The following is a 55,568-nucleotide window of genomic DNA, read 5'->3' on the forward strand; positions in this document are numbered from 1 at the left end:
GCGCTCGACTGCCGCCTCGCGCAGGCGGTAGTCGCTGGAAACCATGAAGACGACGACCAGGATCACGGGCAACAGCAACGCGGCCCCGGCGAACAGCGTCAGACGCTGCCGCGTACTGAGCACGTCGATGCGCATCGGTTTCCAGCCTCCCCACGAACCGGCAATGCGATTGTGCACTCAGATACATAAGCGCGAATCTTCCATCATCCGATAAACGCTATAGTCTTCATCGCGGATCGGCAACGGCACAGCAGCCCTTCCCAGTACTGCCAGCCCACGCGCTTGCCAGCGCCGCCGCCGCGCGTGACAATGTCCAGGCATGACTTCCCCCAGGGGGATGGGCCGTGGTCCTAACGTTGTTTCCGCCGCCGCGCTCCGATCCGCGTATCGTGCTGCCTCGCATCTACCTGCGGCCGCCGCATCGTGGCGACTGGCAGGAGTGGGCCGAGCTGCGCGCCCTGTCGCGCGACTTCCTGGTGCCGTGGGAGCCGTCCTGGCCGGACGACGCGCTGACCCGCTCCGCCTTCCGCCGGCGGCTGGCGCGCTACACCGAGGACTGGAGCCGCGACCAGGGCTACTCGTTCTTCCTGGTGCGGCGCGACGACGAGGCCCTGCTGGGCGGCATCACGCTGGCCAACGTGCGGCGCGGGGTCGCGCAGTCCTGCACCTTCGGCTACTGGGTCGGCAAGCCCTACGCCCGCTACGGCTACATGACCGAGGCGGTGCACGGCGCCTGCGCCTTCGCCTTCGAGCACCTGCGGCTGCACCGGGTCGAGGCCGCCACCCTGCCGCACAACGAGGCCAGCCAGGGCGTGCTGCGCAAGGCCGGGTTCCGCGAGGAGGGGCTGGCCCGGCGCTACCTGAAGATCAACGGCCGCTGGCAGGACCACCGGCTGTTCGCGCTGCTGCGCGAGGAGTACGACCCGGACATGCGGCCGGTCTGACCCTTCGAGGCCCCGCGTCGCGGGGGCGCCTCAGGATGTGGAGCGAAGCATCTGAGGTCAAAGATCTTTCGCCATCATCCTGAGGTGCCCGTCGCGGAGCGACGGGCCACGAAGGGCCAACGCGTTGCCTCGGTTCCGGGGGGCGTCTAGCCTTGCCGGCAAAACCGCCGGGAGGAGCACGACCATGGCCGAGCGCGAGGAATACGAGGTCTTCGCCGTCAAATACGCCCACAACGCCACCCGCATGGCGTCGCAGAACCTGATCTTCAACGACCTGCACGATGGGCCGATGCCGCTCGACTACTTCGTCTGGGTGGTGCGCAACGCCAGCCGGACCTTCGTGGTCGACACCGGCTTCGGGCCGCGCGAGTCGGCCGAGCGCGGCACCCCGCTGATCCGCAGCCCGGCCGAGGGCCTGGCGCTGATGGGCATCGACGCGGCCGAGGTCGAGGACGTCATCATCACCCACCTGCACTACGACCATGCCGGCGGCCAGGAGCATTTCCCGAAGGCGACCTTCCACCTGCAGGACGGCGAGATGAGCTATGCCACCGGCCGCTGCATGTGCTTCGAGGCGATCCGCCGGCCGTTCGACGTCGAGCACGTCACCGACATGGTGCGCAACGTCTACGGCGGCCGGGTGGCGTTCCACGACGGCGACGCCGAGCTGGCGCCGGGCCTCAGCATCCACAAGGTCGGCGGGCATTCCGCCGGGCTGATGTGCGTGCGGGTCTGGACCAGGCGCGGCTGGGTGGTGCTGGCCTCGGACTGCGCGCATTTCTACCGCAACCTCAGCGAGCGCAACCCGTTCATCATCTGCTTCAACCTTGGCGAGATGATGAACGGCTTCAACACGCTTGAGATGCTGGCGGACAGCAACGACCACGTGATCCCCGGCCACGACCCGCTGGTGATGAAATACTACCCGGCGCCGTCGCCCGAGCTGGAGGGCGCGGTGGTGCGGCTCGACGTGGCCCCGAACAAGGGGTAGCGCGGTCGCCGTCGCATCGTGGGTCCCGGAGCCGAGCGCTGCCGCGCTCCCTCCGGGATGACGAGGGTGGGTGTCTTTCGTTCGTCATCCCGGAGGGGCTGCGCGAGCAGCCGGCTCCGGGACCCACGGAGCGACGGGCGCCCCGGCCTATTCCACGAAGCGCAGCCACGGCCACCTTGCCCGGTAGCTCTCGGCCTTGGCGCGGACACGCTCGGGCGGGCTCGGGCACAGCGGGTTCGGGCGCAGGACGCCGGCATACAGCTCGTCCAGGCCGTACGGGGCGCAGACCTCGACGCCGCCGCCCGGTCGCGGCCCCAGGCCGACGCAGGTGCAGGCGATCTGGAACAGGCCGATGGTCCCGGCGGCGCTCGCCACCGGCGGATAGGCGACGCCGTACTTCTCGGGATACCAGATCGGCACCCGCTTCTGGTTCTTCAGCTCGACCTCGACGCCGAGATCTTCGAACAGCGCCGCCGCCCGGCGGATCACCGCGTCCTCGGCCTCCCAGCTGGTGTCCTCGTCCCAGTAGAAGACGTCGTAGTCCTTGATGTTCTCGGCCGGCGGTCGGCCGGCCAGCCGGTTCCAGGCCGGGCCGTAGACGCAGCCGGCCACCAGCCAGGGCTGCTCGACCCCGAGCCCCGGCAGCCGCGCCAGGATGGCGCCGTTCACCGGGTTGGCGAGCGCGTCGGCGATCAGGACATCGGCGGCCGCGGCCTCCCGCGCCCTCACGCGGCCCCCCGCACGAACACGCCGCCGCGCGGGCCGGTGTTCAGCCGGTCGGCGAAGGCCGGGGCCAGGGGGCGGCCGTCGCGCAGGTTGAGCCACAGCCGCCACAGGGTTCGCCGGCGCTCCGGCTCCGGCCAGTCCTCGAAGGCGGCGCGGGCGTGCAGGATCGAATGGTTGGACAGCAGCTGGATGTCGCCCTTCTCGAAGGTCATGTCGAAGCGGAACGGCGGCGCGATGGCCAGCCGGCCGACCTCGCGCACCGCCTCCAGCGCCAGCCCGTCGAGCGGCAGGCCGCGCTTGCGCATGCCGTCCTCGATGGTCTTGCCGTTGTAGCGGCAGGACAGCCGGCCGCCGAACCACGAGAACACCGGCACCCGGTGGAAGGTGGTCTCGTCCGGGTCGTCGGTCACGCCCTCGCCGCGCAGGTCGAAATGGAAGCCCTCGAGCAGCGGCGGGATCAGCTCCGGCCGCTCGGCCGCCAGGTGGTTGTAGATCGCGATGCCGCTGGCGATGTGGCTCTCGCCGCCCTGCCTGGCCGGGTGCCGGCACAGCAGGCCGACCACGTCGGCGGCGTCGCAATGCGCCCGCATCTCGGCCCGGGTGGTGTAGCCGCGCACGTTCTTGGCGTGGTAGTCGCGCCCGGTGTCGCGGACATGACCGATCAGGTCGCCGGCGGCGTTCTGCGGGACCGGCTCGCCGAGATGGCAGGCGATGCCCCAGTACAGCGCCGCCAGCGCGTCGTCGTCGTAGCGCGCCGGGTCGAGGCCCTTGACCAGCACGCAGCCGCGGCCGTGATCGATGTCGCGCGCCCAGCCGGCGATGCGGTCGGCGAGATGGGTGAGCGGGAAGTCGTCGCGGCCGAACCGGCCGGGACCGAGGCCGCGTTCGAGCACCGCCTCGACGGCGCGGTCGAGTTCCTGGATCTCGTCGCCGTCGAGCCGGTGGATCCAGTCCGGGTCGGCGGCCAGGTCGGCGGCCAGCCAGGCCGACCGGTCGGTCACCGGGACCGGAGGCTGCGCGGGCGTTTCGGCCGGGTTCGGGGCGGGCATGGGTGCGGTTCCTCCGGAGGTCTCGTTCCCGTCGTGCGGCCCGCCTATTATGGCCGCAACGAACCGACGGGGGAGACCATCATGCGGCAGGCAGCGATACCGGGCGAGGCGTCGGGCGCCGGTTCGACGGCCGGCGCGGCGACTCGGGCCGCCTGATGCCGAGCCGCATCCGCCTGCCGGAGGTCGTGCTCTGGGGAACCACGCTGGCGATCGGCGCCGCCGGCGGGCTGGTGCTCGACCTGCTGCACGTGCCGCTGGCCTGGCTGCTCGGCTCGCTGGGGGCGGTCGCCGCCGCCGGGCTGCTCGGCGGCTACCAGCTGGCGGTGCCGCCCGGCGGGCGTCAGCTCGGCCAGCTGCTGCTCGGCACCGCGATCGGGCTGACCTTCACGCCGGTGGTCGCGGAGATCGTCGCCGGCTATGCCCCGGTCATGGTGGTCGCCGCCCTGCTGTCCATCCTGTACGGGGTGGTCGCAGCCTATTCGCTGCGCCGCACCGCCCGTGTCGACGACGCCACCGCGTTCTTCTCCAGCGTGCCCGGGGGCGTCGCCGAGATGTCGATCCTGGCCGAGCGCCACGGCGGCCACACCGCCCCGGTGTCGCTGGCCCAGTCGCTGCGCATCCTGTGCGTGGTCACCACCATCCCGCCGGTCATCACGGTGCTGGGGATGACCGGGATCGACCCGTTCCAGCCGAGCACGCTGGGCTTCGACCCGATGGGATTCGCCGCGCTGGTGACCTTGGCGCTGGCCGCCGCCGGGCTGCTGGCCTGGCGGAGGATCCCGAACGCCTGGCTGCTCGGCCCGATGGCGGTCGCCGTGCTGGTGACGGCCAGCCAGAGCGACCTGTCGTCGATGCCGGGCGGCCTGCTCAACCTGTCGCAGGTCCTTATCGGGTCCACCCTCGGCCTGCGCTACCGGCGCGATCGGCTGCTGGCGCTGCGCAAGTTCCTGGCGCCGGCGGTGCTGTCGACGGTCGTGCTGGTCGGGCTGAACGTGGCGACCGGGGCGGTCATCGGCCTCGCGGTCGGCCTGCCTGTGCCGACCATGGCGCTGGCGGTCTCGCCCGGCGGCATGGCCGAGATGAGCATCACCGCCAAGGTCCTGCATCTCGGGGTGCCGGTGGTTTCGGCCTTCCACGTGGTTCGCATCTTCCTGGTGATCGGGTTCTCGGAGATGGTGTTCCGCAAGATCTTCCGCCGACAGGAGCAGCCCAGTTGAACCCGCCGACCGACGCCGTGCAGAGACCCACCCGTGCGGAGCTCGCCGGGCTCGGGCGGACGCTGTTCCCGCAGGCCATCGCGCGGGTCCGCGATCCGGGATTCCGCGCCTATCTCGAATCGGTGGTGACGAACCGCGCCGCCCTCGACCGGGTGATCCGGGCCTTCGAGCTGTTCGCGCCCTACCTGCCGGACCGCGCGGTGACCCTCGACTGGGGCTGCCGGCACGGCTTCGATTCCTGCCTGATCCGGCGCTGGCTCGGTGCCGGGGCCACCGTGCATGGCTGCGACCTGGACGACGACGACTTCTCGACCTTCTTCGACTACGCCGGGCTGCAGTACACCCGGCTCGACCATGTCTGGGAGCTGCCCTATCCCGACGCAACCTTCGACTTCGTGCTGTCCAGCGGCGTGATGGAGCACGTCGCCAACGAGTACGAGAGCGTCAAGGAGGTCTGGCGCATCCTTAAGCCGGGCGGGATCCTCGCGGTCACCTTCCTGCCGAACGCCTGGTCGCTGAGCGAGAACCTGGCCGCGCTGCTCAAGCCCGGTGCCCAGCACAACCGCCTGTACCGGCGCCGCGCCACCCGCGAGGACTTCCTCAAGCGCGGCTTCCTGGTCGAGGCGAGCGGCTACCACCAGGTGTTCCCGACCCTGGCCAAGACCGTGAAGATCGGCGGGGCGCTCGGCGCGCTGCCCGGCGTGCTGGCGCGGCTGAACCGGCCGCTCGAGCGGGTCTGGCCGGTCAGGCTGCTGGCCTCCAACCTGTACTTCATCCTGCGCAAGGTCGAGCGGATCTGACCCTTCGTGGCCGCGCTCCGCGCAGCGCCTCAGGATGATGGCGCGAGCCGTTCGACGCTGAATGCTCCACATCCTGAGGTGCCGGCCGCAGGCCGGCCACGAAGGGCTACACCGCGGTCCGGCAGCGCTCGCGCACGATCCGCACCACCTCGTCGGGGTCGCGCCGCCACCAGTCGCGGGCCGAGAAGATCTCGACCTCGGGCATGCCGTCGAAGCCGGCCGCCTCGACCATGACCCGGATGCCCGGGATGTCGATCACGCCGTCGCCCATCATGCCGCGGTCGAGCCGGAGGTCGACGGTCTCGGCCAGCCAGTCTGAGACGTGGAAGGCGCAGATCCGGCCGCGCGCCCGGTCGATCTCGCGCGCCAGGGCGGGGTCCCACCACACTGCGTAGACGTCGACCACGATACCGAGCCCGCGGCCGTCGCCACCGGCCGCCAGCGCCTCGTACCAGTCGTTGGCCATCTCCAGGGTCGGCAGCACCGAGCGGGCGGCGCAGATCATCGGGTGCAGCGGCTCCAGCCCCAGCGTCACCCCGGCGGCGCGCGCCGCCGGCAGGATCTCGGCCAGGCCGTCGAGCGCCCGCGCCCGGGCCCCTTCCAGGTCGCGTTCGCCGGCCGGCAGCCCGCCGGCGATGGTGACGATGCAGCGCGCGCCGATCTCTGCCGCTTCCTCGATGACCCGGAGGTTGTCGTCGATTCTGGCCCGGCGGGCGGCCGGCTCGGACTCGGTCAGCAGCCCGCCCACAAGATGCCCGGTGACCGCCAGCCCGGCGTCGCGGATCCGCCGCGCGGCCCGGGCGACGCCCATCTCGCGCACCCCCTCGCTCCAAGTGCCGATGCCGGCGACGCCGTGGCGGGCATAGCCGTCGACCGCCTGCTCCAGGGTCCAGCGCTCGCGGGTGGTGACCTGGTTGATCGAGATCGGGCGGTCTGCGGGCACGGCGGGTCTCCTGGTCCTGTCGCTCCCCCCGATGGCCGTCGCTTCGTGGGTTCCGGCTCCGCCGCGCCGAGGTGGCGCGTCGGTCCGGAATGACGACGAACGGAGGAACGGCCTTAGCTCTCCTCTCGTCGTCATTCCGGACCGGGCCGCCGGAGGCGGGACGGATCCGGAACCCACGGATCGACAGGCGACCGGCAGGCTTCCCGCCGATCATTGAACGGCACTCGCGCGCGTGCAAACAATTGCCATGCCAACCACCGGGACTTCATCGCCATGCCCAAGCCCCGCCTCGCCGTCGTCGGCGTCGGCCTGATCGGCATCCGGCATGCCGAGCTGATCGCCGCCTCGCCGGACGCCGAGCTCGCCGCCGTCGCCGACCCTTCGCCGATCGGCCCGCGCGAGGCCGGACGCCTCGGCACCCGGCACTATGCCGACTACAACGACATGCTCGACCGCGAGCGGCCGGACGGGGTGTATGTCGCCGCCCCGAACCAGCTGCACCTGGCGGCCGGGCTGGCCTGCATCGCGCGCGGCATCCCGGCGGTGATCGAAAAGCCGCTGTGCGACACCCTGGAGGCCGGGGCCGAACTGGTGCGGGCGTCGGAGGCGGCGGGCGTGCCGCTGCTGGTCGGCCACCACCGGCGCTACAACCCGCGGGTCGAGGCCACGCGCGAGATCCTGGCGGGCGGCGAACTCGGCCGCATCGTCGCGGTCAACGCGCTGTGGGCGGTGCGCAAGCCGGACGAGTACTTCGACGCGACCTGGCGGCGCACGGCCGGCGGCGGGCCGATCCTGATCAACATGATCCACGACGTCGACTGCCTGCGGCACTTCTGCGGCGAGATCGCCGAGGTCCAGGCCTACGGCTCGTCGGCGGCGCGCGGTTTCGAGGTCGAGGACACCGCCGTGGTGGCCGTCCGGTTCGTCAGCGGCGCGCTCGCCAGCATCGCGTTGACCGATGCCGCACCCTCGCCCTGGGGCTGGGAGGCCGGGTCCGGCGACAACCCGAACATCGCCGCCTCGTTCGAGAACTGCTACCGCTTCCTCGGCACCGCGGCGGCCCTGGACTTCCCGAACCTGACGGTCTGGAAGGGCGCCACGGCCGAGCCGGCCTCCTGGGCCGACCCGATCCACCCGGAGACGCGCGCCTGGGCCGGCCATGAGGCGCTGCCGCGCCAGCTCGAGCACTTCCTCGATGTGATCGCCGGCACCGCGACGCCGCGCATCGACGGCCGCGACGGCCTCGCCACCCTGGCCGCCACCCTGGCGATCACGGACGCGATCGCCACCGGGCGGGCCGCGGCACCGGCCCCACCGCCGGCATGACCGCACCGGACCGCGAAGTCGACCTGGTCGTGCTCGGCGCCGGGGCCGCCGGCATGACCGCCGCCCTGACCGCCGCGGCCCTCGGGCTGGAGGTCGTGCTGCTGGAGAAGGCCGCCGTGGTCGGCGGTACCACCGCGATCTCGGCCGGATCGGTCTGGGTCCCGAACAGCCGCCACGGCGCCCCCGACGACAATGTCGAGCGGGCCCGGACATACCTGCAGGCGACCGTCGGCGACCGTCTCAGGCCGGAGATGGCCGAGGCCTTCCTGGCGCGCGGCCCGGAGATGCTGGCGTTCCTGGAGGACCAGGCAGGGCTGCGGTTCCGGGCCTATCCGTACCATCCCGACTACCTGGCGACCGCCGACGGCGCCACGCTGCGCGGCCGGGTGCTGGAGGCGCTGCCGTTCGACGGCCGGCTGCTGGGCCGGGACTTCGCCCTGCTGCGCCGGCCGCTGCCGGAGTTCACGCTGTTCGGCGGCATGATGGTCGACCGCACCGACATCGGGCATCTGCTGAACGCGACCCGGTCGCTCGGATCGCTGCGCCACGCGCTGTGGCTGGTCGCCCGCCACGCGACGGACCGCCTGCGCTTCCCGCGCGGCACCCGGCTGGTGATGGGCAACGCGCTGGCCGGCCGGCTGCTGCACGCCCTGCTGGGGCGGGCGGTCGAGATCCGCACCGGCGCCGCCGTCGCCGGGCTGTGCGAGCGCGACGGCCGGATCGACGGCGTGGCCCTGGGCGACGGCAGCCGGCTGCTGGCCCGGCGCGGCGTGGTGCTGGCGACCGGCGGGTTCTCGCGGCATCCCGAGCTGCGCCGCCGGCTGCTGCCGGAACCGGTCGCCGAGCACTCGCCGCTGGTCGAGAGCGTGACCGGCGACGGGGTGACCCTGGGCATGGCCGCCGGCGGCCGGCTCGGCGAGGGCCATGCCGCCACCAGCTTCTGGGCGCCGATGTCGATCCGGCCGCGCCCCGACGGCAGCACCGCGGTGTTCCCGCATTTCGTGCTCGACCGCGGCAAGCCGGGGCTGATCGCGATCGACCGGAACGGCCGGCGGTTCCTGAACGAGGCCACCACCTACCACCTGTTCGGCCAGGCCATGCACGCCGCCGACCGCGAGCGGCCCTGCATCCCGTGCTTCTTCCTGTGCGACCACCCGTTCGTGCTGAAATACGGCCTCGGCATGGTGCGGCCGCGCGGCCTGAACCTGGCCGGCGCGGTGCGCGACGGCTACGTGACCCGGGCCGACAGCATCGCCGGGCTGGCCGCGGCCCTCGGCATCGACCCGGCGGTCCTGGCCGACAGCGTGGCGCGCAACAACCGCCATGCCGCCGACGGGGTCGACCCGGCGTTCGGCAAGGGCGGCGACGCCTACCAGCGCAACCTCGGCGACCCGGCGCACGGGCCGAACCCTTGCCTGGGGCCGATCGCGACGCCGCCGTTCTACGCGATCCGGGTCTGGCCCGGCGACATCGGCGCCAGTGTCGGGCTTGTGACCGACGCCGACGCCCGGGTGCTGGACGGGACGGGCAACCCGGTGCCGGGGCTGTATGCCTGCGGAAACGACATGGATTCCATGATGGCCGGGATCTATCCGGGCCCCGGCATCACCATCGGCCCGGCCATGACCTTCGGCTGGATCGCGGCCCGGCACGCGGCGCGCAGCAACGTCGGATGACGCCGGTCGGTCGGTGGGTTCCGGATGCGTTCCGCCTGCGGCGGCCCGCTCCGGAATGACGACCATGTTTCCACCGACATTCCCGACGGACGCGCCGCCCGGCGCGGCCGAGCGGGAATCCAGGAAGCGACGGGCGCCGCCTCAGCGCCCCGGCTCGCCGTCCTGGAGCATCCCGGCGATGCACTCCAGCGCCACCGGGTAGCCGCGCGCGCCCAGCCCGGCGATCACCGCGGTCGCGGCGTAGGAGATGTAGGAGCGGTGGTAGATCGCCTCGCGCTTGTGGATGTTCGAGATGTGCAGCTCGACGATCGGCCAGCGGAACACCTTCAGCGCGTCCAGGATCGGCACCGAGTGGAAGCTGTAGCCGGCCGGGTTGATGACGACGCCGGCACCGCCCTTGATGGCCTCGTGGATCCAGTCGACCAGGGTGCCCTCGCTGTTCGACTGCCGGAACTCGATCGGCATGCCGATCTCGTCGGCCTTCCGGCGGGTCATCGCCTCGATGTCGGCCAGCGTGGTGCTGCCGTAGATGTGCGGCTCGCGGATGCCGAGCAGGTTCAGGTTCGGGCCGTTCAGGACGTAGACGGGCTTGGTCATGGGGTTTCCACCTGGGATACGGGTCGATTGAGGACGGTGGATTGTGGACGGAAAGCCAGCGTCAGCCCAGCCGCGCCTTGACCTTGTCGTAGCTCTCGAGCGCGCCGGTCGGGCCGATGGCGGCCAGGGTCGGCGGGGCCGCCAGCAGGCGCTTCACGACCCGGCGGATCGCGGCCTCGTCGACCGCCTCGACCTTGGCGACGATGTCCGGCACCGACGGCGGCTTGCCGTAGACCAGCATGTGGTTGGCCAGCTGCTCGCAACGCGTCCCGGTGCTCTCGCGGCTCATCAGCAGCGAGGCCTTGAGCTGGGTGCGGGCGCGCGCGAGCTCCCCCGCCTCCAGCCTGTCGGCCACGGCATGCAGCTGCTCGACCACCACCGGCATGACCTCGTCGATCTCGTCCGGCCCGGTGCCGGCGTAGACCCCGACCATGCCGTCGTCCAGGTAGGACGAGGTGAAGGAGTAGACCGAATAGGCCAGGCCGCGCTTCTCGCGGACCTCCTGGAACAGCCGCGAGGACATGCCGCCGCCGTACAGGGTCGAGAACACCTGCATGGCGTGGAAGTCGGGATCGTCGAACGACACGCCCTTGAAGCCGAGGATCACGTGCAGCTGCTCGAGGTCGCGGTCGACCCGGACCTCGCCGCCGACATAGTTCGCCCTGTCGGTGGTCGCGACCGCCCGGCCCGGCAGGTGGTCGAAGCGCTCGGCGGCGAGCGCCACGATCGCTTCGTGGTCGACCTTGCCGGCGGCCGACAGGATCGACACGCCGGGGCCGTAGTTGGTGTCGAGATAGCCGACCAGGGCGTCGCGCTGCATCGACTGCACGATCTCGCTGCGCCCCAGCACCGGCCGGCCGAGCCCCTGGTTGGGGTAGGCCGCCTCCTGGAAGTGGTCGAAGATGATGTCGTCGGGGGTGTCGGCGACCTGGCCGATCTCCTGGACGATCACCGAGCGCTCGCGGTCCAGCTCGGCGGGATCGAACACCGAGTCCTGCAGGATGTCGGCGATCAGGTCGACCGCGACCGGCAGGTCGTCGGCCAGCACCTTGGCGTAGTAGGCGGTCTGCTCGCGCGAGGTGTAGGCGTTCATGTGGCCGCCGACGTCCTCGATCTCGCGGGCGATCGCCGCCGCGTCGCGCCGCCGGGTGCCCTTGAACACCATGTGCTCGATCAGGTGCGCCAGGCCGTTCTCGGCGGCGTTCTCGTGGCGGGTGCCGACCCCGACCCACAGGCCGACCGAGGCCGACTCGACCGTCGGCATGGCGTCGGTGACGACGGTCAGGCCGCTGTCCAGGCGGGTGACGCGGATGCCCATCTCGGGGATCTTCTTGCTCAAGCGGCAGCTCCACGCGCGACGACGCGCTCCTGGACATAGGCCTTCAGGGCGACCAGGTCGTTCGGGATCACCGGGGTGCGCTCCGGCCGCTCCATCAGGTCGGCCATGCGCTCGGGCAGCGCCGCCGGCGTGCCGACCGCGCGCTCGATGGCCGCGGCGAACTTGGCCGGATGGGCGGTGGCGAGCGCCACCACCGGCACCGCCGGATCGCGCGACGCCGCGGTCTGCTCGACCGCCCGGATCCCGACCGCGGTGTGCGGGTCCAGCAGCTCGCCGGTCCGCGCGCGCACCGTCCGGATGGTCTCGACCGCCTGGTCGTCGTCGCTGCGCCCGGCCAGGAACAGGGCGCCGGCCCGGCCCAGCTGGTTGTCGCCGACCGCGAACCGGCCGTCCCGGCGGAACGCCGTCAGGGTCGCCTCGACCTCGGCGCCGTTGCGGTCGAACAGGTCGAACAGCAGGCGCTCGAAGTTGCTCGATACCTGGATGTCCATCGACGGGCTGAGCGTCGGCACCACGCCGCGCATCTCCATGGTCCCGCTGTCGAAGAACCGGGTGAGGATGTCGTTGGCGTTGCTGCCGACCACCAGCCGCTCGATCGGCAGGCCCATCTGCAGCGCGGCGTAGCCGGCGTAGACGTTGCCGAAGTTGCCGGTCGGCACCGAGAACGACACCGGCCGCTCCGGCGCGCCCAGGTTCACCGCCGCCCAGAAATAGTAGGCGATCTGGGGCATGATCCGCGCCCAGTTGATCGAGTTGACCGCCGACAGGCCGTAGGCGTCGCGGAACGCGGTGTCGTTGAACGCCGCCTTCACCAGGTCCTGGCAGTCGTCGAAGGTGCCCTCGACCGCGATCGCATGCACGTTCGGGGCGTCGACCGTGGTCATCTGGCGCTGCTGCATCGGCGACACCCGGCCGCGCGGGTACAGGATGAAGCAGTCGACGTTGCCGCGGTCGCGGCAGGCCTCGATGGCGGCCGCCCCGGTGTCGCCGGAGGTGGCGCCGACGATCGTCACCCGCTCGCCGCGGGCCGCCAGCACATGGTCGAACAGCCGCCCGAGCACCTGCATGGCGTAGTCCTTGAACGCCAGGGTCGGCCCGTGGAACAGCTCCATCAGCCAGAGATTCGGCGCCAGCTGCTTCAGCGGCGCGACGCAGCTGTGATCGAAGCCGGCGTAGCTGTCCTCGACGATGCGGCGCAGCGCGTCGGCCGGCACGGTCTCGCCGACGAAGGGCTGCATGACCCGCAGCGCCACCTCGGCGTAGGGCAGCCCCTTCATCGCCCGGATGTCGTCGCGCGAGAACATCGGCCAGACCGCCGGAACGTACAGGCCGCCGTCGCGCGCGAGGCCCGACAGCAGGACCTCGTCGAAGGGCAGCGCCGGGGCGCGGCCGCGTGTGCTGATGTACTGCACGGAACTGTGTATCCCTGCGTGATGACGCGGTAACCTATCGATGGCGCCATCCGGGTGCAACCGTAGTGCAATCCGCGGCGCCGCGCCGGATCGGCGCAGCCCAGCAACCGGGAATCAGGGTCGACTTCATGGCAATGCGGACCGTGGCGATCTTCGCGCCGGGCGACATGGGGCACGCGATCGGCCGGGTGCTGGTCGACAGCGGCCTGCGCGTGACCACCAACCTGGCGGACCGCTCGCCGCGCACCCAGCGGCTGGCGCAGTCGGCCGGCATCGTCGACACCGGCGGCGACGTCGAGGCGATCGAGAGCGCCGACATCATCCTCTCGGTGCTGCCGCCCGACCAGGCGGTCGACATGGCGACGCGCCTCGCCTCGGCGCTCGCCGCGATCGACGAGAAGCCGCTCTACATCGACCTGAACGCGGTGGCGCCGGCGACCGCGGTCGAGGCGGCCGAGATCGTCGACTCGGTCGGCGGTCCGTTCCTCGACGGCGGCATCGTCGGGCCGCCGCCGCGGCCCGGCCACAGCCTGGGCCCGCGGATCTACGTCTCGGGCGCCGCCGACGCGGTGCAGTTCGCGCTCGGCCTGCGCCGGCACGGCCTCGACGTGCGCGCGGTGCCCGGCGGGGTCGGCGCCGCCTCGGCGCTGAAGATGTGCTACGCGGCGGTCACCAAGGGGCTGACGGCGCTGGCCACGGTGTCGCTGTCGGCCGCCAAGGCCTACGGCATCGACCGCGAGCTGGCGGCCGAGATGGCGGCCAGCCAGCGGATGCTGAGCGACCGCTTCGAGCGGGCGTTGCCGGACATGGCACCGAAGGCCTATCGCTGGGTCGGCGAGATGGAGGAGATCGCCCGCACCGTCGCCGACGTCGGGCTCGACCCCAAGCTGTTCCTGGGCGCCGCCGACATCTACCGGCTGGTGACCGCGACCGCGCTCGGCCAGGAGCTGCCGGAGGACCGCAGCGTCGGCCTGACAGCCGACGAGGTGGCGGAGATCGTCGCCGGGGCACTGGAATCCGGGCTGCCGGCGGAAGGCGCGGAGGAATAGGCGGGGGAACGGAACGGAGATCCCTGGGATGCGTCGAGAAGTCCGTCTGGCCGCCGCCTGTCTCGCCGCCGGAATCGGCCTCGCCGCCGCGCCGGCCGCCGCCGAGGCGCCCGCGGCCGAGGCGCCGCCGCTGTCGACCTGGGAGCGGGCAGCCTACAAGACCCTGACCTTCCAGACTGCCGCCAACCTGGCCGATGCCGCGCTGTTCGCCGTGATCTCCGGCACCGGCCCCGGCACCGGCGCGATCTTCCTGGCCGCCAACACGGCCAGCGCCGCGGTGCTTTACTACCCCTACGAGCTGGCCTGGGACGTCCTCGGCCCGCCGCCGTCGGCCACGACGCCGCAAACCCTGGCCCTCAAGACGGTCGGCTACCAGATCGTGACATCGGCCCGCAATGTCGCGCTGTCCTATGCCTTCACCGGCGCGCTGCTGCCGTCGGCCGGCTTCGCCGCCGCCGCCTTCGCCATCGACTCGGCGATCTACGCCGGCAACGAGCTCGCCTGGGACGCCTTCCGGCCGCGAGCCGAACCGTGAGCGGCGAGCCCGGCCGCGCGGCTCGAGGCGCGTCACTGTGCGGCGCTGCGCTCGCCGCAGCGATCATGCTGAGCGCGACCGATGCGACCGCTGTCCAGGACGCCGCCGCCGGGACCAGCGGAATCTTCCTGGTGGCCAATGCGGCGACGACGCCCCTGCTGTATCACCCGTAAGAGATGGCCTGGACCACGCCGGCTCCCGGCTCGTCGGCGACCTCCCCCGACACCCTCGCCGTCGAGACGGTCGGCTACCAGCCGCTGACCGGCGCGCGGAAGATCGCCCTGTCGTACGCCCCGACCGGTGCGCTGCTGCCGTCGCTCGGATTCGCGGCGACGGCCTTCGCCTGGGACGCGCCGATATACGCCGCGAGCGAGGTCGCCTGGGACCTGTACCAGCCGCCCCCGGCGGCGTCCGCGGTCCTGGTGCATCCGGATACAATGTGATTCAATTCGTCCGAATGCGGCGGGGCAGGTTCATGAAGACCGAGTGGGACTATTCAGACCTTGCCGAGGCTTACCTGAAGCGCCCCGGATATGCGCCCGACGGCATCGCCTGGACCGTCGCGGCGACCGGCGCCCGGCCGGGCGAGGAGGTCGCGGACGTCGGTGCGGGGGTCGGCCATCTCGGGATCGACCTGGCGGGAGCCGGGCTGAACGTGACGGCGGTCGAGCCGAACGACCGGATGCGGGCGCTCGGGATCGAACGCACCCGGACCCTCGGCAACATGCGCTGGATCGAGGGCACGGCGGAAGCCACGGGACTGGACGATGCCCGCTACCGGGTCGTCAGCTTCGGCTCGTCCTTCAACGTCGTCGATCGCCCCAGGGCGCTGCAGGAAGCCCGGCGCATCTCCCTGCCAGACGGCTGGTTCTGCTGCATGTGGAACCATCGGGTCCTCGACGACCCGATCCAGGAACGGATCGAATCGATCATCAAGCGGTTCGTGCCCGGCTACAGCTACGGGCTGCGGCGCGAGGATCACGGCCCGTTCCTGCGCGAGTCCGGCATGTTCCGCGACGTCGACTTCAAGGAATTCGAGGTCGTCCACCAGCAGGCGATCGAGGACACGATCGAGGCCTGGCAGTCCCACGCCACCCTGGCTCGCCAGTCGGGTCGGCATTTCCCGGACATCGTCGGGGAAATCTCGCGCTATCTCCGCGGTATCGGCAGCCCCCGGATCGCAATCCCATACGTGACCCGGATCTGGTTGGGCCAGTTCGCCTAGCTGTGGCCCCGCCCGCCGTGCCGGGGTCGGGCAGACTGCGTCGACGGCACCTGGCCGAAGGAGACAGCTGATGCCGGATGGTCGTGGAATCGCGGTGGTTCTGTGCACCGTCCCCTGCACCGGGACCAGCTATGTCCAGCATGCCCTTCAGGTCGCGGGCATTCCCACGACCAGCATGCATTCGTATCGGGAGGCGATCCGGAAGCCCACCCGCCTCGACACACTGCGCCGGTTCGTCGACGACGGCAGGCTGATCGTCTGCGTCACCCTGGTGCGCGAGCCGCTGGCCATGCTGGTGTCGCAGTCGCTGTGGTCGTTCTTCAGCATTCGCCTGTCGCAGGGAGTTCCCTGGTTCGACGAGGTGGACCCGGCCGAACCGGATTTCGAATGGTTCCGCCGGTCGTTCCACGACGTGAACTACACGAACTACCGGAACGGCCGGCTGGAGAGCTATTTCGCCACCGAGTTCCACGAGGGCATGGGGATCGACGTCCTCGCCACGCCGTTCCCGCAGTCCGAAGGCTATGCGGTGTTCGCCCGCGACAGGGCGACGCCGGGCAACGTGGTCGGCACCCATTGCGACCGCCTGGTGGTGCTGCGCACCGACCGGATCGACGAGAAGCTCCGCACGGCCCTCTGCGACGCCGCGGACGGGGCGGCGGTCCCGCAGGAGATCCATTTCTCGGCCGCGGCCGTCGAGGAGCGCAACAAGGGGGCGTCGAACAAGGACAAGCCCTACTACGAGTCCTTCGTGCGGAATCTGCGCCTGTCGGATGCCGATATCCGCGCGATCTACGACCGCCCCTACGCCCGGCACATCCTGAGCGATGCCGAGCGGGAGCACTGGATCGGCAACTGGACCGCGCGGATCCGATCCTAGCCGTTCGCCGCCGCCCGGTAGTCGTCGCCTTCCGGCAGCGGGCCGACATAGTGGGACTTCGGGCGGATCAGCCGGCCGGTGGCGCGCTGCTCCAGCACATGGGCGGTCCAGCCGAGCACGCGGCCGACTGCGAAGGCCGGGGTGAACAGCGTCCGGTCGATGCCGACCGCCTCCAGCAGCAGGGCGGTGTAGAACTCGACGTTGGTATCCAGCCGGCGACCGGGATACCGCGCCGCCAGGGCCGTGCGGGCGGCCCGCTCGACCGCCTCGGCCAGCGCCGCGCGAGCCGGGTCGCGGGGGCCCAGGTCGGCCAGCGCCGCCTTCAGCACGTCGGCGCGCGGGTCGCGAGCCCGGTAGATCCGGTGGCCGAAGCCCATCAGCCGCTCGCCGCGCGCCAGAGCGGCCGCGATCCAGGCGTCGGCGTCGGCCGGGTCGCCGACCGCGTCGAGCATGTCCAGCACCGGCCCCGGGGCGCCGCCGTGCAGCGGGCCCTTCAAGGCGCCGATCGCGCCGGCGACCGCCGACAGCGGATCCGACGCGGTCGCGGCGATCACCCGGGCGGCGAAGGTTGAGGCGTTCATGCCGTGGTCGGCGACCGTCACCAGATAGACCTCGAGCGCCCGCACCCGCGCCGGATCGGCCGGCGCGCCGTCGAGCATCCGCAGCAGGTCGGCCACCTGGCCGAGCGCCGGGTCCGGGGCGACCGGCGCCAGGCCGCGGCCGCGACGGGCGGTCGCCGCCAGCAGCACAGGCATCGCCGCGGTCGCCAGCAGCACCGCCGCGCGGTCGCCGTCCGCGGACAGCGCCGCCACCCCGGCCCGCAGCACGTCGATCGGCGCCAGCCCGTCGGTCGCCGCCAGGATCGCCGGCACCCGCCCGAACGCCCGAGCCCGGGCCGCACCGAGCCGCGTCGCCACCGCAGCGGGATCGCCGAGGCCGGGATCGACGGCCCCCCACAGCAGCGCCGCGGTCGCCTCGAAGCCGTGCCCGGCGACCAGGTCCTCCAGGTCGAGGCCGCGCACCACCAGCCGCCCGCCCTCGCCGTCGACCCGGCTCAGCACCGTCTCGGCCGCCACGGCATCGTCCATCGTCACGCTCATCGGGGTCTCTCCTCGCTTGTGGCATGGTCCTGGACATGCGAGGCTGATCAACCTTAATCAATGTTGATTACGACAATCCATGCCGACACTTGCCCCGTCACCGGCCAGGGCCTGGATCACCGCCGCCGAGGCCGCCGCCGAGCTGAACGTCAGCCGGGCCACCCTGTACGCCTATGTCAGCCGCGGGCTGGTCGAGTCGCGCGGCCAGCCGGGATCGCGCAAGCGGCTGTACGCGGCCGCCGACATCCGGCGGCTGCGCAGCGCCGGCGACGGCAGCGCCGGATCGCCGGACCGGGCCCTCGACTTCGGAACGCCGCTGCTCGACAGCGCGATCACCCTGATCGACGGCGGCCGGCTGTACTACCGAGGCCGGGACGCACTCGCGCTCGCCGAGAGCGCGTCGCTGGAGACCGTGGCCGGGCTGCTGTGGCAGGTCGACGACGCCGACCCGTTCGCCGAGGACGACACCGCGGCCGACGTCGGGGGCGACATCGGGGCCGGTCCCGGCATCGCCGGGGCGATCGCCCGGCTGGCGCTCGCCGGCCGCGCCGACGTCGCCGCCTACGCCCGGACCGCGCCGGCACTGGCCCGCACCGGCGCCCGCATCGTCCGCCACCTGGTGGCGGTCTGGGCCGGCGAAACGAGCCCGGACGGACCGGCGCCCGACGGACCGGCGCCCGCGGGACCGGCGCACCGGGTGCTCGCCCATGCCTGGGGCGTGCCGGCAGCGGCCGAGGCGATCCGCACCGCGCTGGTGCTGTGCGCCGACCACGAGCTGAACGCCTCGGCCTTCGCGGTGCGGGTCGCGGCCTCGACCCGCACCACCCCCTATGCCGCGGTGATCGCCGGCCTGGCCACCCTGGAGGGGCCGCGGCACGGCGGCATGACCCCGCAGACCCTGGCGATGCTGGCCGAGGCGATCCGGACCGGCGACGGCCGGGCGACGGTGACCGACCGGCTGCGCCGCGGCGAGAGCCTGCCCGGCTTCGGCCACCCGCTGTACCCGGACGGCGACCCGCGGGCGCGGGCGGTGCTGGCGGCGGTCCGCGCCGCCACCGGGCCGCAGCCGCTGCTGGAGGTGGTTGCCGCGGTAGCCGAGGCCGGCCGCGAGGCGACCGGCCTGGCGCCCAACGTTGATTTCGGGCTGGCCACCCTGGCCGCCACCTGGGGCCTCGACGCCGACCGCGCGATCGGCGTGTTCGCGATCGGCCGCAGCGTCGGCTGGCTGGCGCATGCCGCCGAGCAGGCCGCCTCCGGCCAGCTGATCCGGCCGCGCGCCCGCTATGTCGGCCCGGACCCGCGGCCGGCCCACGCCAACCGGGCCCGGGCATGACCCGCCGAGCGCATTGCCGGCGGCCGGCCCGGGCGCTATAGCCGCCGGATGAGCGACTGTCTCACCCGCATGGAGAAGGAGTGCCTGGCCCGCCAGGCCGCCATGACCGCGCGTGCGGTCGCCCGGGTCTACGGCGCCACGATGCGCACGCTTGGCGTGCCGACCACCCAGTTCCACCTGCTCGGCGCGCTGGCGCTGCACCCCGACATCGGCATGGCCGAACTGGCCCGCGACCTGGTGCTCGACCGCTCCACGCTGGTGCGCAATCTCAAGCTGCTGGAACGCGACGGCCTGATCCTGTCGACCCGGCCGGCCGGCAGCCGGGCCAAACGGTTCGCGCTGACCGACGCCGGCCGGGCGCTGGTGTCGGCCGCCGGGCCGCTGTGGGAGGAAGCCCATGGCCGTCTGCTCGCGGCCCTCGGCCCGGGCGGCCTGGACCGGGTCCGCGACGCCATGGAGGCGCTGCGCGCGGCGGCCCGCGAGGCCGGTCCGGCCGACGACTGACGCCACCGCGGGACACGCCGCTTGCAATCAACTGTGCATATACATATTTAAATCCGGATCCATGGATGCAGGAGGAGCCGGGCATGACGCGACGCGTGGTGGTGACGGGACTGGGCGCGGTGGCACCGCTCGGCACCGGGGTCGACGCGGTGTGGAACCGCCTGGTCCTCGGGCATTCGGGACTGGTGCGGCTGCCCGACGCGGTCGCGGCCGACCTGCCGGCGCGGGTCGCCGGCATGGTCCCGGACCGGGCCGACGACCCGGCCGGCTTCGATCCGACGGTGGCGGTGGCGCCGAAGGACCTGAAGAAGATGGACCGGTTCATCCAGTTCGCCATGGTCGCCGCGCAGGAAGCGGTCGAACAGGCCGGCTGGCACCCGGCGGACGAGCGGGCACGGACCCGCACCGCCACCGTGATCGCCTCCGGCGTCGGTGGTTTTCCGGCCATGATGGACGCCGCCCGCACGGTCGCCGAACGCGGCACCCGGCGGCTGTCGCCGTTCGTCGTGCCGTCCTTCCTGGCGAACCTGGCGGCCGGCCAGGTATCGATCGCCCACGGATTCAAGGGCCCGCTGGGCGCGCCGGTGACGGCCTGCGCCGCCGGCGCCCAGGCGATCGGCGACGGCGCCCGGATGATCCGCGCCGGCGAGGTCGACGTGGCGGTGTGCGGCGGCGCCGAGGCCTGCATCGACACGGTCAGCCTCGGCGGCTTCGCCGCCGCCCGGGCGCTGTCCACCGGGTTCAACGACCGGCCGTCCGCCGCCTCCCGCCCGTTCGACCGGCGGCGCGACGGCTTCGTCATGGGCGAAGGCGCCGGGGTGGTGGTGATCGAGGCGCTGGAGCACGCGCTGCTGCGCGGCGCCACCCCGCTGGCCGAACTGTCCGGCTACGGCACCACGGCGGACGCCCATCACGTGACCTCCGGCCCGGAGGACGGCGACGGCGCCGCCCGGGCCATGCGCCAGGCGCTCGACCAGGCCGGGCTGCAGCCCGCGGCGATCGGCTACCTGAACGCCCATGCCACCTCGACCCCGGTCGGCGACGCCGGCGAGCTGGCGGCGATCCGCACGGTGTTCGGCGCCGGCGCCGGGGTGGCGATCTCGTCGACCAAGTCGGCGACCGGCCACCTGCTGGGTGCCGCCGGCGGCCTGGAGGCGGTGTTCTCGATCCAGGCGCTGCGGACCGGCGTGCTGCCTCCGACGCTGAACCTGGACGAACCGGACGAGGCGGCCGCCGGGCTCGACCTGATCGGCCCGCCGGGCCGGTGCGCGCGGGTCGACTACGCCATGTCCAATGGCTTCGGATTCGGCGGTGTGAACGCGACGCTCGTGTTCCGGCGCTGGGCGGCGTGACGGCAGCCGGGCATGCCCGCGAGACAGTCCGGCGCTTTTGACGTAGTTTTGACCCAACATCCATGTGCTGGTCGCGACGGGATTCCGAGCGCATGCCCAACTTCGCAACCTCCGGCTGGCCTTTCCGGCTCTATCTGCAGGAGGCGCCCGGCGGCTTCCCGGAAGTGCCGAGCCTCACGGGGCTGCATGACTTCTGGCTGGAAAAGCGGGGCGACAGGCGGCTGCCGGCGCGCGCGGACTTCCCGGTCGAGGAACTGCGGCCCTGGCTCGGCCATGTCAGCCTCGTGGACGTCACGCCGGCGCCGCGCCGGTTCCGCTGGCGGCTGGTCGGGACCGGGATCGCCGAGCAGCTCGGCCGCGACGCCACCGGCCGATGGTTCGACGACCTTTACGAGGGCGAGATCCTCGACGGCTACGTCCGCGCCTACACGAAGGCGGTCGAGCGGCGGCAACCGGTGTTCCACGACGGCGACCTGGAGTTCGTCGGCAAGGATTTCCAGCACTTCAAGTCGGTCCACCTGCCGCTTTCGGACGACGGCACCGACGTCAACATGCTGATGCTCGGCCTTTCCTTCGACGGCAGCTGAGAGCTTGAGAATGTATTCCGGCACGGCCTGCGCCGGCTTTCCGCGTCCGTCCGCCAGGAGGCCGGACTTCCTGACGCGACGCAGGCCATGCCGGAATACATTCTCAAGCTCTGAGCAACCGCCGGCGCCTCAGCCGTCCAGGTACCGCCGCCTCAGGTGAGCCAGGAACGGCCCGGCCCCCAGCGGCGCGCCGGTCGCCGCCTGCAGGATCCCGTCGGTGGTGGCCGAGCTGGCGCGCTCGTGGACGTTCGGTCGCAGCCAGGCGAGCAACCGGGTGAAGTCGCCCCGCCCGATCGCCGCCGGAATGCCCGGGTCGGCCGCCACCGCGGCGGCGAACAGCTGCGCCGCGGCCAGCGCGCCCAGGGTGTAGGTGGGGAAATAGCCGACCGCGCCGTCGTACCAGTGGATGTCCTGCAGGCAGCCGCGGGCGTCGTCGGGCGGGGTCACGCCCAGCAGCGCCCGCATGCCCTCGCCCCAGGCCCCGGGCAGGTCGCCGACCGGCAGGTCGCCGGCCAGCAGCGCCCGCTCCAGGCGGGTCCGCAGGATCACGTGCAGCGGATAGGTCACCTCGTCGGCCTCGACCCGGATCAGCCCGCGCTCGACCCGGGTGTAGATGCGCCGGAGGTTGTCCGGCTCCCAGGCCGCACCGTCGCCGCCGAACGCCGTCCGGGCCATCGCCGACAGATGCCCGAGGAACGCCGGCAACCGGCAGGCCTGCATCTCCATCAGCAGCGACTGGCTCTCGTGCAGCACCATGCCGCGCGCCTCGCCGACCGGCAGGCCGCGCCACGCCGACGGCAGGCCGCGCTCGTACAACGCGTGGCCGGTCTCGTGGATCACCCCCATGACCCCGGACACGAAGCCGGACTCGGCGAACCGGGTGGTGACGCGGACGTCGTCGGGGACGCCGCCGCAGAACGGGTGCAGGGTCTCGTCGAGCCGGCCATGGGCGAAGTCGAAGCCGAGGGTCGTCATGATGTCGCGGGCCAGGGAGCGCTGGGCGGCGACCGGGAACGGGCCGGCCGGCAGGACCGGGTCGCCGTCGCGGGCCTGGCGCTCCAGCACCGCCTCCAGGACCGGCGGCAGGGCGGCCTCGAGCTCGGCGAACAGCGCCTCGATGCGGGGCACCGACCCGCCAGGCTCGTACTGGTCCAGCAGCGCCGCGTAAGGCTCCATGCCGAGGGCCGACGCCTTCGCGGCCGCCGCCTCGCGGGTCAGCCGCAGAACCTCGCCGAGCGGTCCGCGCACCCCGGCGAAGTTCGACTCGGCGCGGGCCGCCCGCCAGGCCGCCTCGGATTTGGCGCTGGCCCGCGACATCGCCTCGACCAGCGACGACGGCAGGGCCGTGGCATGGGCATGGCGCCGGCGCATCTCGGCGAGGTTCGCGGCCCGCCAGCCCGACAGCGGCTCTTCGGCCGCCGCCGCCAGCCGGTCGGCGACTTCCGGCGCGGTCAGCAGTTCGTGGGCGAGCACGCCGAGCGTCGCCGACTGCTCGGCCCGGGCGTCGCCGCCGCCCGCCGGCATCATCACCAGCCGGTCCCAGGACAGCACGCCCAAGGCGCCCTCGATGGCGGACACCCGGCGGAACCGGGCCTCCAGGGCATCGGCGGCCGGGGTCGACGGCGACGCTGCGTCGGTCATGCCCGGTCCTCCGGCTCCTTGCGGTCGGCCTGCCGGTGCCAGACCACGTAGACCGCGATCAGGGTGGCGGCCAGCAGGAACCAGGTGATCGCGTACTGCAGGTGCTCGTTACGCACATGGATCGTCGGCACGGCGCCGATCGGCAGCTCGGTCGGACGCTCGGTCGGGCGCAGCGCGTCGATGTAGTAGCCGGCGACCGGGCCGATGCCGAGATGGGCGGCCATCTGCGCCGGCTCCACCGTGAACCAGACGTCGTTCCGCGGCTCGTTGTCGGGCACGAAGTAGCCCTTCTGCCCGGCGATCCGGACGATGCCGTCGATCCTGACGGGCCCGGCCGGCAGCGTCTCGGGCCGGGCCTCCGGGCGGCGACGGTCCATCGGCACCCAGCCCCGGTTGACCAGCACGGTAGGGCCGTCGGCGACCACGAACGGGGTCAGCACATGGAACCCGGCATTGCCCTCGAACGGCCGGCCGGTCATCTGGAGTTCCTTGTCGTTCAGGAACCGCCCGGTCGCCTGCACACGGCGGAACTGCCAGGACTGGGGATCGTCGAGCGCGGCCGGCGGCGGGACCGCCGGGGCGGAGACGCGGCTCTCGAAGCTGTCGACCAGGGCGCTCTTCCAGGCCAGCCGGTCGAGTTGCCAGCTCCCCAGCCCGAGCATCGCGAGCACGGCGGGGACGGTGAACAGGGTCGGCCAAAGGCGGGGGCGGAACGGCATCGGCTTCTCGGCTCGGTGAGCGGCGGCGGGTCGCCGGGGTGCGCCGCATAGATCGGGCGGCGGGTGGCGCGGTGCAAGCGGCGCGGGGTCGCGGCGCGGGTTCGGCGCCGGGCGGCCGGGTCAGTCCCCCGGGCTGCGATGCCGGTAGTGCAGGGCGACCATCACCCCCTTGAGCGGGCGCAGCAACGCCAGCGTCCCGCCCATGACGGCAAAACCCCAGAGCACCGCGTGAACCCACAGCGGCGGCTCGAAGGCCGCCTCGACCCAGAGCGCCAGCGGGACCACCACCGCGCCGAGGATGAAGATCACGAACACCGCCGGTCCGTCGCCGCTGTCGTGTTCGGTGAGGTTCTGCCCGCAGACCGCGCAGGATCCGCGGACCGTGAGGTATCCGTCGAACAACCGGCCGCGCCCGCAACGGGGACATCTGCAGGCGAGGCCGGCGGCAATCGGCGACGGGGGCGGGCCGTAGGCGTCGCTCATCGGCCCGCCCCGTCGATCACGGTCGAGGTCAGGCGCCCCACCAGTAGACACAGACGAACAGGAACAGCCAGACCACGTCGACGAAGTGCCAGTACCAGGCGGCCGCCTCGAAGCCGAAATGCTGCTCCGGCGTGAAGTGCCCGAGATAGGCCCGGATCCAGCAGACGATCAGGAACAGGGTGCCGACCAGCACGTGGAAGCCGTGGAAGCCGGTCGCCATGTAGAAGGTCGACGAGTAGATGCCGTCGGTGAAGCCGAACGCGGCATGGCTGTACTCGATCGCCTGCAGGGTGGTGAAGCTGATGCCGAGCACGATGGTGATGCCGAGGCCGAGCAGCAGGTTCTTGCGGTCGTTCTCGAGCAGCGCCGCATGCGCCCAGGTCACCGTGGTGCCGGACAGCAGCAGGATCAGCGTGTTCAACAGCGGCAGGTCGAAGGCGTCGAACGGTACGACGCCCTCGGGCGGCCAGACGCCGGTCCGCGGATACAGGGCGAAGTCGAAGAACGCCCAGAAGAACGCCAGGAAGAACATCACCTCGGAGGCGATGAACAGCATCATGCCGTAGCGCACGCCGATCTGGACGACCGGGGTGTGGTGGCCCTGGTAGTGCGCCTCGCGCACCACGTCCCGCCACCAGAAGAACATGGTCATCAGCACGAGCAGCAGCCCGACGATCATCATCGGGGCGCCGAACGGCTTGCCGTGCATGAAGAGCGCGGCACCCGCCGCCAACAGGAAGCCGGAGCCGGCGCCGACGAACGGCCAAGGGCTCGGCTCGACCAGGTGGTAGGGATGCTTCTGTTCGTGTGCCATCAGTCCCCTCGTCTCACGTGCGGCCCGGGTCGATCGTCGACCGGGGCACCCCCGCGTGGTGCTTCGTCATCGTTTCGCGCCGCCGGCCGCCTTCTCGTCGACCGGCGCCTCGGCGAGTTGCCGCGCCTTGCTCTGATCCTGGGCGCGGAAGAAAGTGTAGGACAGCGTTATCGTGGTCACGCCGTCCATCTTGCGATCGTCGGCCAGCGCCGGATCCAGGTAGAACGAGACCGGCATGTCGACGGTCTCGCCCGGGCGCAGCACCTGCTCGGTGAAGCAGAAGCAGTCGATCTTGTCGAAGTACAGCCCGGACTTGTCCGGCGTCACGTTGAACGTCGCGGTCCCGACCAGGGTCTCCGACCCGGTGTTGGTGGCCTCGTAGAACGCCAGCCTGGTCTCGCCGACCTTCAGGGTCATCGAGCGCTGGACCGGCTTGAAGGTCCAGGGCAGTTCCGGGTTCACGTTGCTGTCGAACCGCACGGTCATGCTGCGGTCGAGCACCCGGTCGGCGCCCGCCGTCGCCACCTGGGTCGTGCCGCCGTAGCCGGTGACCCGGCAGAAGATCTCGTAGAGCGGGACCGACGCGTAGGCCATGCCGACCATGCCGAGCACCACGCCGGCCAGGATCCCCCCGGTCCGCAGGTTCCGGGCGCGCTGCACCCGGGTCTCGAGGTCGATGTCGTTCCCGCCGGCCATCGCCTCAGCCCATCCGCAGGATGGTGATGACGAAGAACAGGACGGCCAGCCCCAGGATCACCGCCAGGGTCGCCACGTTCTTGCGGCGCCGCGAGGCCCAGGGATCGTCACCTTCCGGGGTTGGCTTGCGTTGCTCAGCCACCGCGCTCACCCCGCCACCCGGATGTCGATCAACAGCGCGCCGTACAGCGCGAACAGATAGAGAATGGAATACCCGAACAGCTGCTTGGCCGGCCGATGGTCGGCGTCGCTGCCGCGCCACACCCGGCCAGCGGCCAGCACGAACAGGCCGCCCAGCACCGCCGCGGCGACGCCGTAGCCGATGCCCGCGAAGCCGAGCAGCGCCGGCGCCACGCCAAGCGGGGCGAGCAGCACGGCGTAGATCATGATCTGCCGGCGGGTCTCGCGGTCGCCGGCGACCACCGGCAGCATCGGCACCCCGGCCCGCGCATAGTCGCCGCAGCGCCACAGCGCCAGCGCCCAGAAATGCGGCGGGGTCCACATGAAGATGATCGCGAACAGCACGATCGAGACGACCGAGACGTCGCCGGTCACCGCCGCCCAGCCGATCATCGGCGGGAACGCGCCGGCGGCGCCGCCGATCACGATGTTCTGCGGGGTGCGGCGCTTCAGCCACATGGTGTAGACGAAGACGTAGAAGCCGATGGTGCCGGCCAGCAGCGCGGCGGCCGCCCAGTTGATCGCCAGCCCCATCACCAGGACCGAGAAACCTGACAGCACGACGCCGAAGGCCAGCGCCTCGTCCGGGTTCATGCGCCCGGCCGGGATCGGCCGGCCCTGGGTCCGCTCCATGACCGCGTCGATGTCGCGGTCGTACCACATGTTGATGGCTCCCGACGCGCCGGCGCCGATGGCGATGCACAGCACCGCGATCACCGCCAGCACCGGGTGCAGGTGCCCCGGGGCGACCGCCAGGCCGACGGCGCCGGTGAACACCACCAGCGACATGACCCGCGGCTTCAGCAGGGCGACGTAGTCGGCGACCGAGGCCGTCCCGCCGGGGACGGCCTCGGAGCCTTCGTCGATCCGCACGATGTCGGCGGAGGTGTCGGTCACGTCAGCAGCCTCTCGACCCCTGGACCCGGGTTGCCCCGGATCACTTCACGCGGGGCAGCTCTTCGAAGGTGTGGAACGGCGGCGGAGACGACAGGGTCCACTCGATGGTGGTGGCGCCCTCGCCCCACGGGTTCATCGCGGCCTTCCGCTTCTTCATGAACGCCTCGATCACCACCCAGAAGAAGATCAGGGTGCCGATACCGCCGATGTAGGCGCCGATCGAGGACACGTAGTTCCAGCCGGCGAGCGCATCCGGATAGTCGATGTAGCGCCGCGGCATGCCGGCCAGACCGAGGAAGTGCATCGGGAAGAACGTCAGGTTCACGCCGACGAACGTCACCCAGAAGTGCAGGCGGGCGAGGAAGCCGTTGTACTCGTACCCGGTCATCTTCGAGAACCAGTAGTAGAACCCGCAGAAGATGCCGAACACCGCGCCCAGCGACAGCACGTAGTGGAAGTGCGCGATCACGTAGTAGGTGTTGTGCAGGGCAAGGTCGACGCCGGCATTGGCCAGCACCACGCCGGTCACGCCGCCGACCGTGAACAGGAAGATCAGGCCGATCGCCCAGATCATCGGGACCCGGAACTCGATCGAGCCGCCCCACATGGTGGCGATCCACGAGAAGATCTTGATGCCGGTCGGCACCGCGATGACCATGGTCGCCGCCGTGAAGTAGGCGCGGGTGTCGACGTCCAGGCCGACCGTGTACATGTGGTGCGCCCACACCACGAACCCGACCACGCCGATCGCCACCATCGCGTAGGCCATCCCGAGGTAGCCGAACACCGGCTTCTTCGAGAACGTGCTGACCACCTGGCTGATGATGCCGAACGCCGGGAGGATCATGATGTAGACCTCCGGGTGGCCGAAGAACCAGAACAGGTGCAGGAACAGCACCGGGTCACCGCCGCCGGCCGGCTCGAAGAAGGCCGTGCCGAAGTTGCGGTCGGTCAGCAGCATGGTGATCGCGCCCGCCAGCACCGGCAGCGCCAGCAGCAGCAGGAACGCGGTGATCAGCATCGACCACACGAACAGCGGCATCTTGTGCAGGGTCATGCCCGGCGCGCGCATGTTGAAGATGGTCGTGATGAAGTTGGCGGCGCCCAGGATCGAGCCGGCACCGGCGAGGTGCAGCGAGAAGATCGCCAGGTCCATGGCCATGCCCGGGGTGCCGAGCTTGCCCGACAATGGCGGGTAGATCGTCCAGCCGACGCCGGCGCCGTTGGCGCCACCGGTGCCCTCGACGAACATCGACAGGACCAGCAGCAGCAGGGCCGGAACCAGCAGCCAGAACGAGATGTTGTTCATCCGCGGGAACGCCATGTCCGGCGCGCCGATCATGATCGGCACGAACCAGTTGCCGAAGCCGCCGATCAGCGCCGGCATGACCACGAAGAACACCATGATCAGGCCGTGGGCGGTGACGTAGACGTTCCAGACGTCGCCGTTCTCCATGAACTGCAGGCCGGGGCTCTGCAGTTCCATGCGCATGAAGATCGAGATGCCGCCGCCCACGATGGCCGCGCACGCCGCGAACACCAGGTACAGCGTCCCGATGTCCTTGTGGTTGGTGGAGTACAGCCAGCGGCGTACGAAGCTCGTCGGCGCGCCGTGGTCGTCGTGCCCGTGCGCGTCGTGGCCGTGGGCGTGATCAGCGCTGCTCATCGTTCGGTCTCCGTTCGATTACTTGGACGCGACCGCGGCCAGCCGGGGGCCGGCGCCGTCGACGTCCATCGCGAACTTGGTCTTGGCCTCGGCCAGCCAGGCGTCATAGGCCGGCTGCTCCATCGCCTCGACCACGATCGGCATGTAGGAGTGGTTGGTGCCGCAGATCTGGTTGCACTGCCCGTAGTACACGCCGGCCTTCTCGACCTGGAACCAGGTCTCGTTGATCCGACCCGGGGTGCCGTAGAGCTGGACGCCGAAGGATGGGATGAAGAACGAGTGCATCACGTCCGACGTGGTGATCAGCACCTGAACCTTCTTGCCGACCGGGACCACCATGCGGTTGTCCACGTCGAGCAGCCGGATCTGGCCCTCCTTGAGGTCGGCCTCGGCGATCATGTTGCTGTCGAAGCTGATCGCCTGGTCCGGATACTCGTAGCTCCAGTACCACTGATGCGCCTGGACCTTGACGGTCATGTCCGGATCGACCGCCCGGTCGGCGAAATACAGCAGCTTGAACGACGGGATCGCGATCACCACCAGGATCAGCACCGGCAGGCCGGTCCACGCGATCTCCAGCAGCGTGTTGTGCGACGTCTTCGACGGCACCGGGTTCTTGCTGGCCCGGAACCGGAGGCACACATACACCAGCAGCGCCAACACGAAGACCGAGATCAACGTGATGATCACCAGCAGGAGGTTGTGCAGGTCATCGAGCCGGTCGTGAGTCGGCGTGACGCTGGCCTGCATGCCGAGCTGCCATTCATACGGCCTGTCCGCCAGTGCCGTGGTCGCGGTGACGGCGAGCGAAGCCGCCGCCCAACCGATACGCCGCGCCCAAAACACGGCCAATCCGAGGATCCGATCCATCAGTCGGTCGTTCCCGTTGTCGTTGCTCTCGCCGCGCCCCCGCGGCGGGCTTGGTTATGACACCAACGCACGCCCTGTGCAACGCGGGGGAGGCAGCGTCGAGGCAAGCTAGAACGCTGGGAAAGCCTGGGCAAGCGGCCCTCACGCGGCATTCGGTCGCGCCGCCGACCGCCGCGCGGCCCGGCGTCGCGCGCGGCCGGACGGCCGCACGGCCGATCCGCCGTCGACTTCCGTGCCGACCGTCCCTATGTCAGGCTGACACAGCATCGCCCCGCCGGGCGCCCATGCCAGGAGCCGCTTCGTGACCGACCGTGCCACCACCGACGACCTGTTCTTCGCCCGCGCCGGCCTCGACGCCGCGCGAACCCAGGCGATCGTCGACGAAGCGCTGAACGGCGCCGACGACGGCGAGCTGTATCTCGAGTACCGGCAGAGCGAGAGCCTGGCGTTCGACGACGGGCGGCTGAAGACCGCGTCCTACAACACCTCCCAGGGCTTCGGCCTGCGCGCCATCGCCGGCGAGGCACGCGGTTTCGCGCACGCCTCCGAGCTGTCGGAAGATGCGATCCGCCGGGCCGCCGGCACCGTCCGCGCCGTCCATGCCGGGCATTCCGGGACGATGGCCGAGGGGCCGGTCGGCACCAACCGCCACCTCTACACCGACGCCAACCCGCTGCAGGGCGTGACCACCGAGGCCAAGATCAAGGTGCTGACCGAGATCGACGCCTACGCCCGGGCCAAGGACCCGCGGGTCCGCCAGGTCTCGGCCTCGCTGACCGGCTCGTGGCAGGCGGTGCAGATTCTGCGGGCCGGCGGCCAGCGGGTCGGCGACGTGCGGCCGCTGGTCCGGCTCAACGTGTCGGTGGTGGTCGGCGACGGCGACCGCATGGAGTCCGGTTCCTACGGTTGCGGCGGCCGGCTGATGTTCGACCGCTTCGTCGATCCCGACCAGTGGCACCATGCCGTCGACGAGGCGATCCGGGTGGCGCTGGTCAACCTCGACGCGGTGCCGGCGCCGGCCGGCGAGATGGAGGTCGTGCTCGGCCCGGGCTGGCCCGGCGTGATGCTGCACGAGGCGGTCGGCCACGGCCTCGAGGGCGACTTCAACCGCAAGAAGACCTCGACCTTCAGCGGCATGATCGGGCAGCGGGTCGCCTCGCCCGGGGTCACCGTGATCGACGACGGCACCCTGCCGGACCGGCGCGGCTCGCTGACCGTCGACGACGAGGGCACGCCGACCTCGCGCACCGTGCTGATCGAGGACGGCATCCTGGTCGGCTACATGCAGGACCGCCAGAACGCCCGGCTGATGGGCATGGCCCCGACCGGCAACGGCCGCCGCGAGAGCTATGCGCACCACGTCATGCCGCGCATGACCAACACCTTCATGGCCGACGGCACCGCCGACCCGCAGGAGATTCTGCGCTCGGTCAAGAAGGGCCTGTTCGCGGTGAACTTCGCCGGCGGCTCGGTCGACATCACCTCCGGCAAGTTCGTGTTCTCGATGAACGAGGCCTACCTGATCGAGGACGGCAGGATCGGCCCGGCGGTGAAGGGTGCCACCCTGATCGGCAACGGCCCGGACGCCATGAACAAGATCACCATGGTCGGCAACGACTCGGCACTCGACGACGGCATCGGCACCTGCGGCAAGGACGGCCAGGGTGTGCCGGTCGGTGTCGGCCAGCCGACCCTGAAGATGCGCGGCATCACGGTGGGCGGCACCGCGGTGTAGCGTCACGGCTGCCGCCCCGGCAACCTTGCCGCGCACAAAATAACGAGCTGAATAACCGCTGATTACATTCGCTACTCCATTCACTTTTACTTAAATCCTCCTGCGGCTTTCTCGCGTATCGGCTTAATCGACCGGCCGATCAGCGAGGGAGTGCCGTCGTGCAGTACATCGTCCCGATCCTGGTCGCGATCATGACCCTTGCGGTCGCCGCGGCATCGGCGACTGCCGTGCCGGCCGACCCCGAGGCCGGCGTCGCCGCGGTGTTCCCGCCGTGGTGGCAGCGCGAGCACGCGGCGGCCGCGGTCGCCGAGGCCGACGGCCTGATCGTCCGCGAGGGCGCGCTCCCGACCATCCTCGTCGTCCGACCCGGCCGTCCCGGCCTGGCCGAGCGCCTGCGCGCGCAGGGCGCGTTGCTGATCGTCGACCCGCTGGCCGCCCGCGGCTGTTTCGTTCCCGCCTGATCCGCGGCAACGCAGGAGAATCCCGATGTCCGAAATCGTCACCCTTCGCCGGCGGGCGACCGTCGCCCTCGCCATCTTCCTGGCCCTGCAGGTGCCGTTCTCGGCCGCCGTCGCGCTCAGCCTCGGCCGTGACCTGCTGCTGCCGGTCGGCGCGGTCGCGGTGGTGGCCGCGCTCGGCGGCGCGATGGCGCGCTGGCGGCTCGACGATCCGGCGACCCGGATGACCCTGGCCGCCGGGCTGATGGGCGTGGTGTCGATCCTGGTGTTCCAGTTCGCCGGCCACCCCTGGCAGATCGACATGCACATGTACTACTTCGCCTGCCTCGCGATCCTGGCCGGCCTGACCGACTGGCGGGCGATCGTGGTCGCCACCGGCGTCGTCGCGGTCCATCACCTGTCGCTGAACTTCCTGCTGCCGGCCGCGGTGTTTCCGGACGGGTCCGACTTCGGGCGGGTTGTGCTGCACGCCGTGATCGTCGTCGTCGAGGCGGCGGTGCTGGTCTGGCTGACCTATCAGGTCGCCGCTGCCTTCGAGCAGTCGGCGGCAGCCCGGGCGCAGGCCGAGGCGGCCGAGGCCGAGCGCGCCGCGATCGTCGGACGCCAGCAGGAGCAGGAGCGGCACAGCGCCGAGCAGCGGCAGGCCGCCCTGCGCGAGACCGCGACGCAGCTGGAGGCCTCCATCGGGGCGATCTCCGAAACCGTCGCGGCCGCCGCCGAGGAACTGAACCGGACCTCGACCGCCCTGACCGACACCACCGGACGGGCCGGCGCGCGCTCCGAGGAAGTCGCGGCCACCACCCGCGGGGCCAGCGAACGGGCACGCGGCACCGAGGCCGAGGTCGACCGGCTGCGCGGCGCCATCGAGCAGATCAACCGGCAGGTCAACGCTTCCGGCGAGATCACCCGCGATGCCGTCGAGCGGGCCCGCCAGACCGACGTGACCGTCGCCGGGCTGGCCGAGGCGGTGCACCGGATCGGCGACGTCCTCAACCTGATCAACGACATCGCCGAGCGCACCAACCTGCTGGCGCTGAACGCCACCATCGAGGCCGCACGGGCCGGCGACGCCGGGAAGGGCTTCGCGGTCGTGGCGTCGGAGGTCAAGGCGCTGTCCACCCAGACCGCCGAGGCGACCGACCGGATCGCCGGCGAGATCGCATCGATCCGCGACGAGTCGCAGGGGGCGGTCGAAGCGATCCGCGGCATCGCCGAGGCGGTCGGCCGGATCGACGAGGTGGCGCGCGAGACCGCCCGGTCGATCGACGAGCAGGCGGCGGCGACACGCCACATCGCCGGCGAGGTCCGCATGCTGGCCGAAAGCAGCAACAGCGCCGCCGAGGCCATCACCGAGGTCGCCCGCGAGACCCGCGAGAGCGGCTCCGCCGCGGAAGACGTGCGGCGCGCCAGCGAGGACCTGGCCCGCCACGCCGAGCAGCTGCACATGGAGACCACCAGCTTCGTCGCGCAGGTGCGGTCGGCCTGACCGCCCTCAGACCGCCGGCCGCCGCTCCTGCGGCGGAACTGCCAGCAGGCGGTCGACCTCGGCCCGGGTCCTGGCGACCGCCGCCTGCTTGACCGGCCCGTAGCCACGGATCTCCAGCGGCGCCCGGGCCAGCGCCAGCAGGGTCGCCCGGTCGCCGGTCGGCAGCCGCGCCAGCACGGTCTCGACCAGGTCCTCGTACCAGCCGATCAGGTCGCGCTCCATGCGCCGCTCGGCGGTATGGCCGAACGGGTCGAACGGCGTGCCGCGCAGCCGCCGGAGCTTCGCCAGCAGCCGCATCGGCCACTGGATCCAAGGCCCGAACGCCCGCTTGCGCGGCCGGCCGCGGGCGTCCTTCGGCCCCGGCAGCAGCGGCGGCGCCAGGTGGTAGCGGACCGTGAAGTCGCCTTCGAACTGCCGGTCGAGCTCGGCGCGGAACCCGGTCTCCATATGCAGCCGGGCGACCTCGTACTCGTCCTTGTAGGCCATCAGCCTGAACAGCGACCGGGCGACCGCGTCGGCCAGCGCGCCGCCATATGCCGCCGGCTCGGCCGCCCGCACCCGGTCGACCAGGGCGCGGTAGCGGGCGGCCCAGGCGGCGTCCTGGTAGTCGCGCAGGAAGGTCTCGCGCCGGACGACGACCCGGTCGATGTCCTCGGGCCCTGACGGACGGTCGCCGGCGTCGGCGAACCCCGGCTCGACGCAGGCCAGCCGGCCGGCCGCGAAGGCGTTGCGGTTGGCTTCGACGGCGACGCCGTTCAGCTCGATCGCCCGGTCCAGCGCCGCCCGCGAGACCGGCACCAGCCCGCGCTGCCAGGCGAAGCCCAGCATCATGACGTTGGCATAGACCGCGTCGCCGAACAGCGCCTCGGCCAGCCGGTTGGCGTCGAGCGACGCGAGATTGTCGCGCCCGACCACGCCGGCGATGGCGTCCAGCCGGCCGCCGACCTGCAGGTCGGCGTCGCGCAGCCGCACCACGTCGCCGGTCGGCATCTCCGCGGTGTTGACCACGGCGCGGGTGCCCGGCCGGTAGGTTCCGGACGCCTTCGGCGACGAGGACACCACCGCGTCGCAGCCGATCAGCGCGTCGGCCCCGCCCTGGTCGATCCGCACCTGGTTGATGCGCCCGGGGGTGTCGGCCAGCCGGATGTAGCTCAGCACCGGCCCGAACTTCTGGGCGAAGCCGGTGAAGTCGAGCACCGACGAGCCCTTGCCTTCGAGATGCGCCGCCATCGTGATCAGCGCCCCGACGGTGATCACGCCGGTGCCCCCGACGCCGGTGACCAGAAGGTCGTAGGGCTCGGCCAGACCCGGCAGCACCGGCTCCGGCAGCCCGGCCGCCCGGGCGACGTAGTCCTCCGCACCGACGACCCGCCTGCGCCGCGTGGCGCCCTCGACGGTCACGAAGCTCGGGCAGAAGCCGTTCAGGCAGGAGAAGTCCTTGTTGCAGCTCGACAGGTTGATCTGCCGCTTGCGCCCCAGCGGGGTCTCCTTCGGCTCGACGCTCAGGCAGTTGGATTCCACCGAGCAGTCGCCGCATCCTTCGCACACCAGGTCGTTGATGACGGCGAATCGCTTCGGGTCATCCAGGGTGCCGCGCTTGCGCCGGCGGCGCTTCTCGGTGGCGCAGGTCTGCTCATAGATCAACACCGTGACGCCCTTCACTTCTCGCAGCTCGCGCTGCACGGCGTCGAGGTCCCCGCGACCGTGGATCGTCAGCCCGGCCGGGAAATCGGCCTCGGCGAACTTCTCCGGAACGTCGGAGACCAGGGCGATGCGCCGCACCCCCTCGGCCCGCACGGTGTGGGCGACGGCATGGACGCTGAGCGGCCCGTCGACCGGCTGGCCGCCGGTCATGGCGACCGCGTCGTTGTACAGGATCTTGTAGGTGATGTTGGCGCCGGCCGCGATCGCCTGGCGGATCGCCATCGAGCCCGAGTGGTAGTAGGTGCCCTCCCCGAGGTTCTGGAAGACGTGACCGTTGCCGGTGAACCGGGACGAGGCCGCCCAGTTCACGCCCTCGCCGCCCATCTGGATCAGCGAGCTGGTGTCGCGGTCCATCCAGCTGGCCATGAAGTGGCAGCCGATGCCGGCCAGCGCCTTCGAGCCCTCGGGCACCCGGGTCGAGGTGTTGTGCGGACAGCCGGAGCAGAAATACGGGGTCCGGGTGGCCCCCGGAACCTGGATGACCCGGCCGCCGTCCGGCGCCAGCCGGGCCGCCCGCTCCGCCAGGTTCAGGCCCGGGAAAACCCGGTCCAGCCGCCCGGCCACGATCGGCGCCAGCAGCAGCGGCGACAGCTCGCCGGTCCACGGCACCAGCCGGGCGCCGTCCTCGTCGCGCTTGCCGACCATGCGCTCGGGCTTCGAACCCGGCCAGTCGTAGAAATACTCCTTGAACTGGCTCTCGATGATGCCGCGCTTCTCCTCGACCACCAGCACCTCGCGCTTGCCGCGCACGAAGTCGAGGGCGTCGCGGTGGTCGAGCGGCCACACCATGCCGATCTTGTAGACGTCGATTCCGATCCGCCGGCACTCGGCCTCGCCCAGGCCGAGCAGGCGCAGCGCCTCCATCAGGTCGAGATGGCCCTTGCCGGTGGTCACGATGCCGAAGCGCGCGTCCGGCACCCGGTAGATGTGGCGGTCGATCGGGTTGGCGGCGGCGAACGCGAACACCGCGTTCTTCTTCGCCTCCATGCGCTCCTCGATCTGCGGCCCCGGCAGGTCCGGCCAGCGGTAGTGCAGGCCGCCCGGCGGCGGCGCGAAGTCCGGCAGCGCGAACCGCCGCGGTGCCGGGATCTCGACCGAGGCCGCCGCCTCGACGGTCTCGGAGATCGCCTTGAAGCCGACCCACATGCCGGAGAACCGCGACAGCGCGTAGCCGTACTCGCCGAACGCCAGGTATTCCTCGACCGAGGCCGGGTTCAGGGTCGGCATGAACCACGCCATGAAGGCGACGTCCGACTGGTGCGGCATCGACGACGACACGCAGCCATGGTCGTCGCCGGCCACCACCAGCACCCCGCCACGCGGCGACGAGCCGTAGGCGTTGCCGTGCTTGAGGGCGTCGCCGGCGCGGTCGACCCCCGGCCCCTTGCCGTACCAGAGGCCGAACACCCCGTCGACGGTGCGGTTCGGGTCGCTCTCGACCTGCTGGGTGCCGAGGATGGCGGTGGCGGCCAGGTCCTCGTTGACCGCCGGCACGAAGGTGATGCCGTGCTCCTCGACCAGCCGCTTCGCCCGCCACAGCTCCAGGTCGACGCCGCCGAGCGGCGAGCCGCGGTAGCCGGAGACGTAGCCGGCGGTGTTCAGCCCGGCGGCGCGGTCGCGGCGCGCCTGGTCGAGGGCGATGCGCACCAGCGCCTGGGTGCCGGTCAGGAAAACCCGGCCGCCGCCGCGCGTGTAGCGGTCCTCGAGGCGGTACGTCGTGTCGACCGGTGCCCCTGCGAGATCGTCCATGGCCCGGCTCCCTGTCGGTTCGGCTTTCCAGTATAGCGCCGAGGCCTGGAGAAAGTTGCCGATCAGGCCGGCTGACAGGGATTATTTGGGTATTCCATCCGGTCGGGTAATAGTTTCCGGACAAATTATCCACCACAGGCCCTCCGATGACCCTGACCGACGCCGACCGCCGCATCCTGCGGGCCCTGCAGGCGGACTCCCGGATCTCCAACCAGGAGCTCGCCGAGCGCGCCGGCATGTCGGCCTCGGCGTGCTGGCGGCGGGTCCGGGCGCTCGAGGAGGCCGGCGTGATCGCCGGCTACCCGGCGGTGCTCGACGCCGGGCGCTGCGGCCTCGGCTTCAGCGCCGTCGTCCACGTCACCATGACCCGGCACGACGCCTCGCAGCTCGACGTGTTCATCGACCGGATCGCCGAGCGTCCCGAAGTGCTGGAGTGCTACTCGACCACTGGCGAGGCCGACTACCACCTGCGGGTCGTGTGCCGCGACAAGGAGGCCTACAACGACTTCCTGGAAGGCTTCATGTTCCGCCTTCCCGGCATCGCCCATGTCCGCACCAACCTGATCCTGAAGGACATCAAGCAGCACGGCCGGCTGCCGGTGTGACCGGAGCTGTCGTCATCCCCGGCGATTGCCCGTGCGCCTCGCCGGTGTACACTCGCGCCGTCATGCCCGCCGACCCCCGCAGAAACCAGCCAGAGCCGCCCGTGACCGACCTGATCGACAAGCGCCCGAACTTCTACGGGTTCGGCGGCCTCGACCGCTCCGCCCATGTCCGCGAGCGCGAGGGCTGGCTCGACGAGCTGCTGGAAAGGGCCGACACCCGGCTGGTGCTGGTGTGGCGGACCCGCTCCTTCGTGCTGGAGGTCGAGGACGCGGCCCCGCGCGCCGCCATGCTGCCGGCCGGCGAGCACCGGCACCTGGTGGCGCACGCCGAGTCGGTCGCCTTCCTGGGCGAGCTGGACGGCATCGCCCATGTCGCCCTCGACCTGTCGCCGGTGGAGGAACCCGACCTGCAGCTCCTGACAGCGACCCATGGCGGGTTCACCGACCTGCGCCGGATCGGCCCGCTGCTGGAGCGCTTCGAAGGCTCGCTGCTGGCCTACGCCCGCGGCCTGCTGTGGTGGCACCAGCGCCACCGGTTCTGCGGCGTGTGCGGCCACCCGACCCGCAGCGTCAAGGGCGGCCACCAGCGCAGTTGCACCAACGAGGGCTGCCGGGCGCCGCATTTCCCGCGCACCGACCCGGCGGTGATCATGCTGGTGCACGACGGCGAGCGCTGCCTGCTCGGCCGCCAGAAGATCTGGCCGGACGGCATGTACTCGACGCTCGCCGGCTTCGTGGAGCCGGGCGAGACCCTGGAGGAGGCGGTCGCCCGCGAGGTCTGGGAGGAGAGCGGCATCCACGTGCGGATGGTGCGCTACCACTCCTCGCAGCCCTGGCCGTTCCCGTCCTCGCTGATGCTCGGCTTCCATGCCGAGGCCAAGTCCTTCGACATCGTCCGCAACGACGACGAGCTCGGCGACGCCCAATGGTACACCGCCGAGGACCTGGCGAACTTCGCGGCCATGGGCAAGTTCCTGCCGCGCCGCGACTCGATCGCCCGCCGGCTGGTCCAGGACTGGGTGGAGAGCGTGCGCCCGGACCTGTATGACGCCGTCGATGCGGTCCCGAGCGCCTATCCGGTGCGCACGACCTGAGGCGACCGGACGCTAGGCCGGCCGGCGCGACCTGAGGGTCCCGTTGCGGCAGTAATCCGCCAGCCGCCGGGTGTCGTCGATGGTCACGACACTGTGCGCGACCCGCACGCCCGACGGCCGCAGGCCGGCGAAGCTCCGCGACAGGCTCTCCGGCTTCATGCCGAGCCGGGCCGCGATCAATGCCTTGTCGAACGGCAGCGTCACCTCGACCCGGCCCGTCCGGCCTTCGCACAGCCGCAGCAGGAACCCGGCCAGGCGCTGGCGGCCGTTGCGCGTCTGAAGCTGCTCGACGTCATGGGTGACGCGGTGCAGGTGGATGGCCAGCGACCCCAGCATCCCCCGGCACAACTGCGGGTCCGCGGCCAGCAACCGCTCGAACGCCGGCCGGTCGAACATGCAGATCCGGCACGCCACGACGGTTCCGGCGCTCGCCGGGAAGCCGCCGCCGAGGAACATCGCCGCCTCGGCGAAGGTCTCGCCGCGCCCGAACAGCCCGAGCACCGCCCGGTCGCCGCTTTCGACATCCCGGTACACCTCGACCCATCCGGAGATCACGCCGTACAACCGGTCGGCGCCGTCGCCCTGATGGAACAGCACGTGCCCCTTGGGCAGGTCGGCAACGCTGACGATCTCCGCGATCCGCCGGAACGCCGGGTCCGGCAGCGCCCGGAACAGCGCCATGGCGCGCAGGACGGCAAGATCGCTCGACGTCGGCTTCCGGGATTCCATCGCACATCCCCCTGCCGCTGGTCTCCGGCCGCTGGATCGCGGTCGCGACGTCGCGCAGTAGCGAATCCTACTTGATTCTTGTCAATGCCAGCCAAGAGGTTCATCTCTAGGGTCAACCTGACGATTCGCCGGTCCGCGCCGTATGCGCGACGACCGGACACAAGCCCGGCAAGGGCGACGGACAGGAGGAAGCCATGGGTTCTGGCGACGCCCCGGCGGGGCAGACCGGGGAAGCCACCCGGCGGAACGAACTCACGGTGTTTCTGACCACCACCTTCGTCATCATCCCGGGGCTGGCGGTCGGATTCGTCGGCGCCTACGGATTCGCGGTCTGGATCGCACAGATGTTCCTCGGACCACCGGGGCCGCCGTCCTGACGGCCCGGAGGTTCGGGGCGATGGGTTCCGCGACGATCGACAGCACCCGACGGCGATTCCTGCGCGGCGCGTTGCGCCAGGGTCCGCCGACGGTGCGGCCGCCCTGGACCGACGACGACCGCCTCGCGGCGGCCTGCACGCGCTGCAACGCTTGCGTGACGGCCTGCCCCGAGGGCGTGCTGCGGGCCGGCGATGGCGGCTTTCCGCAGCTCGACCCGAGCGCCGGCGGCTGCACTTTCTGCGGCGCCTGCGCGACGGCCTGCGCCGAACCGGTATTCGACCGGGCCCTGACCCCGGCCCTGCCGGTGCGCGTGGCGGTGGCCGAGGCCGACTGCCTCGCCCATGCCGGGATCCACTGCGAGATCTGCCGGGACGCCTGCCCGGAATCGGCGATCGGCTTCGTCCGGACGGCCGGCCGCATCGCCGTCCCCGCGGTCGTGGCCGAAGCCTGCACCGGCTGCGGTGCCTGCATCGGCCCGTGCCCGGCATCGGCGCTGAGCCTGGCGGCGGTCCGGGCAGGCGGGCGGGCGGCATGACCGGCCCCGTCCACATTTCCAGCCTCGTCGTGCAGGTCCGCCCGGACCGGCTCGCCGCGGTGCGCCGCGCGATCGAGGACGAGGGCGGGGAGATCCCCGCCAGCGACCCGAACGGCAAGCTCGTGGTGGTCATCGAGACCGCGTCCGAGGCCGCCGTCACCAGCTTCGCCAGCACCGTCTCGGCCCTCGACGGGGTGCTGAGCACCAACCTCGTCTACCACCTCATCGACGGCGACGAGGCCGGGTCCGACCCGGTCGACGCACGCGCCGCGGAACCCCAGGGAGGCATTCCATGACCGACACCACGCTGACGCGGCGCAGCCTGCTGAAGGCGCAGGCCGCCGCGGTCGCCGCCACGGCGGCCGGTATCGCGACGCCGGCGGCCGCCCAGAACCTGGTCACCGAGCGCGCGCTGACCGACCTCAAATGGTCGAAGGCCCCGTGCCGGTTCTGCGGCACCGGCTGCTCGGTGATGGTGGCGACCAAGGCCGGCCGCGTGGTGGCGACCCACGGCGACGTGAAGGCCGAGGTCAACCGCGGCCTGAACTGCGTGAAGGGCTACTTCCTCTCGAAGATCATGTACGGCGCCGACCGGCTGACCACGCCGCTGCTGCGGATGCGGGACGGCGCCTACGCCAAGGACGGCGAGTTCACGCCGGTGAGCTGGGACGTCGCGTTCGACGTCATGGCCGAGAAGTTCAAGAAGGCCCTGAAGGACAAGGGCCCGACCTCGGTCGGCATGTTCGGGTCCGGCCAGTGGACGGTCTGGGAGGGCTATGCGGCCGCCAAGCTGTTCAAGGCCGGCTTCCGCTCCAACAACATCGACCCCAACGCCCGCCACTGCATGGCGTCGGCGGTCGGCGGCTTCATGCGGACCTTCGGCATGGACGAGCCGATGGGCTGCTACGACGACCTGGAGCACGCCGACGCCTTCGTGCTGTGGGGCTCGAACATGGCGGAGATGCATCCGATCCTGTGGACCCGCCTGACCGACCGCCGGCTCAGCCATCCGCACGTCCAGGTCTGCGTGCTGTCGACCTTCGAGCACCGCAGCTTCGAGCTGGCCGACATCCCGGCGGTGTTCACGCCGCAGAGCGACCTGGCGATCCTGAACTTCATCGCCAACCACATCATCCAGACCGACCGCGTGAACAAGGCGTTCGTCGACGCCCACACCATCTTCCGGCGCGGCAACACCGACATCGGCTACGGCCTGCGCCCCGAGCATCCGCTGGAGAAGGCCGCGAAGAACGCCGGCGCCGCCAACGACTCGCAGCCGATGACCTTCGAGGAGTACGCGGCGTTCGTCTCGGAATACACGCTCGAGAAGACGCACGAGCTGTCGGGCGTGCCGAAGGACACGCTGCTGCGGATCGCCGAGCTGTACGCCGACCCGAACATCAAGGTCATGTCGCTGTGGACCATGGGGTTCAACCAGCACACCCGCGGGGTCTGGGCGAACAACCTCGTCTACAACCTGCATCTCCTGACCGGGAAGATCTCGGAGCCCGGCAACAGCCCGTTCTCGCTGACCGGCCAGCCGTCGGCCTGCGGCACGGCGCGCGAGGTCGGGACCTTCGCGCACCGGCTGCCGGCCGACCTGGTGGTCATGAACCCCGAGCACCGCAAGTTCGCCGAGCAGATCTGGAAGCTGCCCGACGGGACGATCCCCGGAAAGCCCGGCTACCACGCCGTGCTGCAGAACCGGATGCTGAAGGACGGCAAGCTGAACGCCTACTGGGTCCAGGTGAACAACAACATGCAGGCCGCCCCCAACATGATGGAGGAGGGTCTGCCCGGCTACCGCAACCCCGAGAACTTCATCGTGGTGTCCGACGCCTATCCGACGGTGACCGCCGAGGCCGCCGACCTGATCCTGCCGGCCGCCATGTGGGTCGAGAAGGAGGGCGCCTACGGCAACGCCGAGCGCCGCACCCAGTTCTGGCACGAGCTGGTGCCGGCGCCGGGCGAGGCGCGGTCCGACCTGTGGCAGGTCATGGAGTTCTCCAAGCGCTTCAAGATCGAGGAGGTCTGGCCGGCCGAGCTGATCGCCAAGCGCCCGGAATACGCCGGCAAGACCCTGTACGACTTGCTGTTCCGCAACGGCCAGGTCGACGCCTTCCCGCTCGACCAGACGGCGGCCGACTACGGCAACCACGAGTCCCGGGATTTCGGCTACTACGTCCAGAAGGGCCTGTTCGAGGAATACGCCAGCTTCGGCCGCGGCCACGGCCACGACCTGGCGGACTTCGACACCTATCACCGCGAGCGCGGCCTGCGCTGGCCGGTGGTCGACGGCAAGGAGACCCTGTGGCGCTACCGCGAGGGCCACGATCCCTATGTCGAGGCCGGCAAGGGCGTGCAGTTCTACGGCAACAAGGACGGCCGGGCGCGGATCTTCGCCCTGCCCTACGAGCCGGCGGCGGAGAGCCCGGACGCCGAGTATCCGTTCTGGCTGTCGACCGGGCGGGTGCTCGAGCACTGGCACTCCGGCTCGATGACGCGGCGGGTGCCGGAGCTGTACCGGGCGATGCCCGACGCGATGTGCTTCATCCACCCGGACGACGCCCGGTCGCTCGATCTGCGGCGCGGCGACGAGGTGGAGGTGATCTCGCGGCGCGGCAGCATCCGCACCAGGGTCGAGACCCGCGGCCGCAACCGGCCGCCGCGCGGCTTGGTCTTCGTGCCGTGGTTCGATGCCAGCCAGCTGATCAACAAGGTCACGCTGGATGCGACCGACCCGATTTCCAAGCAGACCGACTTCAAGAAGTGCGCCGTGCGCATCGCCAAGGTCTGAGCAGGCAGGGAGGACAGGACATGACCAGGACATCCGCATTCGCCGCCCTGCTTCCGGTCGCCGTCGCCATCGTGCTGGCGGCGGTCGCCGGCGGCGCGGTGCTCGCCCAGTCGACCACGCCGTCGATCGCGACGCTGCGCGGGGCCGCCGCCCTGGACGCCAACGGCGAGCCGCCGCGCATCCCGCAGACCGAGGAGACCGACCGGCGCCGGCCACGGGCCTATCCCGAGCAGCCCCCGACCATCCCGCACAGGATCGACGGCTACCAGCTCGACAAGAACGGAAACCAATGCCTGTCCTGCCACGCCCGGGCCAGGGTCGCCGAGAGCGGCGCCCCGATGATCAGCGTGACGCACTTCATGGACCGCGACGGCCAGTTCCTGGCGACCGTGTCGCCGCGCCGCTACTTCTGCAACCAGTGCCATGTCGTCCAGGGGCGGGTGCCGCCGGCGGTCGACAACAACTTCGTCGACATCGACTCGCTGCTCGCGGTCGAGTCCGGCCGCGGCCGGCAGTGAGCGGGGAGCGCATCCGATGAAACAACTGATGGCCCTGGTCGCCCGCTTCTGGGCGACCCTGACCCGCCCCGCCGCCCATCTCAGCCTCGGCGCCCTGGCGATCGGCGGATTCGCCGCCGGCGTGATCTTCTGGGGCGGCTTCAACACCGCGCTGGAGGCGACCAACACCGAGACCTTCTGCATCTCCTGTCACGAGATGCGGGACAACGTGTACCAGGAGCTGCGCCAGACGGTGCACTTCACGAACAACTCGGGGGTCCGGGCGACCTGCCCGGACTGCCACGTGCCGCATGACTGGACCGACAAGATCGCCCGCAAGATGCAGGCATCGAAGGAGGTCTGGGGCACGATCTTCGGGACCATAGACACGCGCGAGAAGTTCCTGGCGAAGCGGCTCGACCTCGCCAAGCACGAATGGGCGCGGCTGAAATCCAACGACTCGCTGGAGTGCCGGAACTGCCACAGCGAGGAGTACATGGATTTCTCGCGGCAGGGTCCCCGGGCGGCCGACGCCCACCAGGCCTTCCTGGTGACCGGCCAGAAGACCTGCATCGACTGCCACAAGGGGATTGCCCACGACCTGCCGAACATGGCCGGGGTGGAAGGCTGGAATTGAGGGCGTGTAAAGGTATCCCGGCGCGATCTGCGCCGGTTTCACACGCTCTGAGGCGGCGGCGCGGCCCTCAGGCCGCCTGCTCGCCCTTGCCGCCGCGGAACGGCGAGGCCGGGTAGGTGCCGAGGATCCGCACGGCGCCCTTCGGGCAGAAGAACCGCAGTTCGTCCAGGGCGTATTTCATCGCCGCGTCGTCCTGGTGGCCCTCGGCGTCGATGTAGAACTGCGCCGCCGAGAACGAGCCGTCGATGATGTAGCTCTCCAGCTTGGTCAGGTTGATGCCGTTGGTCGCGAAGCCGCCGAGCGCCTTGTACAGGGCGGCCGGCACGCTGCGGACCTGGAACACCATGGTGGTCACGCACGGCCCGTTGCCGAGCGGCGGCACCGTCCCCTGGCGCGCCATGATCAGGAACCGGGTGGTGTTGTGCGCGGCGTCTTCGATCGAGTCCTGCAGGACGTCGAGGCCGTAGATCTCGCCGGCCAGCGTCGAGGCGATGGCGGCGACTGCCGGGTCGCCGAGCCGGGCGATCTCGTCGGCGGCGCCGGCGTTGTCGGCATGGTTCACGCGCTTCAGGCCGAGCCGCTTGATGAGCTTGCGGCACTGCGCGAGGCTCTGCGGGTGCGCGCGCACCTCCTTGAGGCCTTCGAGCGTCGCGCCCGGCACCCCCAGCAGCATGTGGTTGACGCGCTGGAAATGCTCGCCGGTGATGAACAGGCCCGACTCCGGCAGCAGGTGGTGGATGTCGGCGACCCGCCCGGCGACCGAGTTCTCCACCGGCACCATGGCGCAGTCGGCCTCGCCGTCCTGCACCGCCGCCAGCATGTCCTCGAAGCTCTGGCACGGCATCGGCTCGTGGTCGGGCAGCGCATTGGTGCAGGCCAGGTGGGAATAGGCGCCCGACATGCCCTGATAGGCGACGATCGGCTTGCGGCTCATGCGGCGGGATCTCCAGCGGCGGACGGGTATGCGACGGCGCACATAATCAGGCCGGGCCGGACTCGGCAAGCAGCCGGCGCGCCAGCTCCAGCTGGGCCGGAGTGTCGACGCCGAGCGGCACGGTGTCGACCCGCCCGACCTCGATGCGCATGCCGGCCTCCAGGGCCCGCAGCTGCTCCAGCTTCTCGCTCAGTTCCAGGGGCGACGGCGGCAGCGCCACCAGCCGGTCCAGAGCGGCGCGCCGGTAGGTGTACAGGCCGATGTGGTGGAACACCGTGGCGCCGCCGTAGGGGATCGCCATCCTGCTGAAGTACAGGGCGCGGCCGAACCGGCCGTCCGGCTCCCAGGCGACCGCCAGCTTGTTGACCCCGCTGGTCGGCGGCAGGTCGTCGTCGCCCTCGATCGGGCAGGCGACGGTTCCCATGGCGGCGTCCGGCATGCGGGTCAGCGCCTCCATGGCGGCGCGCACGGTCTTCGGTTCCAGCACCGGCAGGTCGCCCTGCACGTTGACGATCACGTCGTGCCGGCCGTCCGGGTCGAGGCGCTGAAGCGCCTCGGCGATGCGGTCGGTGCCCGAGGGATGCGACGGCGCGGTCAGCACCGCCTCGCCGCCGGCGGCGACCACGGCGTCGGCGATCTCCGGCTCGCCGGCGGCGACCACCACCCGCCCGATATCCGCCTCGCGGGCCCGCCGCCAGACCTGGACGATCATCGGCTCGCCCAGGATGTCGGCAAGCGGCTTTCCGGGCAGCCGGGTCGACGCCATGCGCGCCGGGATCAGCACGATCGGATTCACGACACACTCCGTTTGCGGCGAAATGCCGCGTGAGCCGGCCGTCTTACGCCGCGTCCGCGAGGTTGCGCAAGCATGGCCGCACAGGCTAAGTCGCATGTGGGATCGGACGCCTGCGCGTGGACAGCGCCGGGCACCGTCGGTATGTTAGCGCCGCCGCGCCCGGGGGGCGTGATCGTACAGAGACGAGACGGGCGGGACTGGAAGGGTTCGAGGCATGGCGACGTCGCTCGAAAGCAATAAGATTCTGGCCGGTATTCTGGCGGCGGGCATCCTCGCGATGGCGACCGGCAAGATCGCCGACGGCCTGGTGCACCCGACCGAGCTGCAGGAGAACGCCTACAAGATCGAGGTCCCCGAGGGCATGGCCGCCGCCCAGCCCGGCGAGACTGGCCCGGCCCCGGTCGAGCCGGTGCTGCCGTTGCTGGCCAGCGCCGACGTCGCCGCCGGCGAGAAGGAGGCCAAGAAGTGCGCGGCCTGCCACACCTTCGACAAGGGCGGCGCGAACAAGGTCGGTCCGAACCTGTACGGCGTGGTCGCGCGCGAGAAGGGCGGCCATGAGGGCTACAGCTATTCCGACGCCCTGAAGTCGTTCGAGGATCCGAAGACCTGGACCTACAGCTCGCTGAACAAGTTCCTGCACAAGCCGAAGGACTACATCAGCGGCACCAAGATGAACTTCGCCGGCCTGAAGAAGGCCAGCGACCGCGCCGACATGATCGCTTACCTCCGCACGCTGGCCGACAGCCCGGCACCGCTGCCGACCGACGAGGAGGTCAAGGCCGCGCAGGAAGCCTTCGAGAAGGCCAAGGCCGGCGGCTGAGGCCGTCCGGTCGCGGCCGGCGGCCATGCCGCGTCCCGATCTCGACGGGCTGGTGGCGTTCGCCGCCGAACTGGCGGATGCGGCCGAGCCGATCGTCCGGGCGCATTTCCGCACCGCGCTTTCCATCGAGTCGAAGGCCGACGAGAGCCCCGTCACGATCGCCGACCGCGGCATCGAGAAACGCCTGCGCGAGTTGATCGAGGCCCGTTTCCCGGACCACGGCATCGCCGGCGAGGAGTTCGGGCTGAAGACGCCGGACGCCGACTACGTGTGGTCGCTCGACCCGATCGACGGCACCAAGGCCTTCATCACCGGCCGCCCGACCTTCGGCACCCTGATCTGCGTGACCGAGCGCAAGGCCCCGCTGCTGGGCCTGATCGACTGCCCGATCCTGCACGAGCGCTGGATCGGCGGGCCGGAACTGCCGTCCACCCTCAACGGCTCCGCGATGACGCCGCGCCCGCCCCGCACCCTCGCCGATGCGACCCTGGCCTGCACCTCGCCGCACATGTTCAGGGAGGCCTGGGAGCTGACCGCCTTCGACCGGCTGCGCGCCGACGTGAACCTGCCGATGTATGGCGGCGACTGCCACAACTACGGGCTGGTGGCCCTCGGCACCATCGACCTGGTGGTCGAGGCCAACCTCAGCGACTACGACTATCTGGCCCCGGCCGCGGTGATCGCCGGCGCCGGCGGGCTGGTCACCGACTGGGAAGGCATCCCCGTCACGCTCGGCTCGACCAGTCGGGTGCTGGCCGCCCGCACCCCGGAACTGCACGCCGCCGCGCTGAAGCGACTGCAGGGCTGAGGCGGCCGGCCGCTACTTCCGCGCCGGCATCGCGGTAGGATGCCTGACCCGGCTCCGGCCCGGCCGATGGACGTACCGTTCGATGAAGCAAGATGCGTTCGACCGCCGCCGGTTCCTGGCGGCCGCCCTGCTGGCGGGTGCGCCGCTTCCGGTGCTGGAGCCGCGACCCGCCCAGGGCCGCGCCCTGGCCGGCTCCAAGGTCGTCGTGGTCGGCGCCGGGATCGCAGGCCTGGCCGCAGCCCGGGCGCTCGCCGACCGGGGCGCTGCCGTGACGGTGCTGGAGGCGCGGGCGCGGATCGGTGGCCGGGTGTTCACCGACCGCTCGCTCGGCGTGCCGTTCGAGGTCGGCGCCGGCTGGATCCACGGACCGAGCCCGGACAACCCGGTCCGCAAGCTCGCGGACGCGATCGGCGCGCGACGCTTCGTGACCGCCGACGACAGCCTGGCGGTGTTCGACGCCGCCGGCCGCCGGCTCGCTCCCGACCGGGTGGACGCGATCGACGCCAGGTGGCAGCGCCTCCTGGAGCAGGTGGACGACGCCCTGGAAACCGGCGACCCGCGCAGCCTGCGCGCCGCCATCGCCGCCGTCGATCCGGACGCCCCGAAGGACCCGGGCGTGCTCTGGGCATTGTCGGCCTACACCGAGTTCGATTCCGGCGCGCCGATCGAGGATCTGTCGGCGACCCTGCACGACGAGGACGCGGCGTTCGACGGCGCCGACGTTGTGCTGCCCGGCGGCTACGACCGGATCCTCGGGCCGCTCGCCGACGGCCTCGATGTCCGGCTCGCCACGCCGGTCACCGGGATCGCGATATCCGGCGACGGCGCCCGGGTCCGAACGGCGGCGGGCGAGGTCGCCGCCGATGCCGTGGTCTGCAGCCTGCCGCTCGGCGTGCTGAAGGCCGGGTCCATCGCCTTCCAGCCGGCCCTGCCGCGCGGCCACCGCGACGCCATCCGGGCGATCGGCTTCGGCAGCGTCACCAAGATCGCCTTCGCGTTCGACGCGCCGTTCTGGGACCTGGAGACGCAGTATTTCGGGATCATGACCGCGCCGAAGGGCCGCTGGAACTACTGGCTCAACTACCGCACCTTCTCGGACGCCAACGTCCTGCTGGGGGTGAGCGTCGGCGCCCATGCCCCGGCCGCCGACCGCATGAGCGACGCGGCCATGGCGGACGACGCGCTGGCGGTGCTGCGGCAGGCCTGGGGCAGCGCGGTCGGCCGGCCGCGCCGAACCCTGACCACCCACTGGTCGACCGACCCCCACGCCCTCGGCGCCTACAGCTACCCGCGGCCCGGCAACCGGGTATCCGACTTCGAGCGCCTCGGCGAGCCGGTCGGCGGCCGGCTGTTCTTCTGCGGCGAGCACACGCTGTTCGACCATCACGCCACGGTGCACGGCGCCCTGCTGTCCGGCGAGCGCGCCGCCCGGCAGGTGCTCGAGGAACTGGGTTGACCGGCGGCCCGCGGGCCGTTCTTTCGAAACGCCCGTCGCTTCGTGGGTTCCGGCTCGGCCGCGCCGAGGGCGGCGCGCCCGTCCGGAATGACGACAAGGGAGGGGTGGACTGCCGCAGGCAGGGACACATCCGGAACCCCCGAGGCGAGGGCCGCCCTCAGTAGCCCTTCGCCGGGTCGATCAGGCCGATCGGCGGCTCGCCAGCGCGGACCCGGCGGATGTTCTCCACGAACGCCCGGGTCGCGGTCACCGGGTTGATCTCGCTGGCGATGTGCGGGGTCAGGTAGATCCGCCGGTCGGCCCAGAACGGATGGTCCTTCGGCAGCGGCTCGGTGCCGAACACGTCGAGGGCGGCGGCCGCCAGCCGGCCGCTGTCGAGCGCCGCCGTCAGGTCCGCCTCCACCAGGTGACCGCCGCGCCCGACATTCACCAGCAGCGAGCCCGGCGGCATCAGCTCGAACAGCCCGGCGTTCAGGATGCCGGCGGTCTCGCCGGTCAGCGGCAGCAAGCAGACCAGCACGCTCGATCCCGCCGCCAGTTCGCGCAGGCCGTCCGGGCCGTGGTGGCAGGCCAGGCCGTCGATGCTCTTCGGCGAGCGCGACCAGCCGGCCGCCTGGAAGCCGAGCCCCTGCATGGCCTTCGCCACCGCCTGCCCGAGGTGCCCGAGGCCGAGCACCCCGACCCGCACCGCGTCGGCGTCGAACACCACCCCGGTCGGCCAGGTCGGCCCGGCGCGCAGTTCCTCCAGCCAGTCCATCCGGCGGTGCCAGCGCAGCACCGCCAGGGTGACGTGATGCACCATCGAGCGGCCCATCCAGGGATCGACCACGCGCGCCACCGGGACCTGCGCCGGGCGCTGCGGGTCGGCCAGGATATGGTCGACCCCGGCGGCCATGGACTGGATCAGCTTCAGGTTCGGGAAGCCCCGGTACAGGCCGTGCGGCAGCTTCCAGGTGATCGCCACCTCGACCGCCGCCGGATCGTCGACCGCGTCCAGGCCGCGGGCGTCGAGCTCCGGCGCCTGCCGCTTCAGCTCCTCGGCCCAGGGCGCGGAATCGTCGCCGGCGACATGGACCAGGATCACGCCCATCTGCCAGGCCCCTCGGTCCCGGTGCCCGTCAGTACTGGCGGTCCGGGTCGACCTCGTTGATCGGCTTCTCGCCGGCGAACACCCGGCGGATGTTCTCGGCGACCTGGTCGGCGCCGCTGTCGGCGTTGGTCTGGGCCGAGACATGCGGCCAGACCTGGACCTTCGGATGGGTCCAGAACGGGTGCCCGGCCGGCAGCGGCTCGGTCCGGAACACGTCGAGGGAAGCGCCCGCGATATGCCCGGAGTCGAGGGCCGCCAGCAGGTCGTCCTCGACCAGCTGGCCGCCGCGGCCGGAGTTCACCACGAAGGCGCCCTTCGGCAGCCTGGCGAACAGCGACGCGTCCATCAGGTCGGTGGTCTCGGGGGTCAGCGGCAGCAGGCCGCACAGGATGTCGGTGCGGGCCAGGAAGGCGTCGAACTCCTCCGGGCCGGCGTAGCTCGTCACGTTCGGGATCGACTTGCGGGTGCGCGACCAGCCGGCGACGTCGAAGCCGAGGGCCGCCACCGTGGTCGCCGCCTCGGCCCCGAGCGCGCCGAGCCCGAGGATGCCGACCCGCCGGGTCGAGGTCTCGGGCGCCGGCAGCGGCTTCCACTCCCGGCGGCGCTGCAGTTCCTCGTACTCCATGCCCTGGCGGTGGAAGCGCAGCACCTGCAGCAGCACCCACTCGGCCATGGCCCGGCCCATCCACGGGTCGACCAGCCGGATGATGTGCGGCCCGCGCGGCAGCTCCGGGTCGGCGAAGATGTGGTCGACACCCTGCCCGAGCGAGCAGATCGCCTTCAGGTTCGGAAACTGCTTGAGGAACCCGGGCGGCACCTTCCAGACCAGCGCGAAACCGATATCGGCCGGGTCGCCGATCTCCGGATAGGCCCGGAAGTCGACGCCGGGAATGCGCTCGGACAGCGACTGGCGCCAGGCCTCGGCGGAATCGTTCGGGGAGCGGAAGAGCACGGCCGGCATGAGTGACTCGCGAGAAATGAGCGGACGATGCCCCGACCTTATGGGCGCGACGCGGCGATGTCGACGCCCGTGGTGCAGTGCAGCGGACGACGGCCGTCGCCGAGCGGGGCTTGAGCCTGCCGGACCTTCGGCGCGATAGTCGACGTCCAGCACGGGCAGCGTCATCGACCGGAGGTGCGGCGGTGAACGAGACCGACATCAAGCCGCGGACCGAGGCCAGGCCGAAGGTCGAGCGACCACGCCTGCACAAGGTGATCCTGCTGAACGACGACTACACGCCGCGCGAATTCGTGGTGAAGGTGCTGTCGGCCGAGTTCCAGATGGGCGAGGACCAGGCCCACCGGGTGATGATGACCGCCCACCGCAAGGGGGCCTGCGTGGTCGCGGTCTACACCAGGGACGTCGCCGAGACCAAGGCGTCGCGCGCCACCGAGGCCGGCCGCCGGAAGGGCTACCCGCTGATGTTCACGACCGAGCCGGAGGAGTAGCGGTCAGCCCCGCACCGCCCCGGCCTCGGCCGCCTCCAGGTCGAAGGCGGCGGCCATCAGCGCCCGGGTGTAGGCCTGGCGCGGCGCGCCCATCACCGCCTCGGTATCGCCGGCCTCGACCACCTTGCCGTCCTTCATGACGATCACCCGGTGGGCCAGCGCGCGCACCACCTTCAGGTCGTGGCTGATGAACAGGTAGGCGAGGTCGTGGGCCGCCTGCAGGTCGCGCAACAGATCGACGATCTGGGCCTGCACGCTCATGTCCAGCGCCGAGGTCGGCTCGTCCAGTACCAGCAGCTTGGGGCGCAGCACCATGGCGCGGGCGATCGCGATGCGCTGGCGCTGGCCGCCGGAGAACTCGTGCGGGTAGCGGTCGCGCATCGCCGGGTCGAGGCCGACCTCGCGCAGCACCGCGTCGATCCGCCGGTCCTTGTCGGCCTCGGCCGCCAGGCCCAGCTCGGCCGGCTCGTGCACGTCCAGCCCCTCGCGCACGATCTCGGCGATCGACATGCGCGGGCTGAGGCTGCCGTAGGGGTCCTGGAACACGATCTGCATGTCGCGGCGCAGCGCCCGAATGTCCCGGCGGTGCACGCCCTGGATCTCGCGCCCCATGAAGGCCAGCCGGCCGGTCGACTTCTGCAGCCGCAGCAGCGCCAGCGCCAGCGTGGTCTTGCCGGACCCCGACTCGCCGACCACCCCCACGGTCTCGCCGGCCCGGACCTTCACGTTGACCCCGTCGACCGCCTTGATATGGCCGACCGTGCGCTTCAGCAGGCCGCGCTGGATCGGGAACCAGACCCGCACGTCGGAGGCCTGCAGCACCGTGCGAGCGCGGTCCGCCACCGGCTCCGGATTGCCCTTGGGCTCGGCCGCCAGCAGCTTCCGGGTGTAGGCGTGCTCCGGCTCGGTGAACACCCGCTCGGCCGGTCCGTGCTCGACGATCTCGCCCTCGGTCATCACGCACACCCGGTCGGCGATCTTGCGGACGATCCCGAGGTCGTGGGTGATCAGCAGCAGCGCCATGCCGAGCCGGCGCTGCAGGTCGCCGAGCAGGGCGAGGATCTGCGCCTGGATGGTGACGTCGAGCGCGGTGGTCGGTTCGTCGGCGATCAGCAGGTCGGGCTCGTTGGCGAGCGCCATGGCGATCATCACGCGCTGGCGCTGGCCGCCGGAGAGCTGGTGCGGGTAGGAGCCGAGGCGGCGCTCCGGGTCCGGGATGCCGACCAGCTCCAGCAGTTCCACGGTGCGGGCGCGCGCCGCATCGCCGCGCAGGCCCTTGTGCAGGGCCAGGATCTCGCCGATCTGCTTCTCCACCGTGTGCAGCGGGTTCAGCGAGGTCATCGGCTCCTGGAAGATGATCGCGATCTCGTTGCCGCGGATCCGCCGCAGGACGGGCTCCGGCGCGCCGATCAGCTCCTCGCCCTTCCAGACGACGCTGGATCCTTCGCCATGGCTCGCCGCCGGATAGGGCAGCAGCTGCAGCACCGACAACGCGGTCACCGACTTGCCGGAGCCGGACTCGCCGACCAGCGCCACGGTCTCGCCCGCGCGGATGTCGAACGACACGCCGCGCACCGCCCGGTTGTCGCCGAACGCCACCGACAGGTCGCGGACCTCGAGAAGCGCTCTGGTGTCAGCGTCGGCCATCAGCGGAAGGTCTTTCGCGGGTCGAAGGCGTCGCGCACCGCCTCGCCGACGAAGATCAGCAGGCTGAGCATGATCGCCAGGGTGAAGAACGCCGTCAGCCCCAACCACGGCGCCTGCAAATTGTTCTTGCCCTGGCTCAGCAGTTCGCCGAGCGAGGGCGAGCCGGGCGGCAGGCCGAAGCCCAGGAAGTCGAGGCTGGTCAGCGCGGTGATCGAGCCGTTCAGGATGAACGGCACGAAGGTCAGGGTGGCGACCATGGCGTTCGGCAGCATGTGCCGGAACATGATCACCGTGTCGGACACCCCCAGCGCCCGCGCGGCCCGCACGTAGTCCAGGCTGCGGGCCCGCAGGAATTCGGCCCGCACCACCCCGACCAGGCTGGTCCAGGAGAACAGCAGCATCAGGATCAGGAGGCTGAGGAACCCGGGCACGATCACCGACGACAGGATGATCAGGATGTACAGCGTCGGCATGCCGCCCCAGATCTCGATGAAGCGCTGGAACGACAGGTCGAGCAGCCCGCCGTAGAAGCCCTGCACGGCACCGGCGGCGATGCCGATCGCCGAGGACATCAGGGTCAGCAGGAGCCCGAACAGCACCGAGATCCGGAAGCCGTAGATCACCCGCGCCAGCACGTCGCGCGCCTGGTCGTCGGTGCCGAGCCAGTGCCGGCCGTCCGGCGGCGACGGCGCCGGCCGGTCCAGGGCGGTGTCGATGGTGGCGTAGGAGAACCGGATCGGCGGCCACAGGATCCAGCCCTTCTCGGCGATCAGCTCCTGCACGAACGGATCGGTGTAGACCGCCTCGGTCGGGAAATCCCCGCCGAAGGCGGTCTCCGGGTAGACCGTGGTCACCGGGGTGTAGAGGCCGCCGTCGTAGACCACCAGGATCGGCCGGTCGTTCGCCAGCAGCTCCGCGAACAGGCAGAGCGCGAACAGGCCGAGAAACACCCAGAGCGACCAGAACCCCCGGCGGTTGCGCCGGAAGTTCTCCCAGCGCCGCCGGTTGATCGGGGTCACCGCGAAGCCGAGGAAGCGGGAGGTGGCGGCGGGGCCGGTGTTCAAGATCAGCTCTCCCGCGCCTCGAAGTCGATCCGCGGATCGATCACCATGTACATGATGTCGCCGACCAGGTTCAGCAGCAGGCCGAGCAGGGTGAAGAAGTACACGGTCCCGAACATCACCGGATAGTCGCGCTCCAGGGCCGCCTGGAAGCCGAGCAGGCCGAGGCCGTCGAGCGAGAAGATCGTCTCGATCAGCAGGGCGCCGGTGAACAGCACCGACACGAAGGCCGCCGGGAACCCGGCCACCACCAGCAGCATGGCGTTGCGGAACACGTGGCCGTACAGCACGCCGCGCTCGCCCAGCCCCTTGGCCTTGGCGGTCAGGACGTACTGCTTGTTGATCTCCTCCAGGAACGAGTTCTTGGTCAGCATGGTCAGGCTGGCGAAGCCGCCGATCACCATGGCCGTCACCGGCAGCACCATGTGCCAGAGATAGTCGAGCACTTGGTCGACCGGCGTCATCGTCGCCCAGTCGGACGAGACCAGGCCGCGCAGCGGAAAGATCTGGAAATAGCTGCCGCCGGCGAACAGCACCACCAGCAGCACCGCGAACAGGAAGGCCGGGATCGCGTAGCCGACGATGATCACGGCGCTGGTCCAGATGTCGAAGCGCGTGCCGTCGTGCACCGCCTTGCGGATGCCGAGCGGGATCGAGATCAGGTACACCAGCAGGGTGGTCCAGATCCCGAGCGAGATCGACACCGGCATCTTCTCCAGCACCAGGTCGGTGACGCCGCGGGCCCGGAAGAAGCTGTCGCCGAAGTCGAACACCAGGTAGTTGCCCATCATCTGGATGAAACGCTCGTGCAGCGGCTTGTCGAAGCCGAACTGCCTCTCGAGCTGGGCGATGAGCTCGGGGTCCAGGCCGCGGGTGCCGCGGGTCCGGCCGTCGTCGGACGACTGCTTCCCGACGGTGTCCGACTGCTGGCCGGTCAGGCCGCCGACCGCGTCGCCGCGGCCCTCGAGCTGGGCGATGATCTGGTCGATCGGGCCACCGGGCGCGAACTGCACGATGGTGAAGTTCAGCACCATGATCGCGACCAGCGTCGGCACGATCAGCAGCAGGCGTCGAACGATATAGGCGATCAAACGCTGTCTCCCCGCCCCACTGCGACCGCTACTTCCTGCCGGTCCGGCGCCACGCCTCGATGTCGGCCACCTTCGCCGGATCGACCCACCAGGTGTCGGGGTAGCCGAGGCCGTATTTCGGTGCGACCGCCGGCTTGCCGAACTTGTTCCAGTAGATCAGGCGATAGGTCTCGCTGTGGAAATGCGGCACCACGTAGAAACCCCACAGCAGCACCCGGTCGAGCGCCCGGGTCGCCGCCACCAGGGCGTCGCGGTCGGGCGCCCGGATCACTTCCTCGACCAGGGCGTCCACCACCGGGTCCCGGACGCCGATGACGTTGCGCGATCCCGGCAGGTCGGCCATGCCGGAGGTCCAGTAGTCGCGCTGCTCGTTGCCGGGCGACTGCGACTGCCCGAACGAACCGACGATCATGTCGAAGTCGAAGTCGCGCACGCGGTTCTGGTACTGCGCCGGATCGACG

Annotated in this window: 57 protein-coding genes (2 of these 57 cut by a window edge); 30 read left to right on the forward strand and 27 right to left on the reverse strand. The window is 71.2% G+C overall.

The annotated features are described in order from the left end of the window. A protein-coding gene (locus RIC31_RS05485; protein WP_350103978.1) for a sensor histidine kinase crosses the window boundary here: on the reverse strand, positions 1–135 show its 5' portion. The gene continues 1,458 nt to the left of window position 1, outside the view; the window shows 135 of its 1,593 coding nt (coding positions 1–135); it begins with the start codon at positions 133–135; the stop codon falls past the left edge of the window. Between the two features lie 254 nt (positions 136–389). On the opposite strand from RIC31_RS05485, the gene RIC31_RS05490 reads away from it, so the two are divergent. Next, positions 390–944 (forward strand): GNAT family N-acetyltransferase, encoded by a 555-nt coding sequence (locus RIC31_RS05490; RefSeq protein ID WP_350103980.1) that lies wholly within the window; start codon positions 390–392, stop codon positions 942–944. A 184-nt stretch (positions 945–1,128) separates the two neighbouring features. After that, positions 1,129–1,935 (forward strand): N-acyl homoserine lactonase family protein, encoded by an 807-nt coding sequence (locus tag RIC31_RS05495; protein ID WP_350103982.1) that lies wholly within the window; start codon positions 1,129–1,131, stop codon positions 1,933–1,935. A gap of 147 nt (positions 1,936–2,082) precedes the next feature. Here the strand turns inward: RIC31_RS05495 and RIC31_RS05500 are convergent, their stop codons facing one another. Further along, a complete protein-coding gene (locus tag RIC31_RS05500; RefSeq protein ID WP_350103985.1) occupies positions 2,083–2,664 on the reverse strand; it encodes a nucleotidyltransferase family protein in 582 nt (193 codons plus the stop codon). After that, complete coding sequence (locus RIC31_RS05505) at positions 2,661–3,710, reverse strand: TauD/TfdA family dioxygenase (RefSeq protein ID WP_350103988.1); 1,050 nt, start codon at positions 3,708–3,710, stop codon at positions 2,661–2,663. The genes RIC31_RS05500 and RIC31_RS05505 overlap by 4 nt, the downstream gene beginning before the upstream one ends. A gap of 155 nt (positions 3,711–3,865) precedes the next feature. Between RIC31_RS05505 and RIC31_RS05510 the strand changes: the two genes are divergently transcribed. Both RIC31_RS05510 and RIC31_RS05515 read left to right on the forward strand, forming a co-directional pair. Beyond that, the gene (locus tag RIC31_RS05510) at positions 3,866–4,927 is read left to right on the forward strand and encodes an AbrB family transcriptional regulator (RefSeq protein ID WP_350103990.1); all 1,062 of its coding nucleotides are present in this window, start codon (positions 3,866–3,868) and stop codon (positions 4,925–4,927) included. Next, entirely contained in the window at positions 4,924–5,727 is an 804-nt protein-coding gene (locus RIC31_RS05515) for a class I SAM-dependent methyltransferase (protein ID WP_350103993.1), read from the forward strand. Before RIC31_RS05510 ends, RIC31_RS05515 begins: the two co-directional genes overlap by 4 nt. A 106-nt stretch (positions 5,728–5,833) precedes the next feature. Here the strand turns inward: RIC31_RS05515 and RIC31_RS05520 are convergent, their stop codons facing one another. Beyond that, positions 5,834–6,670, reverse strand: a complete 837-nt coding sequence (locus tag RIC31_RS05520) for a sugar phosphate isomerase/epimerase family protein (protein ID WP_350103995.1) — start codon at positions 6,668–6,670, stop codon at positions 5,834–5,836. Between the two features lie 273 nt (positions 6,671–6,943). On the opposite strand from RIC31_RS05520, the gene RIC31_RS05525 reads away from it, so the two are divergent. After that, a complete protein-coding gene (locus RIC31_RS05525; RefSeq protein ID WP_350103997.1) occupies positions 6,944–7,996 on the forward strand; it encodes a Gfo/Idh/MocA family protein in 1,053 nt (350 codons plus the stop codon). Continuing rightward, a complete protein-coding gene (locus RIC31_RS05530; protein WP_350103999.1) occupies positions 7,993–9,672 on the forward strand; it encodes an FAD-dependent oxidoreductase in 1,680 nt (559 codons plus the stop codon). Before RIC31_RS05525 ends, RIC31_RS05530 begins: the two co-directional genes overlap by 4 nt. A 141-nt stretch (positions 9,673–9,813) precedes the next feature. Here the strand turns inward: RIC31_RS05530 and RIC31_RS05535 are convergent, their stop codons facing one another. The 3 genes from RIC31_RS05535 to thrC all read right to left on the reverse strand — a co-directional run bounded on the left by RIC31_RS05535 (position 9,814) and on the right by thrC (position 13,020). Then, positions 9,814–10,269 (reverse strand): type II 3-dehydroquinate dehydratase, encoded by a 456-nt coding sequence (locus tag RIC31_RS05535; protein WP_350104001.1) that lies wholly within the window; start codon positions 10,267–10,269, stop codon positions 9,814–9,816. Between the two features lie 61 nt (positions 10,270–10,330). Further along, a complete protein-coding gene (locus RIC31_RS05540; protein WP_350104691.1) occupies positions 10,331–11,587 on the reverse strand; it encodes a M16 family metallopeptidase in 1,257 nt (418 codons plus the stop codon). A gap of 17 nt (positions 11,588–11,604) precedes the next feature. Beyond that, on the reverse strand, positions 11,605–13,020 hold the full coding sequence (thrC, locus tag RIC31_RS05545; protein WP_350104004.1) for a threonine synthase: 1,416 nt from the start codon (positions 13,018–13,020) through the stop codon (positions 11,605–11,607). Positions 13,021–13,148: 128 nt separating this feature from the next. Between thrC and RIC31_RS05550 the strand changes: the two genes are divergently transcribed. From RIC31_RS05550 to RIC31_RS05570, 5 genes are all read left to right on the forward strand, one after another. Then, positions 13,149–14,069: an NAD(P)-dependent oxidoreductase gene (locus RIC31_RS05550; protein WP_350104008.1), complete on the forward strand. Its 921-nt coding sequence runs from the start codon at positions 13,149–13,151 to the stop codon at positions 14,067–14,069. A 28-nt stretch (positions 14,070–14,097) separates the two neighbouring features. Then, positions 14,098–14,604 (forward strand): hypothetical protein, encoded by a 507-nt coding sequence (locus RIC31_RS05555; protein WP_350104010.1) that lies wholly within the window; start codon positions 14,098–14,100, stop codon positions 14,602–14,604. 176 nt (positions 14,605–14,780) lie between these two features. Continuing rightward, complete coding sequence (locus tag RIC31_RS05560) at positions 14,781–15,047, forward strand: hypothetical protein (RefSeq protein WP_350104013.1); 267 nt, start codon at positions 14,781–14,783, stop codon at positions 15,045–15,047. Positions 15,048–15,079: 32 nt separating this feature from the next. Beyond that, complete coding sequence (locus tag RIC31_RS05565) at positions 15,080–15,829, forward strand: class I SAM-dependent methyltransferase (RefSeq protein WP_350104016.1); 750 nt, start codon at positions 15,080–15,082, stop codon at positions 15,827–15,829. Between the two features lie 70 nt (positions 15,830–15,899). Further along, on the forward strand, positions 15,900–16,709 hold the full coding sequence (locus tag RIC31_RS05570) for a hypothetical protein (protein ID WP_350104019.1): 810 nt from the start codon (positions 15,900–15,902) through the stop codon (positions 16,707–16,709). Here the strand turns inward: RIC31_RS05570 and RIC31_RS05575 are convergent. Then, positions 16,706–17,809 (reverse strand): citrate synthase, encoded by a 1,104-nt coding sequence (locus RIC31_RS05575; protein ID WP_350104021.1) that lies wholly within the window; start codon positions 17,807–17,809, stop codon positions 16,706–16,708. The two genes, RIC31_RS05570 and RIC31_RS05575, sit on opposite strands and share 4 nt — an antisense overlap. A 79-nt stretch (positions 17,810–17,888) precedes the next feature. Between RIC31_RS05575 and RIC31_RS05580 the strand changes: the two genes are divergently transcribed. From RIC31_RS05580 to RIC31_RS05595, 4 genes are all read left to right on the forward strand, one after another. After that, positions 17,889–19,142 (forward strand): citrate/2-methylcitrate synthase, encoded by a 1,254-nt coding sequence (locus RIC31_RS05580; protein ID WP_350104024.1) that lies wholly within the window; start codon positions 17,889–17,891, stop codon positions 19,140–19,142. A gap of 48 nt (positions 19,143–19,190) precedes the next feature. Beyond that, complete coding sequence (locus RIC31_RS05585; RefSeq protein ID WP_350104027.1) at positions 19,191–19,646, forward strand: MarR family winged helix-turn-helix transcriptional regulator; 456 nt, start codon at positions 19,191–19,193, stop codon at positions 19,644–19,646. A gap of 83 nt (positions 19,647–19,729) precedes the next feature. Beyond that, complete coding sequence (gene fabF, locus RIC31_RS05590) at positions 19,730–20,998, forward strand: beta-ketoacyl-ACP synthase II (protein WP_350104030.1); 1,269 nt, start codon at positions 19,730–19,732, stop codon at positions 20,996–20,998. 92 nt (positions 20,999–21,090) lie between these two features. Continuing rightward, positions 21,091–21,585, forward strand: coding sequence for a PAS domain-containing protein (locus RIC31_RS05595; protein WP_350104034.1), 495 nt, complete (start codon positions 21,091–21,093; stop codon positions 21,583–21,585). Between the two features lie 129 nt (positions 21,586–21,714). On the opposite strand, the gene RIC31_RS05600 is transcribed toward RIC31_RS05595, so the two are convergent. From RIC31_RS05600 to coxB, 9 genes are all read right to left on the reverse strand, one after another. Continuing rightward, positions 21,715–23,226: a carboxypeptidase M32 gene (locus tag RIC31_RS05600; protein ID WP_350104037.1), complete on the reverse strand. Its 1,512-nt coding sequence runs from the start codon at positions 23,224–23,226 to the stop codon at positions 21,715–21,717. Beyond that, complete coding sequence (locus tag RIC31_RS05605) at positions 23,223–23,945, reverse strand: SURF1 family protein (RefSeq protein ID WP_350104039.1); 723 nt, start codon at positions 23,943–23,945, stop codon at positions 23,223–23,225. Before RIC31_RS05605 ends, RIC31_RS05600 begins: the two co-directional genes overlap by 4 nt. Before the next feature lie 120 nt (positions 23,946–24,065). Next, a complete protein-coding gene (locus RIC31_RS05610; protein ID WP_350104042.1) occupies positions 24,066–24,347 on the reverse strand; it encodes a DUF983 domain-containing protein in 282 nt (93 codons plus the stop codon). 109 nt (positions 24,348–24,456) lie between these two features. Further along, complete coding sequence (locus tag RIC31_RS05615; RefSeq protein ID WP_350104045.1) at positions 24,457–25,242, reverse strand: cytochrome c oxidase subunit 3; 786 nt, start codon at positions 25,240–25,242, stop codon at positions 24,457–24,459. A 66-nt stretch (positions 25,243–25,308) separates the two neighbouring features. Further along, positions 25,309–25,938, reverse strand: coding sequence for a cytochrome c oxidase assembly protein (locus RIC31_RS05620; protein WP_350104047.1), 630 nt, complete (start codon positions 25,936–25,938; stop codon positions 25,309–25,311). 4 nt (positions 25,939–25,942) lie between these two features. After that, positions 25,943–26,080, reverse strand: a complete 138-nt coding sequence (locus tag RIC31_RS05625) for a hypothetical protein (protein WP_350104050.1) — start codon at positions 26,078–26,080, stop codon at positions 25,943–25,945. Positions 26,081–26,085: 5 nt separating this feature from the next. Then, complete coding sequence (locus tag RIC31_RS05630; RefSeq protein WP_502990019.1) at positions 26,086–27,015, reverse strand: heme o synthase; 930 nt, start codon at positions 27,013–27,015, stop codon at positions 26,086–26,088. 40 nt (positions 27,016–27,055) lie between these two features. Further along, the gene (gene ctaD / locus RIC31_RS05635; protein WP_350104052.1) at positions 27,056–28,681 is read right to left on the reverse strand and encodes a cytochrome c oxidase subunit I; all 1,626 of its coding nucleotides are present in this window, start codon (positions 28,679–28,681) and stop codon (positions 27,056–27,058) included. A gap of 18 nt (positions 28,682–28,699) precedes the next feature. Continuing rightward, a complete protein-coding gene (gene coxB, locus RIC31_RS05640) occupies positions 28,700–29,527 on the reverse strand; it encodes a cytochrome c oxidase subunit II (protein WP_350104693.1) in 828 nt (275 codons plus the stop codon). Between the two features lie 325 nt (positions 29,528–29,852). Here coxB and tldD point away from each other — a divergent pair, with 325 nt between their 5' ends. The 3 genes from tldD to RIC31_RS05655 all read left to right on the forward strand — a co-directional run bounded on the left by tldD (position 29,853) and on the right by RIC31_RS05655 (position 33,230). After that, complete coding sequence (gene tldD / locus RIC31_RS05645) at positions 29,853–31,286, forward strand: metalloprotease TldD (RefSeq protein ID WP_350104054.1); 1,434 nt, start codon at positions 29,853–29,855, stop codon at positions 31,284–31,286. A 158-nt stretch (positions 31,287–31,444) separates the two neighbouring features. Continuing rightward, a complete protein-coding gene (locus RIC31_RS05650; RefSeq protein WP_350104056.1) occupies positions 31,445–31,747 on the forward strand; it encodes a hypothetical protein in 303 nt (100 codons plus the stop codon). Positions 31,748–31,772: 25 nt separating this feature from the next. Further along, the gene (locus tag RIC31_RS05655) at positions 31,773–33,230 is read left to right on the forward strand and encodes a methyl-accepting chemotaxis protein (protein WP_350104059.1); all 1,458 of its coding nucleotides are present in this window, start codon (positions 31,773–31,775) and stop codon (positions 33,228–33,230) included. A 6-nt stretch (positions 33,231–33,236) separates the two neighbouring features. On the opposite strand, the gene RIC31_RS05660 is transcribed toward RIC31_RS05655, so the two are convergent. Then, the gene (locus RIC31_RS05660) at positions 33,237–36,683 is read right to left on the reverse strand and encodes an indolepyruvate ferredoxin oxidoreductase family protein (protein WP_350104061.1); all 3,447 of its coding nucleotides are present in this window, start codon (positions 36,681–36,683) and stop codon (positions 33,237–33,239) included. A 146-nt stretch (positions 36,684–36,829) separates the two neighbouring features. On the opposite strand from RIC31_RS05660, the gene RIC31_RS05665 reads away from it, so the two are divergent. Together RIC31_RS05665 and nudC are read left to right on the forward strand one after the other, a co-directional pair. Next, complete coding sequence (locus tag RIC31_RS05665; RefSeq protein ID WP_350104064.1) at positions 36,830–37,288, forward strand: Lrp/AsnC family transcriptional regulator; 459 nt, start codon at positions 36,830–36,832, stop codon at positions 37,286–37,288. Between the two features lie 101 nt (positions 37,289–37,389). Further along, positions 37,390–38,382, forward strand: coding sequence for an NAD(+) diphosphatase (gene nudC / locus RIC31_RS05670; protein ID WP_350104067.1), 993 nt, complete (start codon positions 37,390–37,392; stop codon positions 38,380–38,382). Positions 38,383–38,394: 12 nt separating this feature from the next. Here nudC and RIC31_RS05675 read toward each other — a convergent pair whose 3' ends face one another. Beyond that, positions 38,395–39,111, reverse strand: coding sequence for a Crp/Fnr family transcriptional regulator (locus RIC31_RS05675; protein WP_350104070.1), 717 nt, complete (start codon positions 39,109–39,111; stop codon positions 38,395–38,397). 194 nt (positions 39,112–39,305) lie between these two features. On the opposite strand from RIC31_RS05675, the gene RIC31_RS05680 reads away from it, so the two are divergent. The 6 genes from RIC31_RS05680 to RIC31_RS05705 are packed head-to-tail and all read left to right on the forward strand — an operon-like array spanning position 39,306 to position 43,955. Next, positions 39,306–39,488, forward strand: coding sequence for a periplasmic nitrate reductase, NapE protein (locus tag RIC31_RS05680; RefSeq protein ID WP_350104072.1), 183 nt, complete (start codon positions 39,306–39,308; stop codon positions 39,486–39,488). A gap of 20 nt (positions 39,489–39,508) precedes the next feature. Continuing rightward, positions 39,509–40,024, forward strand: a complete 516-nt coding sequence (locus RIC31_RS05685) for a ferredoxin-type protein NapF (protein ID WP_350104074.1) — start codon at positions 39,509–39,511, stop codon at positions 40,022–40,024. Then, positions 40,021–40,320 carry a chaperone NapD gene (locus tag RIC31_RS05690; protein WP_350104076.1) on the forward strand — a complete coding sequence of 100 codons (300 nt, stop codon included), beginning with the start codon at positions 40,021–40,023 and terminating at the stop codon, positions 40,318–40,320. The genes RIC31_RS05685 and RIC31_RS05690 overlap by 4 nt, the downstream gene beginning before the upstream one ends. Then, entirely contained in the window at positions 40,317–42,821 is a 2,505-nt protein-coding gene (napA, locus tag RIC31_RS05695; RefSeq protein WP_350104078.1) for a periplasmic nitrate reductase subunit alpha, read from the forward strand. The genes RIC31_RS05690 and napA overlap by 4 nt, the downstream gene beginning before the upstream one ends. A gap of 20 nt (positions 42,822–42,841) precedes the next feature. After that, entirely contained in the window at positions 42,842–43,339 is a 498-nt protein-coding gene (locus RIC31_RS05700) for a nitrate reductase cytochrome c-type subunit (protein WP_350104080.1), read from the forward strand. 16 nt (positions 43,340–43,355) lie between these two features. Next, complete coding sequence (locus RIC31_RS05705; protein WP_350104082.1) at positions 43,356–43,955, forward strand: NapC/NirT family cytochrome c; 600 nt, start codon at positions 43,356–43,358, stop codon at positions 43,953–43,955. A gap of 67 nt (positions 43,956–44,022) precedes the next feature. Here RIC31_RS05705 and RIC31_RS05710 read toward each other — a convergent pair whose 3' ends face one another. Together RIC31_RS05710 and RIC31_RS05715 are read right to left on the reverse strand one after the other, a co-directional pair. After that, on the reverse strand, positions 44,023–44,889 hold the full coding sequence (locus tag RIC31_RS05710; RefSeq protein WP_350104087.1) for a prephenate dehydratase: 867 nt from the start codon (positions 44,887–44,889) through the stop codon (positions 44,023–44,025). 46 nt (positions 44,890–44,935) lie between these two features. Next, positions 44,936–45,655: a 3-deoxy-manno-octulosonate cytidylyltransferase gene (locus RIC31_RS05715; protein ID WP_502990102.1), complete on the reverse strand. Its 720-nt coding sequence runs from the start codon at positions 45,653–45,655 to the stop codon at positions 44,936–44,938. A gap of 244 nt (positions 45,656–45,899) precedes the next feature. Here RIC31_RS05715 and RIC31_RS05720 point away from each other — a divergent pair, with 244 nt between their 5' ends. From RIC31_RS05720 to RIC31_RS05730, 3 genes are all read left to right on the forward strand, one after another. Continuing rightward, positions 45,900–46,505 carry a c-type cytochrome gene (locus RIC31_RS05720; protein ID WP_350104091.1) on the forward strand — a complete coding sequence of 202 codons (606 nt, stop codon included), beginning with the start codon at positions 45,900–45,902 and terminating at the stop codon, positions 46,503–46,505. A gap of 25 nt (positions 46,506–46,530) precedes the next feature. Further along, positions 46,531–47,313, forward strand: coding sequence for an inositol monophosphatase family protein (locus tag RIC31_RS05725; RefSeq protein WP_350104093.1), 783 nt, complete (start codon positions 46,531–46,533; stop codon positions 47,311–47,313). 82 nt (positions 47,314–47,395) lie between these two features. Then, positions 47,396–48,769 carry a flavin monoamine oxidase family protein gene (locus RIC31_RS05730; RefSeq protein ID WP_350104095.1) on the forward strand — a complete coding sequence of 458 codons (1,374 nt, stop codon included), beginning with the start codon at positions 47,396–47,398 and terminating at the stop codon, positions 48,767–48,769. A 157-nt stretch (positions 48,770–48,926) separates the two neighbouring features. Here the strand turns inward: RIC31_RS05730 and RIC31_RS05735 are convergent, their stop codons facing one another. Then, positions 48,927–49,859 carry a 2-hydroxyacid dehydrogenase gene (locus RIC31_RS05735; RefSeq protein WP_350104097.1) on the reverse strand — a complete coding sequence of 311 codons (933 nt, stop codon included), beginning with the start codon at positions 49,857–49,859 and terminating at the stop codon, positions 48,927–48,929. Positions 49,860–49,887: 28 nt separating this feature from the next. Then, positions 49,888–50,820, reverse strand: coding sequence for a 2-hydroxyacid dehydrogenase (locus RIC31_RS05740; protein ID WP_350104100.1), 933 nt, complete (start codon positions 50,818–50,820; stop codon positions 49,888–49,890). A 182-nt stretch (positions 50,821–51,002) separates the two neighbouring features. Here RIC31_RS05740 and clpS point away from each other — a divergent pair, with 182 nt between their 5' ends. Then, complete coding sequence (gene clpS / locus RIC31_RS05745; RefSeq protein ID WP_350104102.1) at positions 51,003–51,308, forward strand: ATP-dependent Clp protease adapter ClpS; 306 nt, start codon at positions 51,003–51,005, stop codon at positions 51,306–51,308. 3 nt (positions 51,309–51,311) lie between these two features. Here clpS and RIC31_RS05750 read toward each other — a convergent pair whose 3' ends face one another. The 4 genes in view from RIC31_RS05750 to RIC31_RS05765 are tightly spaced (at most 28 nt apart) and all read right to left on the reverse strand, a layout consistent with a single transcriptional unit that may run on beyond the window. Further along, a complete protein-coding gene (locus RIC31_RS05750) occupies positions 51,312–52,955 on the reverse strand; it encodes an ABC transporter ATP-binding protein (protein ID WP_350104105.1) in 1,644 nt (547 codons plus the stop codon). Next, positions 52,955–54,019, reverse strand: coding sequence for an ABC transporter permease (locus RIC31_RS05755; protein ID WP_350104108.1), 1,065 nt, complete (start codon positions 54,017–54,019; stop codon positions 52,955–52,957). Before RIC31_RS05755 ends, RIC31_RS05750 begins: the two co-directional genes overlap by 1 nt. Before the next feature lie 2 nt (positions 54,020–54,021). Then, the gene (locus RIC31_RS05760) at positions 54,022–55,107 is read right to left on the reverse strand and encodes a microcin C ABC transporter permease YejB (protein ID WP_350104111.1); all 1,086 of its coding nucleotides are present in this window, start codon (positions 55,105–55,107) and stop codon (positions 54,022–54,024) included. A gap of 28 nt (positions 55,108–55,135) precedes the next feature. Beyond that, positions 55,136–55,568: the end of an extracellular solute-binding protein gene (locus RIC31_RS05765; protein ID WP_350104113.1), read on the reverse strand. It continues 1,433 nt past the right edge of the window; the window shows 433 of its 1,866 coding nt (coding positions 1,434–1,866); its start codon lies beyond the right edge, outside the window; the stop codon is at positions 55,136–55,138.

It is taken from the genome of Thalassobaculum sp., assembly GCF_040219615.1.
GTDB lineage: Bacteria > Pseudomonadota > Alphaproteobacteria > Thalassobaculales > Thalassobaculaceae > Thalassobaculum_A.

Bases quoted from the DNA above. Each gene is read 5' to 3' on its own strand.
- RIC31_RS05730 (WP_350104095.1), top strand. From the start codon at position 47,396: ATGAAGCAAGATGCGTTCGACCGCCGCCGGTTCCTGGCGGCCGCCCTG.
- RIC31_RS05570 (WP_350104019.1), top strand. From the start codon at position 15,900: ATGCCGGATGGTCGTGGAATCGCGGTGGTTCTGTGCACCGTCCCCTGC.
- RIC31_RS05665 (WP_350104064.1), top strand. From the start codon at position 36,830: ATGACCCTGACCGACGCCGACCGCCGCATCCTGCGGGCCCTGCAGGCG.
- RIC31_RS05530 (WP_350103999.1), top strand. From the start codon at position 7,993: ATGACCGCACCGGACCGCGAAGTCGACCTGGTCGTGCTCGGCGCCGGG.
- RIC31_RS05495 (WP_350103982.1), top strand. From the start codon at position 1,129: ATGGCCGAGCGCGAGGAATACGAGGTCTTCGCCGTCAAATACGCCCAC.
- RIC31_RS05505 (WP_350103988.1), bottom strand. From the start codon at position 3,710: ATGCCCGCCCCGAACCCGGCCGAAACGCCCGCGCAGCCTCCGGTCCCG.
- napA (WP_350104078.1), top strand. From the start codon at position 40,317: ATGACCGACACCACGCTGACGCGGCGCAGCCTGCTGAAGGCGCAGGCC.
- RIC31_RS05550 (WP_350104008.1), top strand. From the start codon at position 13,149: ATGGCAATGCGGACCGTGGCGATCTTCGCGCCGGGCGACATGGGGCAC.
- RIC31_RS05735 (WP_350104097.1), bottom strand. From the start codon at position 49,859: ATGGGCGTGATCCTGGTCCATGTCGCCGGCGACGATTCCGCGCCCTGG.
- RIC31_RS05710 (WP_350104087.1), bottom strand. From the start codon at position 44,889: ATGAGCCGCAAGCCGATCGTCGCCTATCAGGGCATGTCGGGCGCCTAT.
- RIC31_RS05510 (WP_350103990.1), top strand. From the start codon at position 3,866: ATGCCGAGCCGCATCCGCCTGCCGGAGGTCGTGCTCTGGGGAACCACG.
- RIC31_RS05740 (WP_350104100.1), bottom strand. From the start codon at position 50,820: ATGCCGGCCGTGCTCTTCCGCTCCCCGAACGATTCCGCCGAGGCCTGG.
- RIC31_RS05565 (WP_350104016.1), top strand. From the start codon at position 15,080: ATGAAGACCGAGTGGGACTATTCAGACCTTGCCGAGGCTTACCTGAAG.
- RIC31_RS05575 (WP_350104021.1), bottom strand. From the start codon at position 17,809: ATGAGCGTGACGATGGACGATGCCGTGGCGGCCGAGACGGTGCTGAGC.
- RIC31_RS05620 (WP_350104047.1), bottom strand. From the start codon at position 25,938: ATGGCCGGCGGGAACGACATCGACCTCGAGACCCGGGTGCAGCGCGCC.
- RIC31_RS05705 (WP_350104082.1), top strand. From the start codon at position 43,356: ATGAAACAACTGATGGCCCTGGTCGCCCGCTTCTGGGCGACCCTGACC.
- RIC31_RS05560 (WP_350104013.1), top strand. From the start codon at position 14,781: ATGGCCTGGACCACGCCGGCTCCCGGCTCGTCGGCGACCTCCCCCGAC.
- RIC31_RS05700 (WP_350104080.1), top strand. From the start codon at position 42,842: ATGACCAGGACATCCGCATTCGCCGCCCTGCTTCCGGTCGCCGTCGCC.
- RIC31_RS05580 (WP_350104024.1), top strand. From the start codon at position 17,889: ATGCCGACACTTGCCCCGTCACCGGCCAGGGCCTGGATCACCGCCGCC.
- RIC31_RS05690 (WP_350104076.1), top strand. From the start codon at position 40,021: ATGACCGGCCCCGTCCACATTTCCAGCCTCGTCGTGCAGGTCCGCCCG.
- RIC31_RS05680 (WP_350104072.1), top strand. From the start codon at position 39,306: ATGGGTTCTGGCGACGCCCCGGCGGGGCAGACCGGGGAAGCCACCCGG.
- RIC31_RS05605 (WP_350104039.1), bottom strand. From the start codon at position 23,945: ATGCCGTTCCGCCCCCGCCTTTGGCCGACCCTGTTCACCGTCCCCGCC.
- RIC31_RS05660 (WP_350104061.1), bottom strand. From the start codon at position 36,683: ATGGACGATCTCGCAGGGGCACCGGTCGACACGACGTACCGCCTCGAG.
- RIC31_RS05535 (WP_350104001.1), bottom strand. From the start codon at position 10,269: ATGACCAAGCCCGTCTACGTCCTGAACGGCCCGAACCTGAACCTGCTC.
- ctaD (WP_350104052.1), bottom strand. From the start codon at position 28,681: ATGAGCAGCGCTGATCACGCCCACGGCCACGACGCGCACGGGCACGAC.
- RIC31_RS05540 (WP_350104691.1), bottom strand. From the start codon at position 11,587: ATGGGCATCCGCGTCACCCGCCTGGACAGCGGCCTGACCGTCGTCACC.
- RIC31_RS05615 (WP_350104045.1), bottom strand. From the start codon at position 25,242: ATGGCACACGAACAGAAGCATCCCTACCACCTGGTCGAGCCGAGCCCT.
- RIC31_RS05600 (WP_350104037.1), bottom strand. From the start codon at position 23,226: ATGACCGACGCAGCGTCGCCGTCGACCCCGGCCGCCGATGCCCTGGAG.
- RIC31_RS05720 (WP_350104091.1), top strand. From the start codon at position 45,900: ATGGCGACGTCGCTCGAAAGCAATAAGATTCTGGCCGGTATTCTGGCG.
- RIC31_RS05750 (WP_350104105.1), bottom strand. From the start codon at position 52,955: ATGGCCGACGCTGACACCAGAGCGCTTCTCGAGGTCCGCGACCTGTCG.
- RIC31_RS05725 (WP_350104093.1), top strand. From the start codon at position 46,531: ATGCCGCGTCCCGATCTCGACGGGCTGGTGGCGTTCGCCGCCGAACTG.
- RIC31_RS05675 (WP_350104070.1), bottom strand. From the start codon at position 39,111: ATGGAATCCCGGAAGCCGACGTCGAGCGATCTTGCCGTCCTGCGCGCC.
- RIC31_RS05525 (WP_350103997.1), top strand. From the start codon at position 6,944: ATGCCCAAGCCCCGCCTCGCCGTCGTCGGCGTCGGCCTGATCGGCATC.
- fabF (WP_350104030.1), top strand. From the start codon at position 19,730: ATGACGCGACGCGTGGTGGTGACGGGACTGGGCGCGGTGGCACCGCTC.
- RIC31_RS05655 (WP_350104059.1), top strand. From the start codon at position 31,773: ATGTCCGAAATCGTCACCCTTCGCCGGCGGGCGACCGTCGCCCTCGCC.
- RIC31_RS05585 (WP_350104027.1), top strand. From the start codon at position 19,191: ATGAGCGACTGTCTCACCCGCATGGAGAAGGAGTGCCTGGCCCGCCAG.
- RIC31_RS05715 (WP_502990102.1), bottom strand. From the start codon at position 45,655: ATGGCGTCGACCCGGCTGCCCGGAAAGCCGCTTGCCGACATCCTGGGC.
- RIC31_RS05595 (WP_350104034.1), top strand. From the start codon at position 21,091: ATGCCCAACTTCGCAACCTCCGGCTGGCCTTTCCGGCTCTATCTGCAG.
- RIC31_RS05555 (WP_350104010.1), top strand. From the start codon at position 14,098: ATGCGTCGAGAAGTCCGTCTGGCCGCCGCCTGTCTCGCCGCCGGAATC.
- RIC31_RS05685 (WP_350104074.1), top strand. From the start codon at position 39,509: ATGGGTTCCGCGACGATCGACAGCACCCGACGGCGATTCCTGCGCGGC.